Below are 57,671 nucleotides of genomic sequence, written 5' to 3'. Positions count from 1 at the left end.
TTGAGCCCTGTCTGTCATGGTATCACAGGTCGAACGATTTTCCATGCTTATTTACTCAGTTCCCGCGAAAGGAAAATTTTTTGAGAGATTTCACGTAAGGTTTTCGGAGCAATCCATCGAATTCACAAGGCGTTTAACCCGATTGTGGTCAGTCGCTTGACGCTGAGACTGAGCAATGGTAGTGTCCCTAGTAAATATGCTGCAAACCGATGGTTGAACGTACAGGATTCCAGTCATTCGCTCGGCGAGATGACTGACCAGGGCAAATTCTGAAGCCGTTAAACCCAAATCGGATCAACTGGATATCAACCGCCAGCGACTGGTCTTTCTCTGGAAAGACAATCAGCAGTCTGTAAATTCTTTGCTGACTGCCGCGAGCTCCGGAAATATGCATGAGAGAGGGTTGAAATTCAATCCCTCATCTTAACGAGAAGCATCACGCTTCTGAACAATAGATATGTACTGGTCAGCAACCGGTTTCTTTGCGTGAAGGAACCGAAAGCCTGCCCAATTAACACTAAGAGGAAATAAGTATGTCAGGTCAAAAGTATGTGTACTTCTTCGGAGATGGAAAAGCAGATGGCGATGCGACATTGCGCAACAGCCTCGGTGGTAAAGGTGCTAACCTGGCAGAAATGATTAATATCGGCCTTCCTGTCCCCGCTGGTTTCACTTTGAACACGGAAGTCTGCATTCACTACAGCAAGACCAAGGGTGAATACCCGGAAGGTGTGGAAGCACAAGTTGAAGAAGCACTGGCGAAGGTGGAAGAAGCCATGGGTGCCAAATTCGGCTGTGATACCAACCCCCTGCTGGTTTCCTGCCGCTCTGGTGCTCGCGAATCCATGCCCGGCATGATGGACACCGTCTTGAACATCGGCCTGAATGATACCACTGTTGAAGCACTCGCTAAACAGTCCGGCAATGAAGCATTCGCCTGGGACAGCTATCGTCGCTTCGTCCAGATGTACGGCGACGTGGTTCTCGGAATGAAAGGTGCCGACGAAGATCCGTTCGAACACGCATTGGAAGCCAAACGTGAGAAAGCCGGCGTCCAGTACGATTCCGAACTGAATGCAGAGCAGCTGAAAGAACTGGTTGCCGAATTCAAAGCACTGATCAAAGAAGGAACCGGTCAGGACTTCCCCACGGACCCCAAACAGCAGATCTGGGGTGCCATCGGAGCCGTATTCAGCAGCTGGGACAATGACCGGGCTGTCGTTTACCGTCGTGACTACGGCATTCCCCACAACTGGGGAACCGCGTGTAACGTCCAGGCCATGGTTTACGGAAACCTCGGCGATGACTGTGCAACAGGCGTTGGCCTGACCCGTAACTGCTCTACCGGTGAACCCGGTTTCTGCGGCGATTACCTGATCAACGCCCAAGGTGAAGACGTGGTTGCCGGTATCCGGACTCCCAAGCAGATCGAATCCACACTGAGCACTGATCTGCCCGAAGGATACAAACAGCTCGACGATATCGGACGCAAACTGGAACAGCATTACAAAGACGTGCAGGACATTGAATTCACCATTCAACGTGGAAAAGTCTGGATGCTGCAGACCCGTAATGCCAAACGAACCGGTTTTGCCGCAGTCCGTATTGCCGTCGATATGGTCAATGAAGGTCTGGTCAGCAAAGAACAGGCCATCACCAAAAAGCGTATTCCTGCAGACGACTTGAACCAGTTGCTGCAGCCGATTTTTGACCCTGCTGAAAAAGAAAAGGCAGCCAAAGCGGGCGATCTGCTTACCAAAGGCATCAATGCTGGCCCTGGTGCCGCCTGTGGTCACATCTGCTTCAGTGCAGAAGATGCCGAAGCGATCTACAACAAAGACAACTCAGCCCAGCTGGTTCTGGTGCGACGTGAGACCAGCCCGGAAGACCTGCGTGGTATGCGGGTTTCCAAAGGGATTCTGACTGCACTGGGCGGAGCCAGCTCTCACGCTGCTCTGGTCAGTCGCCAGATGGGTAAGGCCTGTATCGTCGGTGCATCCGAGTTGAAAATCGATTCTGCTGCCGGAACCATTACCAAAGGTGATAAGGTTCTCAAGAAAGGCGACTGGATCAGCATCGATGGTTTCACCGGAGAAGTTTTTGCCGGCAAAGTCGAAACCAAGCCCAGTGAAATCGTCGAAGTCCTGATTTCCAAAACGATGAAGCCGGAAGATTCCGAAACTTATCAGCGCTATGAGCAGTTGATGACCTGGGTCGATGAAATCCGCAAACTCAAAGTTCGCACCAATGCCGACCAGCCCGATCAGGCTGCCGAAGCGATCTCCTTCGGTGCCCAGGGTATCGGCCTGTGTCGTACCGAGCACATGTTCTTCCATCACCTGGCTGAAATCCGTGAAATGATTGCCGCCGGCGATGTCGAGTCACGAACCAAAGCAGTCAACAAGCTGCTGCCGTTCCAGCGAGAAGACTTTGCAGGTATCTTCCGGGCGATGAACGGACTACCTGTCACCATTCGCCTGTTAGACCCACCACTGCACGAGTTCCTTTCTGACCGTCACCTCGAAGAGAACCCCACTCTGGGAGAAGAACTGGCGAACGAACTGGGTGTCTCGGTTGAGTTCATCCGTCGTCGTGTGGAAGAACTGCATGAATTGAATCCGATGCTGGGTCATCGTGGCTGTCGTCTGGGTATTGTTTACCCGGAAATCACAGCCATGCAGGCTCGAGCCATCATGGAAGCTGCCTGTGACGTTCAGAATGAAGGCATTGAAGTCTTCCCTGAAATCATGGTTCCCCTGGCCGGCTTCAAAACTGAATTTGATGACCAGGCTGGCATCATCCGTGCAGAAGCTGAAAAAGTACTCGAAGAGAAAGGCGTCAAAGTCAATTACCTGGTTGGTACCATGGTTGAGCTTCCACGAGCTGCCATCTGTGCAGATCAGATTGCTGAAACCGCTGAGTTCTTCAGTTTCGGAACCAATGACCTGACCCAGACGACCCTGGGAATGAGCCGTGATGATTATGGTACCTTCATCGGCCACTACCGTGAAAACGACATCATCCCTTCCGACCCGTTCCAGACCATCGATCAGGATGGTGTCGGACGTCTCATGCAGACAGGTGTCGAGCGTGGTCGCGGTACTCGCCCCGAGCTCAAAATCGGTATTTGTGGTGAACATGGTGGTGACCCTGCCAGTGTGATCTTCTGCCATGAACTGGGCCTGGATTACGTCAGCTGCTCACCTTTCCGGGTGCCGATCGCCCGTCTGGCGGCAGCACAGGCTGTACTGGAAGAAAAAGCGTAAGACTATTCTCAGTCTAATTTTATCCACAGGGAGAGGTGCTCTGATGCCTCTCCCTGTGATTGACTGCTTTCTTTTTCAGTCAAATTTGACTATACTGATTGCGCAATTAATCAGGGAGTTTTCGGAATTTAACCAAAAATCCTCTTCCCCCGAAGACGATACAACGATAAGATTCTACGCTCACACCTTACGCTCAGATTGTCTACTTGCGAAACGTTCCGGATGTTAGTGATCCCTTGTTTAACAAACCTGCCGGGTCAGCCATCACAGTAGTAGAGTGATGCGATTTTGCAGGGCCTACCCCCCTGTAAAGCTTGAGTGTTTCTTCTCAAAAAGTTCCGACTAGTATTGAGCGCTTTGACGAGGACGGTATGTTGCCGTCCGAATTGTATCCATAACATGTTATCCTTAGTGAACGTGCATTAAAGCCATGAAAAATCTGGACAAGTATCGAAACATTGGAATTTCGGCTCACATCGATTCTGGTAAAACCACACTTACCGAACGAGTTCTGTACTACTCAGGACGAATTCACAAAGTTCGTGAAGTTCGAGGCGGCGATGGTGGCGCTACGATGGATAGTATGGATCTGGAACGCGAGCGAGGAATTACCATCGCGTCTGCTGCCACACAGGTGCAGTGGAAAGACACCACGATCAACATCATCGATACTCCAGGTCACGTTGACTTTACTGTCGAAGTGGAACGTAGTCTCCGTGTACTTGACGGTGCGATCCTCGTACTCTGCTCAGTCGGTGGAGTTCAGAGTCAGTCACTGACAGTCGACCGCCAGATGAAACGTTATAAGGTTCCCCGTATCGCTTTCATCAACAAGATGGACCGTACCGGAGCCGACTCTGCCAGCGTGATCAAACAGATTTCAGATAAACTGCATGTCGTGCCACTGCCGCTGCAGATTCCCATGGGCGAAGGCGCTCATTTCGAAGGTGTGGTTGACCTGGTGACCATGCAGGCCATTACCTACACCGGTGAGCAGGGCGAAACCGAAGTCTTCGGGGACATTCCTGAACAGTTCAAAGCTGCCGCAGAAGAAGCCCGCGCGAACATGCTGGAAACACTTTCCATGTTCAGCGATGACCTGATGGTTGCTTTGCTGGAAGAAGCTGACGTGCCTGTCGAAGACATCTACAAGGTCATTCGCGAAGCCACACTGTCTCACGAAATCACTCCCGTGATGATGGGAACTGCTTTCAAGAACAAAGGTGTGCAGACTCTGCTGGATGCAGTCGTTCGCTTCCTGCCCAGTCCGCTCGACCGCGAAATCACTGCGATCGACCTGGATGCACAACAGAAGGCGATCAAAGAAGGTGCCGAAGATACCAGCAGTGATTCGTTCCGTACGAAACTGTCGCACTCTTCAGACAAACCTCTGGTTGCCATGGCGTTCAAAATTGTCGATGAAACATTCGGACAATTGACCTACATGCGTATCTACCAGGGCAAGCTTGAAAAAGGTCAAAGCTATATCAATACACGAACGGGTAATTCCACGCGATTCGGCCGTCTGGTCCGTATGCACGCAGACAGTCGTGAAGATGTCGACTGTGGTGAAGCCGGTGACATCATTGCTGCCGTCGGAATGGAATGTGCCTCCGGGGATACGTTCTGTAGTGGTGACGTTAACTTTGCTCTGGAAAGTATTTTTGTACCAGAACCAGTGATTCGTCTTTCGATCGAGCCACTCGACCGGGATGGTGCAGACCGACTGGCCAAAGCCATTCAACGCTTCAACCGCGAAGACCCGACCTTCCACGTGATGACAGACGATGAAACCAATCAGACCATCATCGCTGGAATGGGTCAGTTGCATCTTGATGTTTACATTGAACGTATCAAGCGTGAATACAAAGTAGAGTGTATCATTGGTGAACCACGTGTTGCTTACCGTGAAACACCAACGATTGCCGTGGAATACAACCACAAGCACAAAAAGCAGACTGGTGGTTCCGGTCAGTACGCTCATGTGGTTGGTAAGATTGAGCCTATGGCGGTGGAAACCGACGGCGATGCTTATGAATTTGTTAACAACATCAGCCAGGGCCGTATTCCCCGTGAATACATTCCTGCTGTCGATAAAGGCTTCCAGCGTGCTCTGGTAAAAGGTCCGCTTTGCGAGTGCGAAGTGGTGGGCGTCAAAGCCACTCTGTCTGATGGTTCATACCATGATGTCGACTCATCAGAAATGGCCTTTAACGTTGCCGGTTTCAACTGTATGCGTGAAACACTGAAGAAGTCTAACATGGCTCTGCTGGAACCCATCATGAAACTGGAAGTGGAAGTCCCTGAAGAATATCAGGGTCCGGTATCCGGACATATTGCACAAAAACGTGGTGTGATCAACACTTCTGAAACACGCATGGGGACCAGTACTTTCATCGCTGAAGTACCACTGGCAAGCATGTTTGACTACGCCAATGAACTGCGTTCGATGACACAGGGTAAAGGTGGATTCAGTATGGAATTCTCCCGTTACGCTCAGGTGCCTCGAAACATTCAGGAAGAAGTCGTAGCACGTCGCCTGAAAGAAAAAGAAGAACGTATGGCAACCGCCTAGTTCTGAAGATAACGAAAAAGCCCCGTTTTACGAAACGGGGCTTTTTTTATTGTATCTCATAATTTGCAGAACAATACATCTTCAGGCGAGATCTGCCTCGGCCGTCAGAATGGGTTCCATCAACTGACGAATCTCTGCTTCCTGCTCTCCCGTCAGTGTCCGCTGCGGTGCCCGTGGCGGTCCAAAATCGGCCCCTGTAAGTGTAATCGCATATTTCAGCATGCTGATATTGAAGCTGTCCCCGGCACGCGCCCGGTAATCTTCAATGGGAAGAATCTGTTGCTGAATCCGCATGCCTTCCTCATAATTCCCCACGTGGAAAGCAGCATGCATCGCCAGGGACAGTCGCGGACAGACATTGCCTGCGCCACTCGTAAAGCCACCAGATCCGGCCAGCATATAATAAGGGGCAAAGCGTTCAGCCGACCCGCAAATCCACTCCAGCCCGTGTGAGTCTGCATTTACAGTCGTACGAAACTGATGCATCTGATTCACCGAGTACTTCACTCCCACTGAACGGGAATCAGAGGCCAGTTTCAGCAGCAGTTCATCACTGGGAATATCCGCTTTTTTATAGAACAATGTTGGACAATCAACAGCATCCATCACCGTCAGGTAATATTCTTCCGCCCCCCGGTCACTCATGTAAGGATGCGCGAACGGCATAAACATGATTCCGGTTGCGCCCGCTTTCAGACAGTCAATGGCCGTCTGACGGGCTACTTTCACCTGGTAACCAATGGGGGCAAAGATCAATGTCTCCGGTCCAGTCACTTCACGGGTCAATTTGACCAGTTGGACTATTTCCTCAGGTGACAGACTATGAAACTCACTGGTACCTGCCCCCGGTAAATAGACTCGCATTCCCGCTTCATATAATTTTCTGGTGTGCGCTGCCTGCTGATCCAGATTGATCTGATCGTGCTGATCAAATGCAGTCAGCGGGACGATATGCACGGTTTGCAGTTGTTGACGCTCAAGGGAAGGACTCATGAAACAATTCCTGTTACCTGGGAAGATCGGGGGATCAGAGACTTCATTTCTCCGGATTCATCCTGCAGAATGAAACCACGACGGGGAATTCCAACAGAATACTTAAGACTCTTTACATACTGTTGTACGCAGAAAGCGGATCACCATCAATCGAGTCGGGCCTCATGAGTCAAAATAATCATCAACTCGAGCATTGGTGCTATCTGGCATGCGTAATGGAAGCCACCGCCAGAAAACCGGGAAACGTGCATCCGGCAGCCTCTTTTCCCGATTTGAGCTATGCCGATTTTCTGAAATCAGCAGCGGTGATCGCTCCTCTACTGACTCAATCCATCGCAGTGCCTACCGGAGAGCTTGCACTGGCCTGCATCAGGGAAACACAAAAAACAGTCCCCAGTAATTCTAATCTGGGTATCGTTTTATTGCTGGCTCCCCTGACTCGTATTCCTGCTGCATTAAAAATTTCAGAAGGAATCCACCGCATTTTACACGCGCTCTCCGCCGAAGATGCCCGCGCGGTTTATGAAGCAATCCGGCTGGCTAATCCTGGAGGAATGGGAACGACAGAGTCCGCAGATATCTCGCAGGAACCGAAGGAAACATTGCGGGAAGCTATGTGCCTCGCTGCGGAACGAGACTCGATTGCCCACGAATACGCTACTGACTTTCAGATCATTCTAAATACGGGTGTCCCTGCAATTACGGAATACTGGGAAGAGTCAGACTGCTGGGAAGCCGCCATCATTCGTTTACAACTGCGACTGATGGCTGACTTTCCTGATACATTAATTGCCAGAAAGCTGGGTCGAGATCAAGCGGAAGAAGCATCGCGTCGTGCCCGGGCTGTCCTGCAGTCAGCAGTGCGAACAAACCATCTCGAGGAATTTGATTCCTGGTTGCGTGCACAGGGGAACCAGCGAAACCCCGGCACAACAGCAGATCTGATTGTGGCAACACTGTTTGTCGCAATGCGGGATGGTTTTATTCCTGCCCCTGCCCCCGGTACAATAAGAGAAAAGATTCCTCCACAATTTCATCAGTACCTGAATTTAAAGTTTCAACATGAATAAATTTGCCCGGTACCAGGTGCGAGTCACCAAAGATCATCTGGTTTTCAGTGCAGCACACTTTATCACCTTTAACGGCAACATCTGTGAGCGGCTGCACGGCCACAACTGGCGTGTCGCGGCCGAGCTGACCGGACCTCTGGATGAAAACGGCTATGTATTTGACTTCATCGCACTTCGCGATCAGTTGCAGAAAACCGTTGATGCCCTGGACCATCGGGTCCTGCTGCCGACTTTACATCCGAAGATCCATGTCAGAGAGCAGAACCAGGAAGTCGAAGCTACTTTTGAAAACCGCCGCTGGGTCTTTCCTCGTGAGGACTGCATTTTACTCCCAGTGGAAAACACCACAGCCGAATTGATTGCTCACTGGATTGGCCAGCAACTGCTGACTGTGATAGGATCCAATGCAGCAAACCAGATTGAATCGGTACAGATCGAAGTCGAAGAAAATTTTGGACAGTGGGCCATCTGTAAGCTGCCTGTCGCATAATATCCATACTCCCAGTCAACTCGCAGCCGCTTTCAAGCGTGAACGAGCCAAGGAACAAAACAATGTCAGCAAACTCAGCCTGGACCATTGATATTACCGAAGAAAACTTTGAAACCGAAGTGATTTCAAAGTCGGAACAGATCCCGATTATCATCGATTTCTGGGCACCCTGGTGTGGACCGTGTCAGCAACTGGCCCCCCTGCTGGATCAACTGGTAGAAGAATATCAGGGAAAATTCATTCTCGCTAAAATCAATATCGATGAACAGCAGAATCTGGCAGCAGCGTTTCGCGTGCAATCGATTCCCATGGTCGTCGCTTTTGCAAATGGACAACCTGTCGATCACTTCCAGGGAATTCTCCCGGAAGAATCACTGCGGGAATGGATTTCCAATCTTCTGCCTTCACAGGTAGACATGCTCCTGCAGGAAGGACAGATTCTGGAAGATTCCGACCTGGCTTCTGCAGAAATAAAATACAAAGAAGCGTTAGATCTGGAACCAGCGAATGACGTCATCAAATTACGCATGGCGGCTGTCCTGGCAAAACAGTCGCGCTTTGATGAAAGCGCGCATATCATTGAGGAGCTTGAGAAACGCGGTTTTCTGGAACCGGAAGCGGAACAGATCAAGTCACAACTTGAGTTACAAGCCGCTGCGGAAGAGGCAGGTGGCGTCGAAGCCGCTCGCGCGGCACTTGAGGCAGATCCAGAAAACGCAGATTTGAAAATCGGACTCGCAGACGCGCTGGCGATTTCCAACAAGCATGAGGAAGCTCTGGAAATCTGTCTGTCGGTAATAGAACAGGATAAAACAGGAGCCGGTGCGGAAGCCAAAGCAACGATGTTGCGGATCTTTGATATTCTGGGACCGCAATCTGCCCTGGTGAGTACCTACCGTCGTCGACTGGCCACTCTGTTGTATTAGCCTGACTCACCAGACTGATGTGAACGCGCTCGTTATTGTCCGGCTGACCTGGTACCCGCAGGTGAACCGGCAATGGGGACTCCAAACGGCAACGGTCGTCCAGCTACCTGGTATCCCAGCGAATGGGCATGTTTCTGCAGACTGCGGTACAGTTCAAAACTGTCGGGATACACCCAGAAGGTGAGTGTTGACCCGGTGCCGATATCAGTGAGCGCCTGGAAAAACTCCGAGTTGTTCTGCATCGCCTGCGCCAGATCCTCGCCGGCAATATCATCACTGCGACTGATTTCCCACTTGGAGACGCCGACACGAAATCCGCCGCTACCCCCGTTACTCAACTGATCAAGAGCAGATAAAGCCTGACGTTCAACAATGTAGTCCATCGTATAGCCGCGATAAGGCCCGACTTTCCCGTGATGTTCCCGGTACTTCGCCAGCCAGCTTCCGCGTTTCATCACCTGGTCTTTCAGTTCCAGCAGCAACTCATTGATGGGGACATAGGAAACACGATTCTCTGAAAGCAGAAAGTGCCATTCTTTGTCTGTGACAAGCTGGCTGACTGGCGTTAAACGATGCTTTAATTCCTTGATCTGTTCCTGTGGCTCAGAAACCTTACGGGCCTGCGCCACGACGCGTTCCAGTCGGTCTTTCGTCTCTCTGGTCGTATCAACCAGGCTCAACAACTGTCGATACTCCTGCTCCAGTTGATCGCTCTTTTGATTGACCTGGGCCACCATCGACAGTACTTTGCCGCTGACCTCCTGTTTCTTGACATTAATTTCAGCGGCCCCCGCCTTCCGGCTCTGCATCACCTGATCCAGTCGTGCCAGTTCCAGTTCCATTTTCTGGACTTCATCCAGAAGTTCCTGTGAGGGTTGCTGATAAATTATTTTTGGTTTCTGAGGCACGAACGGTTTTGGTTCCTGCGGTTCTAAAGCCAGTACGGGAGACTGAGGTGGTTCTGGTACAATCTTTGGCAGAAAAGCTTCCAGATCCTGATCAATAATTTCCGGTTGGGGAGGGATCGCTTCCTGATTCTCAGCCACCATCACAGGTGCCTGGCTCATCTTGATGCCCGCAATCACAATCAGAATAATGAGAATCCCGACGATATTGGCTACGATGTCAAGAAATGAATCTGACCCGAATCCTGTTTCTCCCTGTGTTGCACGGCGGCTCATGTTATTGCTCCTTCACAGTTGAGAGGGAGGAAGCCCCCGGCAGGGGATCCAATGTGAATTTCGCTTCGCTCTGAAGTCCCATTTTGTGTGCAGAAGATTTCAGCCGTTCATAGTACTGGTTGCCCCCCGGGCTGACCGTAAACTGCAGGGTGGGAACCCAGTAAAAGCCTTTGGGAGCAGGTCCCCAGGATGTGACATATTGATCCATGGCAACCATCATCGTCTGTGACAGTCTTTCTGGTGAAATGCCCTGATCTACGGCAATCACCTTCTCGTCTCCAACAATGATTCTGTCGGCACCGATTTGAACAGTGATTTCCCGCTCAAAACCGATCCCCGACCGTGATTGAGGAGGCCCCCACTGCCGATTCTGCGAATCCATGTTTGACTGTCTGGCAGATTTATGGGATCGATGCAGCGAAATCGAATTGGCGTTGCCAGCCCCCCGCGCTGATTGACCTGGTGCCTGAGGAAATTGATTCGGCGGCATTGCTTCTGCGTTTGAGGACTGCTGCTGAGAGGCGCTGGTGCCAGTCTGCGTCCCCTCTTTCAGAAACGGATTTTCTATCACCCGATTTTGAGACATTGCTGCTTGAGAATCAGTTTGTGCTTCAGATTGCCCCTGCTTTTCTTCTCCCCCGGCAGACTTTCCTGACTGCGTGCGATCCAGTTCTACCAGATGTTGCTCTGCCATTTCTTTTAACTGGTCACGACCAATCACTTTAGCCTGTTTGACCCCCGGACCAGACCCTTCACCGTCACGATAGGAACCCTTTAACTCGTCAATGTTATAAACTTCTGCTCCAGGACGAGTGCCAGGTAAATTTCCAATTCCACTTTCCTGTGCCTTTCCTCCTCCCGGTGTTGTTCCGGAATAGAGCCCCGAATGTTCTGCACCGGCATGACTGCCTCTCCCCTGCGAGACAATATGTTTCTGGTCTGCCACTTTTGATAAATGCTCGGCTCGCGCCATCTGCTGGCGGGGTGTTAATACATCGCTGAACCGGGAAGCGCCAGCACCATTTTTACCCTGTGCAAGTTGTCCCGAGCCTGCGGATCCCCCTCTGCCTCGCTCTGAACCTTCTTCCGGTTCAATGACCCGCACCATGCCTGTTCGTGCATCGAACTGCAGACGTCTCTCACTTGTCCCCTGCTGATTCTGACTTAACTGAGAAACCAGATGTTTTCGCTCACTCAATACACGATCAATGGCTTCCTGACAGATTTGCTCGGCCCGGGAATCTTTGTCGGGTAATGCGAATTCCCAGTCAGCATCAATCAGTTCGTAACCGGAATCCAGTTCCAGATTATTTAACAGTTTGCGGGCAACATAATAACCCACACTGCCACTGGGTCTGACCAGAATCAGCACGTAAGGTTCTTTCCCCGTCCCCTGATCTTTGGCTCTCCAGTACTGAAACAAAGCCTGGGTCCCTGCCAGTAACGGATTGTATCCGGGTGTGAACTCCCTCAGGTCTTCAGGAGTTAACGTGATTCCTTCGGGCAGAAATGTCAGCCCCTGATCGGTACATTCAATCAAGATGGGGCGTTTCGCAGTCCCCGTCTGACCATCATAGGGAATAATCGAATACTTGCTGCGCGCCGTTTTCTGTGACTGTTTTTTCTCTTCCAGATTCTCTAATTCCTCCTGAAGCATTTCGGCAATACGCGCTTTCTGCTTCTGCAGGGCATTCATTTTCTGATTCAGTTCTTTGTCTTTCTGATTCAGAGACAATATCTGCTGCTCACTCTGTTTCAGCTGATCTTCAGACTCGTTCAATTCATTTTTCAATTGAACCAGTTTCAGATTCTGCGCTTTCAGGTCTTCCAGCTTGCGTGATCTCTGCACTTGGAGTGCTTTTAATTTTTCTTCATGCTCCCGCGCCAGATTAATTACCTGGGGCGCAGGTTCCGGGGTAACTTCCGGTTCTTCGACCTGAACGACGATCGGGGCAGCCGGCGCTGGTTCTTCAACTTCTGCAGAGAAAATGACGGGAGGAAAATAATCGTCTTCGACGACCTCTTCCACAACGACTTTCTGCACCTGCATGATCGCCTGATGACGGATGCGACGTGTGGTGACGACCAGCAGGAAAATCAAAGCACCCATCGCACAAATGAGGACCGCTAAGAAGGGAAATAGCGATACTGAACGTGCTTCCTTACCTTGTCTGCTCATGGAAAAACCGCGAATTAACTTCGTTCATAATTGAATAGTTGAGTATCACAATCCCTGTAATGTTATCAGGCGGCGTGATTTCGATTTGAGCGGGCGGTGAGTAAGTGCACAGCCGCACTCAGGCTATGCAGGGTTTCTTCAAAGGTCTCGGTGGCTCGAATCGCATCCAGATTTTCGGCCAGCCTTTTCTGCAGACCGACCAGATGCTCTTCCTGACCAACAATTTTCAACAGATTTTCACTTTGTGAATTCAAAGCCTCGATCTGCAGAGTCGAAACCTCTGAGGTATCTTTCAGTTGCTGATTCCACTGTCTGACTTCGCCGGCAATTTCTTTTGTTGCCAGTTCTATCTGCGAAGTCTGTCGAGATTGTGCCGAAATCACATCCTGATGTACTTCACTCCAGATCTGGGCCAGATGAGTTGAGAAGGTACTGTTCGATTCTTTCTGCTTTTCCTGCCAGCGGGTTAACATCAGCTCGATCTGTTCGGTCGTTGCCTGGTAGGCAGTCAGAAACTCATTCCTCAATGATTCCAACTGAGAAGAATGACTTCCCAGAGTATTTGTCATTCCTTCCTGCAGGCTATGATCAAATTCCGACTGCTGGCGTTCCATCATTTCGGACCAGCGACCACGTAACCCTTCCAGACTTTGCTGCCAGAGTTCGGTCTGTCGTAAAATCATTTCTTCGGTACGCAGTACCAGTTCCTGCGCAGCTTCGGCTTCAGCCGATTCCAGCGGACTCAGTGAGCTTTCCGAGACACTCAGGCAGGAGGCAATATTCTCAATCCCGAACAGCTCAATCTGTTCAAGTTGTTTTTGCTCCATCCGTTCCACAATAAAGGTAGAGAACACCAGAATCAGTGATAATCCCAATGCGAGCGCAGTGGTATCAAAGGCAACCGCCAGACCACCGGTGACTTCAGAGAGAGAAGTGTCTAACTGATCGGGAGTCACATTGGCAATCGCAATCGTAATCCCGATCACAGTTCCCAGGAACCCGATAATCGGGACAGCCCAGGTAATGGTGCGAATCAGGGAATAACTGGCGTGCATCTGCTCAGAAGCGAGTTCGGCCAGATACTTGAGATGTTCATCCAGATCCTGGACTGAACGACGTCCCTTCACATAAGAAACCGTATCTTTCAGGCGTTTGCCCAGATACGTCTCACCGATCCAGCTGGCAAGTGACTCCACCTGCTCGGAAAAAATATCAATTCGATCATTGAGACTCTCAATTTCACTGATCGTTTCCCAGTCAATTTTTGTTTCCGATATCGATTTCTTCTGACTGAGCATACCGATGCCCTTCACACCGATAATTGCCATGCCGATGAAGAACAGGCCTGCCGTCGCGTACTCCAGCGGGTGACTGCAAAAATAACGATCGATCAAAGAACGATAAACCGGCAGATAGGGGATGAGGGCATAAAACCCAAACGTGGCGGCCGTTCCCCAGAAGAGAGGAGATTTCAAGATCGCTTTTGACCAGTTCAAGAAATGGTCTTCTGTTTCACTTATCGGCAGGGATTCCATGTGTTCCATCTGTCTGTCCACATCCTTATAGCCTGAATTCAGGTTTGTCGCTAAAGCTTCCCCATCTCGAAGTCTGAGCCTGGCTGGGAAACCGTTTCATTGAAGTTGCATATGTACGTATTAATTAGTCTGGCCGACTGTCAGTTTCTGACACTCCCGCTACCTGGATTTCACAGAGTCAAATCACCATAAACCCAGGCAATGTCCTGTACAAACTGATTAACAACAGCTCATCATGGCATTATTTCACGCAAGGCACGGCAAAAATGCTCACTTGAGTAATACGCATATTCGTTATAATCGTCATACTCAGACTTATGAGTTGAATAAAAGTTGGCTGCCGGAATCAGATGCGAAAAGTATTCAAAAATGGCCATGCGAACACCAATTGAAACCAGAGAATCCATGCTCGTTCAGATATGGATCCGCAATCCAATAACCCCCTTTCTTTGAACCAGTTACAAACAGTCAGGAATGCGGGGAATTGACGCTCGGACTTGAAAAAGCATAATAGATTTCGGGTTTCAGACCTTTTAGACTGTTCATGAGCGAAATAGCCTGTTTTACTGCTGTCGAGCAGAATGAATTCCCGTTTATCCCGAATTAGATCCAACTATCCACGTTTACCAATATGACAGTATCGAGTAATCAACATTCAGGCGAGACTCCAGTACCTGCCGTCGATCAACACATTATCCGGGAAATCCTGGGGTATCTGAATTTCTCAAATGGCAAACCGGACCCCAAATTCCGTTTTAACTGGAATCAGCTTTTTTCTGATCTGGATGAACGGCCTTCGGCGGAAACCCTGGAACTCCTGCTGGGTACACAGCTCAAAGCGCTGAAAGGCACCTCAGGCGCATTTCAGGAAATAACACAAGCGGAAAATGTTATTCGGCTCGCCTTGCAGGAATGTCTGCCACGCTACAGAGCACACCATCGCGATCTGCTGTTTCACATCTGTGAACGTGAATTTCTTCAACCCTATTTTCTGTCAGTGCTGTTTGAATCATTGCTGGAACAGGGAGGCCCCTGGTCTGAAACTGATCGCATTGTGACAGGTACAATCGACAGACTGAATGATTTTGTCGGTTTCCGTCCGGTCGCTGTATTGGAAAACGGTCGCCAGATGCAGGTTTACCCGCATGAAAAGTTTCGACCTCTGCCAGTCTACTTTCGTGACAGTGGTGTCGCTTGTGGCGTGTATCAGAAATTAATCGAACAGACCATCAAGACACTCCAGACCACCCCCGATGACCTGCTGCATCAGGCACACTTTCGCCTGGAACGGATGGACGAAATTGCCATCGACCTGCGGGCTCATGACCACCTGCATCCGGTTAACAAACGCACGAACTACATGTTCGGTGAATGGGATCCACACATCATCGATAACCAGGGTTATTATCGTCGCTTCGTTATCCGCCGCCTGATTCTCGACTCACTGCTGGCCTGGATTGATGAACACAAGGAAATTCCTCTGCAGGAACGACTGGAAGATGCTGCCGCTGTACTGAGCGGTACGATGCTGATGGCCTCATCGATCAGTGGCTCGGGACCGGACACACATGCCAGCGACATCAGCCTGACATCACTGCTTCCCAAAGTGGCCCGTCAGCGGGATGATTATTATAACCGCCTGTTGGCCTCGGCCAGCGGCCCCCGGGCAGAGCGACTGCGGAAAGAAGCCAAACAGTCGCAGCAGCCCTTCGGGCACATTCGTCATTATCTGAATCTGCATCTGGCACGTTATGGCGCCCAGCAGGTCCAGCATCGACAGTTGTCCCGCATTTATGCGCGGATGGGATTTTCTGTTGCCGCCCGCTGCGAAGCCGCCGTCATCCCCTGCACTTCGGTCCGGTTTGAATGCGAAATCCAATGGCGGATCACCCTGGTGCACCTGCACCTGGAACGCTACGAACTGGAACAGGCCTGGAAACTGATTCCGGAAATTGAAGATCACCTGACGAGGGGCATTGAATGTGGTGCCTTGATTGACCCCTGGAACATCCTGGGCTTCCAGGGATTATTCCCCCTGTTTATCTCACGGGAAGACAGTATTCCCGACCAGCGGAGTGAAGTCCTGCTGGACCTGATGGAAGAAATGTTTTCCGCCTATTCGGCCACCCTCAGTGAGGCGGCTGCCCAGGGCAACGATCAACTGAAACTGGAAATTTCACATCGCTTCCAGAAACTGGCGGAGACATGGGATCGCTATGCTACGACCACGGTTGAAGATCTGCCTAATGTCAATGGACAGGATTCGTTCGAGTCGGCGGCGCATGTGTCTCAAATATTAACGGAGTGGAAAAAAGGTGGTGAAGCGGTCGGCGATATTTCGTTCTGGCGCGAGCATGTTGATCGGTTCGAATCGGCAAAAGCATACGCGTTGACCGTCGACGCGCTATTGCAGAAGCAGGACCATGTCGCTGCCATCGGCCTGATCATGCAATGGTTGAGCCAGGTCGATCAGACCGGTCTCGAGTCCGGCCCCTACTCGATCCATTCTGTTCTGCTGCAATGGATGCGACAGCTGACCTCGGAGATCAAACCTGAGTCCTTCGACGCGAACAGCATTTCTATCCGCAAAATGTTCGATTACCTGGAAGTGAATGCCGCGGATTACTGGTCGGTTCCCAATTTTGCTGCGATCCTTCCAGTCCCTGAAAAAGAAATCGAAGACCCGTTCGATATCGAGTCGGCTGAACCCGACGAGGAAGACTCACTGTTTAACGCCGCCTATGAAAACGTGACGTTTCGTGACAGTGCCGATGACGGGGTGCAGGGTGAAATGATGGACTCCGGCTATTCGCCCAGCAATTCTGAAATTGAATCGATCAACCGGCAACTGGAACCGCGTCTCAAGTTTTTAAATACGCTTTCACAACTCTGGCAATTATCAGCGGCATTCTACAGTGAAGCGGAAATCAGCCAGACAGAAACGTCAGGTGATTCGAGCGAAGATGCGGAATCTGCAAGTGTATTAAATGAAGATACATTGAATTCGATTGCCGGCTGGATTCGACATACCGAGCATCTGCAACAGGAACTGGTCGTGCTCCTGAACTCGATCTGGAACTATCAGATACCCAAACCGAGTGGCGATCACGATTCGAATATTGAATATGATCTGCAAATGCAGACGAAATTTTACCTGATGCATGCCATCATTATCACAACAGTCAACTGCCGCTCCGCACGTCTGATGCTGCTTTCAACAATGCCTCCTGCCAGGGCGGAAGGCGAACTTTCTGAAAATGAAAGCCTGCTGGTTCCCATCTACCGGGGAGTACTGACACGGGATATTGAACTCGTCAGAAGAGAGTTTCCGCACTTTTTAAGCAGTATTGCAGAAACTCCTTTGCTCTACACCCCCATTGATCAGGGAGGCAAACCGAACACGGTTCTCAAAGTGCGTTCTCTGCAGATGATACTCCGTTTTCTGCTATCACAGCTTCCCAGCCTGGGTCTGCTGCGGGAAACCTGGCAGCTTTTGAAAACCGCTTATCGCATGGAGCGCAGTTCTCGCCCCGAAGGAATTGCCGTCAGTGAATTCGATCGACTGTTCCGCACCGCATTACGCAGTTCGCTGTCTGCCATCATCCGTTCCTCGCACGACTGGGAATCTGATCAACTGGATGATGAGCAGCTGATTGAGATCGCTGAGAAGCTGGTCAATAAATATCGGGAACAATGGCTCAAACACAGTCGGACCATGCGGCTTTCCAGTGCGGAAGCCTTGAATCAGGATTTTGTCTGGCAGGAAGTACGGCAGTTCATCGAGCTCTATGGAGCCGACCTGTTCCACGCACAATACCTGACTCTGGGCAACCTGCGGACGATTCTACATAACGGAATCGAACAGTACCTGAATTATCTGGCAGAGTACCAGAACCCGGCAGAGCCGATGGCGTTACTGACAGACCTGGAAGAAGGCAATATCGACATGGAGGAAGCGGTGACCAATCTGAAGGTCATCTTCGAATCTGTCATCGATAAATTTGATCGCTTTGTTGAATACAACAGTACTACGACCCAGTCTGACTATGGCGAAATGTTTTACTGCCTGCTCGACTTCCTGCGCATAGAGGCTGCCTATGAGCGTGATGACTGGAAAATGGTGCCTCTGCTGATCGCCCATAAGGTCCTGGCTCAACAGGATCGCAACGAGTCAGCGCTGATCTGGGAAGCCGTCTTCGAAGCCACATCAGAAGAGATGTCAAAGAAACATCTGAAAAAGTTGAAACAGACGGAATCGGAGTACAAGATCAACCTGCCGCTGATTTCCGACCATCTGAATGAACGGTTTGTCAAACCGCTGGCAGTCAACCGTATGCTGGCTCTGGTTCCCCGGGCCATGAATGATGCCCGTGACGGCAATGAAGAGTCCGCAGCTTTTTCGATTCTGCAGGAAGAAATCGAACGTTATCTGGCTTCAACCATTGGTTCAGGAATCGATGTTCCCGACTGGATGCGAAACATTGAAGACGAAATCGATCGACTGGACGAAAAAGTGACCAACGAACAATATGACATAGAAACTCAGATCAAACTTTCCCCGGTGCCGATGTCGCTTGATGAAATTAAAAAGCAGCTCAAAATGTGGAATCAGCCGTTAAGTCGACCAAAGAAGAAAAAGAAATAGACGGCGTCCCGTTTGACTGCAGCATCTCCAGGGGCATTTGGCCTGGTTAGCTTAATCCGAACGATGCCATGGTTAATTCTGATACTGATTGAACCTGCAGCACAAGTCAGCACTGCAGGTTCGATCTTATCCTGGTTCTTTTCCCCGCTTTACTTATTCACGGGCTTTATTGAGCAGCTCTATGATTTTCCCCTGTTCGTTCGGGGGGATCATTTCGTAATGACTCAATTCAATATCATAGGTTCCGCGACCGCCGGTTAAACTGGAAAGCGTACGGGCATAGGTCATAATTTCCGCCAGTGGAACCCGGGCCTGAATGATCTCATAGCCGCCCGTTGAAACAGCCATGCCTTCCATGCGGCCTCTGCGACTGGAAAGATCGCTGCTGATATCACCCACATTCTCTGCGGGAATCAGGATTTCAATTTTCACAATTGGTTCCATCAATACGGGACGCGACTTTGCAAACAGTTCCGCAAAACATTTACTGCCTGCAATTTTGAATGCCGTTTCGTTACTGTCCACGGGATGATCTTTACCGAAGAACACTTCACAGATCAGATTCTGCACCTGACACCCGGCGATCACACCCTGCTTCATTTTCTCCAGCACCCCTTTTTCGACTGCGGGGATAAACTGGTTCGGGATCGAACCACCCGAGATACGATCGACAAATGCGAAGTTCATTTCGGGGTCATAATGATACGATCTGAGATGATCAAAATTGGCTTTCGTGAAATACTCTTCCGGGTTCACATCCTGAGGCATTGATGAAACTTTAAGATGCACTTCGGCAAATTGTCCTGCGCCACCTGACTGTTTTTTGTGCCGGTAGCTGCCTTCCGCACTCCCCATGATCGTTTCGCGATATGGCACTCTCGGCAGATGCGTGATAACTTCCACTTTGTCTCGATGCAGCAGACGTTCCTGCACAATCTTCAGATGCAGTTCACTCATTCCCTGCATGACCATCTCGTGTGTTTCTTCATCATGGATCACGTGAAAGGTCTGGTCTTCCTCTTCAATCTTATGCAGTGCCCCTGATATTTTCTGTTGATCATTCTGGCTTTTCGGCTCGACAGCCAGCCCGACGACAGGATGGGGAAACTTGATTTCAGGCAGTGACAGACCGTCTCCGTTTGCGTCGGCAGCCAGTGTATCCCCCAGCTGTAAATCGTCTACTTTGGCGACAGCAAAAATATCACCAGCAGAGACTTCATCGACGGCTTCCTGCTTCCCACCCTGGACATCCAGTAACTGCGTGATGCGGACCGCCTTTCCAGTGCGGACATTGACAACCGACGAATCTTTATTCAGCTTCCCAGAAAAAACACGCAGATAACTCATCTTCGAGATAAAGGGGTCGATACGGGTTTTTACGACCTGGGCAACAAATGGTTGATCCGGCGAAGGATCGAGCATCACAGATTGACCGTCTTTCGTCTGTTCCATGCGTTGAATGTCCTGGGGACATAATGTGTAGTTCGACATCGCATCCATAAACTCGGCAACGCCGACACCTGTTTTAGCGCTCATGAACAACACTGGTATCAGGGTCCCTGCTGCCATCGCTTTCGGGATATTGGCGGATAATTCTGCCGGGCTGAGTTCTTCGCCTTCAAAGAATCGTTCCAGCAAGGCTTCATTCGATTCAACGATTGCTTCGATCAGCATCTGACGGGTCGCCTGGGGATCGCCAATGACATCATGCTCAGTTGCTGCTGTGTTTTTCACCAGATCAAAAACGGCTTTGAAGTCAGCTCCCAGACCCACAGGCAGGTTGATGGGGATACATTGAGAGCCAAACGTTTCACGTACTGAATTTAAGAGTGTTTCATAATCGATATTGTCTGCATCACATTTATTGAGCACAATCATCCTGGCGATCCCGGCTTCCTGTGCCATTTTGGACACGCGCAGGGCATTGATTTCTACTCCGTGTCCCGCATTTAACAGAATCAGGGCGGTCTCGACAGCACGCAGTGCGCCGGAAACCTGCCCGATGAAATCAGGATAGCCGGGGGTATCAATCAGGTTGATATGATGTCCACCATAATCAAAGTGAACCAGAGTGGAAGCGATGGAAATCCGATGGTCAATTTCTTCTTCATCCGTATCCAGCAGACTGGTACCATCATCTACAGAGCCCAGGCGGGAGGTGGCACCAGATTGAAACAGCATAAGATCGGCTACAGTTGTTTTGCCAACAGCCCCGTGGCCGACCAATGCCACATTCCTAACGTCGTCTACCTTGTATTCGTTCATCGCTTGTCCTGCCTTTTAAGAAATTGGCCAGGCGCGTTTATCCTCCGTTCCGTTAAAGGCAACACGCTGAGCCATGATATGATGCGAACGTGTGTGCCGGGAAAAAAGAACTTTTCCCGGCATATCCTTAAACCGGACTCCGGTCTGAAATCCGGATCAATTCAGCGACGGGTAGATGATGAATCTCAAGTGGTTTACTCTATTTTATCCTGTTGTTCCTCTAACAGAATCATATAGTTGAGATTTTCAAAAGGCGAAAGGATTTTCTGAAATTTGCTCTTGTATACGCGCAAACAAAGATACCTGGCTCTAAGTAAGCTGAGAACTGTATTGACAGGAATGACACAACACCGGGCGACAGCAAGATTTAAATGCCGAAAGGAAAAGAATTAAAACGGAACCGGCAACAGAAACAGATGATGTTCCATTAGAACCCGGTTTCCATGAACGCCAATAAACTGGGTAAAGAACAGAATAAAGACGTAGACTGCCAACAGCGGCAGGATGAGCGTGCGGCTCAACCAGCGCCAGCCGAACCAGGCATTTTTCGTTTTTGCAGAAGCCCGATGGTAAACCCAGCCCAGCAGAATTTTTGTCGGGTAAATCGTCGCGACAAAGATGAGCGTGATTCCCCAGATCGCATCGCGTGGCAGAGCTGCTACCTTAAACAGGTAGAGCGGAAGAGACAGGAGATACACGATAACCAGCGACAACATCCATAACAGGGGAGAACGTTTGAATTTTCGTCTGACGGTCTTTAATTCAAACATGGCACGAAAACGGTTCTCGGCAGCAAAGTGTGCCTGCAGCAAAGGCAACCACCCCAGTACAATTACCAGACTTAAGCCTCCCAGCAGAGTGACTGCGACAGCCCCCCTCTGCCCTCCCTCGGGTGAACTGGCAGCAGCAAACATGGTCGAGGGGATAATCAACCAGATGAGAGCCCCCAGAAAACCACGCAGTCCCAGCGAAAAGTTCTTCCCCAGTTTCAGCGAAGCAAAAAATCCACTGACGTGTCCAGCAGCCCGGTCCAGATAGCCTCCGGCGCGGATCTGCCGATATAGCCAGATTGCATTTTTAAGAGGACGCACGAAACACCAGAACGTCCCGCCGCGTGCTAATGCCAGACAGAGATGTACCGCAATCGCAATGGCCGCCAACCGATTGATCAAGTGCAGATTGCGATCACTGCTTCCGCCGGGATCAATCAGATGCGCATCCGCGGCAGCTCCCGCCAGTAGAAACAGGGGAATCAACCAGAGCGCCACACCAATCACAATCATCCCCAGTCGCGGGGCAATATCCAGTAAAGGAAAAGCGAGACGGATCTTACCGGTTCGCGCCACACGTCCTTCCACGTCCAGCAGATATCCCAGCGCGATAAAATTCACAATGGGGACGGCAGCGATGAGCGCCAGAAACAATACCAGGCAGGCAATACCGAAGACCATGCGAATCACCCAGAAAGCAGCTTTGAGAGGGTGACGCAACAAATGAGGAAAGGGAGAAATGTTTCCCACAACTTCATCAGGATAGAACTGTTCAATCTCGGTGGTGCTGCCTAACGTGCCGGCCGGCTCATCCGGGAAGTCAGTGATTTCACAAGCTGTACCGGGGCTCTCGACAGAGGGGTCGGTCGAATCTGTCTGCTGGATGGTATGTTCGTTCATAGCCCGCTCCCTCTGATGTTCAGGAATTCGGGGGGGCACAGAAACATTGATGACATCCCCGGAATCAGCGTGCGTTTTCAAATTAACACCTGTCAATCACTGTAGCTGTTCAATGCCAGACAGATGATTTCAGGACTGTCAGCAAATCGTCTCAAAGTCCCTGTTAAATCATGTCTGCACACCGGGACCAGCTAAGTCGTACTTATATCAGAATTTCCTGACAGAATCGAGAAGTTTCCCCTGGGGAACTTCGACCCGGTAATATTGATACTCAGAAAAAACTCGATAGTTTCAAGAATTCAATGAAACTATCGAATTCCCTCTCTGGTATGATTAACAGTCGGGAAGATTCGTTCTTCCCATACTTTTGAGGAAAACAATACGGTCATTTCGAGATAAACCCATGAAGTCCCATGCCCCTAACTGGAAAGTTGTCTGCCTGCCCCTCTGTGTTGTGGGTCTGGTTGTCACTCTGGTTACCTGGGCATCCAGCAGCCCGGTTGAAAAGACTTCCCCTCCGCCCACTTTCGTTGAGACAGACTCTCTCACTGACACCGTTCAACAGGTCGATCGGTTCTTTGAAAAGCAATGGACAGAGAAAAAGACACCTCCGGCGTCAACGGTTTCTGAACTGACACAGCTCAGAAGGCTATCCCTGGCATTGCACGGCACCGTGCCTTCTCTTGAAGAAATCCGTGAGTTCGAAAGCATGCAGGGCGCAGACCGTCTGGAACGCTGGACACAAAAGCTGCTCGCCGACCGTCGTTTTGCCGATTACTTCTCTGAACGATTCACCCGCGCGTTTGTCGGCGTTGCCCAGGGACAGTTTATTATTTTCCGCCGCGATCGGTTTAAAGCCTGGCTCAGTGAACAGATTCAGGAAAATACTCCTTACGACGAACTGGTGCGCAAACTGATCGCCGGCGAAGGACTCTGGACCGGTGACCCCCAAACGAATTTTATTACTTCTGCTGTCGCGGACGGTAATCTGGATCGAACCAAGTTGACCGGCAGCACTGTTCGAGCATTTCTGGGTCAGCGAATCGATTGTGCACAGTGTCACGATCATCCCTTTGATCACTGGAAGCAATCGGACTTCGAAGGGCTGACTGCTTTTTATGGCCAGGTTGAAGTGCAGGTGCTCGGCGTACGGTCGAACAGGAAATTAAAATATGAAGTGGAAGACCGCATGACACTGGAGCAGCGCGAAGTCGCGCCCCGCGTTCCCTTCCTGACAGAATGCCTGCCTGCAGAAGGGACATTGCGAGAACGACTGGCGGAATGGGTCACCCATCTGGACAACCGCCGCTTTGAACGGGCATCAGCAAATCGCGTCTGGGGTCTACTGTTTGGTATCCCCTATATTGATCCCGTTGATGATCTGCCGGCCCCCACAGATCTCTCCCAATCTCCACCTGGTCTGCTCGATATCCTGGGACAGGACTTCCGCGAAAACGGATATGACATCAAAAGGCTGATCCAGATCATTGTTGCATCCAGACCGTTTCATCTGTCATCTGAATCCGAATCTGAATCGGCAGACCAGATCGATACTGCCACCTATAACTGGGCATTATTTCCACTCGTTCGTTTGCGACCCGAGCAGATCATTGGCTCAATGCTCCAGGCCTCTTCACTCAAAACCATTGATCAGAACTCCAACCTGATTATGCGGGGACGACGGTTTTTCTCCGAACTCAATTTTGTCAAAGAATATGGTGACCTGGGAAGCGATGAACTCAATGATTTTCCCGGTACGATCCCGCAGGCGCTGTTGCGGATGAATGGCGAGTTCGCAAAAGATAACGGCAGTGCATCTCCACTGAACTCGGTCGGTCGCATTGCTTCACTCGACGTCCCTGCGGAAAAGCGGATTGAAACCTGCTACCTGGTTTGCCTGACCCGACTTCCCACTTCAGAGGAACGCGACTATTTTCTGAAACAGTATCAGTCTGCAACAAATCAACAGCAGCGTGTCAAAATCACCGAAGACCTCTACTGGGCTCTTTATAATTCTCCTGAATTTTCCTGGAACCATTGAACCATGTTTGATTCCCATCTCATCTCCAGCAAAATCAGCCGTCGCGACCTGTGCAAAGTCGCCGTCGGCAGCACACTCTCATTTATGCTGCCTGGATTCGATTTAAAAGCGGCAGAGAAACGGGGAAAAGAACGTCGAAAATCGATTATCATTCTCTGGATGGGAGGCGGCCCCAGTCAGTTGGAAACCTGGGATCCCCATCCGGGAACCACCATCGGCGGTCCAGGCAAAGCGATCAAAACAGTGGTTCCCGGCCTGCAGATTTCCGATATGTATCCCCTGCTGGCAGAGCAACTGGATTCAATGTCCGTGATTCGCTCCATGGTCTCTAAAGAAGGCGACCACGAACGCGGGACCAAATATCTGAAAACCGGTTATCGCCCTGAACCGACGACCGTTTATCCCGCACTGGGTGCAATCATCACACATCAGGCGCCCAATCCCCAACTGGAAATCCCACAGCATATTTCCATGGGGAATACACAGTTTCCTGCCCGGGGCGGTTACCTGGGAGGGCATCTGGATGCTTTCCGCGTTCCTGATCCGGGCAGGAACATCGGAAACATGCGGGCCAGTGTCGGTGCACCCCGCCAGGAGCGGCGCCTCGAAAACCTGAACGTCGTCACGCAGGCCTTTCGAAGAGGACGGTCCATTCAGACTCAGAAAACACTGCATCAGTCCACCATTGATCGTGCTCTGACCATGATGAGTTCGGAACAACTGAATGCTTTTGAAATTGAAAAAGAACCCGAAGCAGTTCGCAAAGCCTACGGCGATTCTCCTTTTGGTCGTGGCTGCCTGGTCGCCCGCAGACTGGTCGAACAAGGCGTACATTCTATCGAGGTGAATCTCAACGGCTGGGACAGCCATGCGAATAACTATACCGGGCACCAGACCCAGGCCGCGATTCTGGATCCGGCATTTTCCAGTTTGCTCACAGACCTGAAGTCACGGGATCTGTTGGACTCGACGATTGTACTCTGTATTGGTGAATTTGGTAGAACCCCCAAAATTAACGCACTCGATGGACGCGATCACTGGCCCACCGGTTTTTCCTGCATTGTCGGTGGAGGCGGCTTGAAAGGGAACCTGATACTGGGTGAGACGGATCCGACCGGTAAAGAAAAAAAGCCCGTCGATCCCGTCCGGATCCAGGACCTGTACTCCACCATCCTGCAGAAAATGCAAATCGACTACACCAAAGAACTCATTTCACCCATTGGACGACCGCTGGCACTCAGCGACGGAACCCCGATTTCCCGACTGATCTGAATTCGCAGCGGGACAATTTAGCGCTGCTAAGGGAAAATTGCTTGCCTGCGCACATAAAACTTTCTAATTTGATATCAGTTCGAAACTTGCCTCTGGTTTTGTTGTTTATTCATTAAAACCCTGCCTCCCTCTATCCATTGGATGCTGAATATGATCCGAATCATTCTATCCGTGATGCTCACGGCTGCCTTCCTGACTTCAGTACTTCAACAGACTCAGGCAGCGGACTGGTCTCAATTCCGTGGTCCCTCTGGAAATGGTGTTTCACAATCAACGGGACTTCCCACTGAATGGAGTTCAGAAAAGAATATTGTCTGGAAGGCCAAACTTCCCGGACATGGTTCTTCCAGTCCTGTGCTGTTCGGCAATCAGGTATTCGTTACTTCTTACACCGGTTATGGACTGACTGAAGAAGACAATGGCAACCCCTCCGATCTGCGGCTGCATGTGATCTCCGTCAATCGGGATAGTGGCGAAATCATGTGGGATGAATCAGTCTCCCCGTTGAATGAAGTTCAGAAAATCACCAAGCGGATTGTCGATCATGGTTATGCCAGCGGTACACCAGCCTGTGATGAAACGGGCGTTTATGCCTTTTTTGGAACATCGGGTGTTGTCGCCTACGACCTGAAAGGAAAACTGAAATGGCAGGCGAATGTCGGAGATGGCACAGCCGGATTCGGATCTGCTTCGTCTCCCATACTGTATAAAGACCTTGTGATTGTGAACGCCAGCATTGAAAGTTCAACCGTCTATGCGTTGAACAAAAGTAATGGTGAAGTCGCCTGGAAAGCAGAAGAGATCGTACGCGCCTGGACCACCCCTTCGATTGTGGATGTCCCGGGCGGCAAACAGGAACTGGTGGTCAATCAGAAAAACCAGATCTTTGGCTTTGATCCTGATACGGGGAAAAAACTCTGGACCTGTGAAGGGATTCAGGACTACGTTGTGCCGGTCGTGGTGCAGAATGAAGGCATCCTCTACTGCCTGGGAGGTCGCAGCAACCGCAGTATCGCCGTTCGTCCGGGGGGAAAAGGTGATGTCACGAAAACTCATAAGCTCTGGGAAGTCAACGTGGGAGCCAATGTAACTTCTCCCGTGTATTACGACGGCCATCTGTACTGGGCCAGCGATCGGGGAATTGCTTTCTGCCTGAATGCGAAAGATGGCGAAGTGGTATATAAAAACCGCCTGCCTACCGGGGCCAGACTGTACGCTTCGATCGTTCTGGCAGATGGTAAACTATACGTGACAACCCGGGACAGTGGTGTGATTGTGCTGAAAGCCGGGCCTGAATATGTCGAACTGGCTCGAAATGAGATCAAATCGGATGAGGATCTGTTCAATGCATCTCCTGCCGTCAGCGAAGGCAGCATTTATCTGCGTACCAACAGTTATCTGTATCGAATCGCAGAGAAGAAATGAGGTTCTACACAAAAGATTCTGATTAAATCACTTACAAGTTTGTCAGACTTTTGGAACAGGTCGTTGATACTGTGGTCCGCCCGCTGGAAATCCCGAATCGGGGCTTCTACAATACGAGGCATGACTGAATCAACGACTCAAAATGGCTACCTCTTCAAGACGATCGGCGTGATTGGCGTTGGTCTGCTGGGAGGTTCCATCGCCGCTGCTGCTCGACAGCGTAATCTGGCTGAAACCATCCTCGGCGCAGGCCGAAATCCCTCCCGCATGCGGGCTGCGCAGCAGTCTGGATTACTGGATCGGGGAACAACAAACATTGCAGAAACAGCAGCACAGTCAGACCTTGTGATAGTTTGCACACCTGTCAATCATATCGTCCAATTTATCCAGACCGTCGCGCAAAACTGCCGTCCGGGTACGATTATAACTGATGTCGGCAGTACGAAACAGCAGATCTGTGACCAATTGAAAGGCACACTGCCGGGAAAGGTCACTTTTGTCGCCTCTCATCCCCTGGCCGGATCAGAAAAAAGCGGTTTTGAATTCTCAGATCAGAACCTGTTTCAGGATCGCCCGTGTGTGATCACTCCCGAAGAGTCAGTGCCGACAGAGGCTGTTTCCAAAGTCAGACAATTCTGGGAAGCACTGGGTATGCATGTGCTGCAGACAACTCCAGAGAAACATGATCTGATTCTGGCGGAAACCAGCCACCTGCCCCATGTGGTCGCTTCCGCTCTGGCAGCGACTTTAGCAACAGAAAACACCAGATATACCTCAACCGGATTTCGGGACACAACACGCATTGCCGGTGGGGACCCGACTTTGTGGATTGATATTCTATTCAGCAATCGAGACGCGATTGTGAAGAGTCTTGATAAATATACTCAGTCTCTACAGCAGTTCCGGGATGCGATTCAGAACCACGATGAAAAGCGTCTCAGGCAATTGCTGGAAGAAGGTAAAAAGAAACACGACGCATTAAATTCAGCCCCGTAATCAGCTGGACAGGTCAGGTTTTCGACTGACTACCATAGTGACAATAACGAACCTTTCATTATTCCGATGGAATCAACAGTAACTGGAAAACACATGCTTTGCGAAGTCGAAATCAAACCAGCGGACAATCAGATCGACCGTGAGGGAGCCCGGATTCTGAAAGAATGCCAGGTACTCGGTGCAAATTCAATCCGGACGGTCCAGACCGCCCACTCCTTTCTGCTGGAAGGCAATCTGGATCAGACGGGCATTGACACGATCGCCCGCACCCTGCTGGCAGACCCGATTGTGGAAACATTTGAGATTCGCATCCTGTCTGGCAGCACACCAGAAACAACCGACTCCGAACCACTGTTGAATGTCATGTTCAAACCTGGCGTCACTGACAATACCGCCAACAGTGCCCGCGAGGCGATCCGTGACCTGGGTCTGGCTGTCGAGAATGTCGCCACCTGTCGTAAATACTGGGTAAACTCTGATGCATCCACTGATGAAATTGACCGCATGGCTGCAAAAGTACTTTCGAACGAAGCCATTGAATATGTCGTACGTGGTCCCCTGCAGATGGACAGTATTAAACTCGGCAGTGAATATACTTTCGAACTGGTTACTATTCCCATTCGTGAGATGAATGATAAACAGCTGGAAACACTCAGCCGGGAAGGTCAGTTGTATTTAAATCTGACCGAGATGAAAACCATCAAAGCCTACTACGTCAGCCAGAAAAAAGATCCGACCGACGTTGAACTGGAAAGTATCGCACAGACCTGGAGTGAGCATTGCTCTCACAAAACACTCGCTGGACGGATTCACTTCAAAGATGGCGAGCGCGATCTGCATTTCGAGAACATGTTGAAAGAAACCATCTTCGCCGCGACCACCGAAATCCGCAAATCGCTGGGTGATAAAGACTGGTGCGTGAGCGTATTCGCGGATAATGCCGGTGTCATCACCTTTGATGACAAACAGGACGTCTGCTTTAAAGTGGAAACACACAACCACCCTTCGGCCCTGGAACCTTATGGAGGTGCTAATACAGGTCTGGGGGGTGTCATCCGCGACCCGCTGGGGACCGGACTGGGTGGCAGACCGGTCTGCAATACCGATGTGTTCTGCTTCGCTCCCCCGGATATTCCCTACGCTGAACTTCCCGCAGGTGTCCTGCATCCTAAAGCAGTCGCGACCGGTGTGGTGTCCGGTGTACGTGACTACGGTAACCGCATGGGAATTCCCACCGTCAACGGAGCCGTCTATTTTGACGAACGGTACCTGGGTAACCCCCTGGTCTATTGCGGTAATGTGGCGATGCTACCGGTAGGGAAGTCGGAAAAGCAGCAGGCACAACCGGGACACTATATCGTCGCTGTTGGTGGTCGTACGGGCCGCGATGGTATTCACGGCGCGACCTTTTCTTCTGCAGAACTGACTTCAGAAAGTGAAATGCTTTCCGGCGGTGCGGTACAGATTGGAAATGCAATCACCGAAAAAATGATGATGGATGTCATTCTGGAAGCAAGAGACAAAGAACTGTTTTCGGCGATCACCGACTGTGGCGCCGGCGGATTCAGCAGTGCTGTCGGCGAAATGGGTGAAAAAACCGGCGCAGAAGTCTGGCTGGATCAATGTCCGCTCAAATATGCTGGCCTGTCTTATACAGAAATCTGGATCTCCGAAGCGCAGGAACGCATGGTCCTGGCTGTTCCACCAGAAAACTGGGAAGCCTTCGAAAAAATCTGTGCCGGCGAAGGAGTCGAAGCTTCTGTTATTGGAAAATTTACTGATACCAGTCACCTGGTTTTGAAATACCAGGACCAGGTGGTGGCGGATCTGGAGATGTCCTTTCTGCATGATGGACGTCCTCCTGTCGTGCGAGAAGCCGTTTACAAGATCCCGGCGTTCACTCCCCTGACCCCACCGCAACGGGACAATTACACGAAAGATCTGACATCGATTCTAAGCTCACTCAATGTGTGCAGCAAAGAATGGATCATTCGACAGTATGATCAGGAAGTGCAGGCTGGCAGTGTGGTCAAACCACTGGTCGGAGTTCAAAATGATGGTCCATCGGACGCAGCAGTGGTTCGCCCCGATCTGACCTCAACGCGCGGCCTGGTGATTTCGTGTGGCATGAATCCCCGCTATGGTGATTTAAACACACACTGGATGGCGGCTTCTGCGATTGACGAAGCGATCCGAAATTGTGTCGCCGTCGGTGCTGACCCGGCTAAAATCGCGATCCTCGATAACTTCTGCTGGGGAAATACAGATCGGCCGGAAACGCTGGGCAGTCTGGTCGCAGCTGCCCTGGCCTGTAAAGAATTCTCGATCGCGTACGGCTCTCCCTTTATCAGCGGTAAAGACAGCCTGTATAACGAATTCTCTTTTGAGAATGAACAGGGAGAAAAAGAGACCGTCGCCATTCCCGCATCGCTGTTAATCAGTGCCATCGGTCAAATTGCCGATGTCAGCCACGCCGTTACGATGGACGTGAAAGCCCCCGGGAATCGTATTTTCATGGTGGGCACAACACACGATGAACTGGGAGGCAGTCACTTTGCCCTGGTGAATGACCTGGAAGGGGGGCAGGTACCCCAGGTTGATAAGGAAGAAGCGCCGGAACTCTTCAAAGCTTTGCATCTGGCCATTCAAAAGCAATTAATCAGAAGCTGTCACGACCTGAGCGAAGGCGGTCTGGCAGTCGCAGCAGCGGAAATGGCATTTGCCGGCGGATACGGAATGAAACTGGATCCCACCAGACTTCCTGAAGCACTGGAGTTATCTACTCCCAGTTTACTGTTCTCTGAAAGCAATACGCGTTTTCTGCTGGAAGTGCCACTGGATCAAATCGATGCCTTGTATGAGTGTTTCGGCGAACTGCCGCTGGTTGAAATCGGCGAAGTGATTGGCACACGTCAGTTCACAATCAAAGGTACTAACGGAGGCATCGCGATCAGCGCCAGTCTGGATGAACTGAAAGCCGCCTGGAAAACCCCGCTCGCCTGGGATTGAAAACACAAATGCATCTCGTACAGTACTTAACTGAACGTCACGCCTGATGTTGCCTGCGCATCTGCTTTCTGACAAGTTCCTTCGGGAAGCCTATTTTAATCCTTCCCCGGACTGACCGTTCGAGTAAAATAGAGAAAGTCCCTGGTAAATCTGTTTCTCTGTTGAGTCATCAATCATTTCTCAGAGACTTGATCAGAAGTCGTGCCCCCCGTCGTTGGGGAGGCATCTGACTTAACAGGAAACGGGCAGCGGGCAACGACGTAAACCGGTTTTCAGAGTCCTTCCCGCCTTTTGACGGTTACCGCAGATTGGCAGGAAACCCCTGTAATTTCTTGATTTATGGTCGCAAAGTCCTGCCACAGGTATTACGATAGAGTTTACGGAACTTTCTGCGCCAAGCAGTGTTTACCTTTGTAGAAAGGTGTGAAAACGGATGTCGGAAGTGAAACAAGATACCTCTGACTCTTCTGAGTTTGAAATCACTCAGGAGTCAATTGATAAACTGAGCTCTGCGTACCGACAGATCCACGGGCAGATCTCAAAAGTCATCGTGGGTCAGGATGATGTGATTGAGCAGTTGCTGATTGCCTTATTCAGCCGAGGGCACTGTCTGCTGGAAGGGGTTCCCGGTCTGGCGAAAACCCTGATGATCAGTACGCTGGCCCAGACACTTTCCATGTCGTTCAGCCGCATCCAGTTCACCCCGGACCTGATGCCCGCGGATATCACCGGAACCGATGTGCTGCAGGAGAACCGGGAAACGGGAGAACGGGAGTTTCGCTTCATCCCGGGTCCTTTATTCCATAACGTGGTTCTGGCGGATGAAATCAACCGTACGCCTCCCAAAACTCAGGCCGCGCTGCTGGAAGCGATGCAGGAACACCAGGTGAGTGTCGGTCAGACCCGCCATCTGCTGAATGATCCCTTCTTTGTACTGGCGACACAAAACCCGATTGAACAGGAAGGCACGTACTCACTGCCAGAAGCACAACAGGACCGCTTCATGTTCAAGGTTTATGTCCGGTATCCTTCCTTCCAGGAAGAACGTCAGATTGCCCGGCAGACGACATCTGATTCCAAAAATACAATCGAACATGTATTGAATGCAGTCGATGTCCTGGAGATTCAGAAGATTGTCAGGCAGGTTCCGGTCTCGGATCATGTGATTGATTATGCCCTGGCTCTGGTCCGACAGACCCGCGTGAACGAACCGGGTACCCCCGAGTTTGTGAACGAATGGCTGAGCTGGGGCGCAGGACCGCGTGCCGTTCAAAACCTGTTGCTCGGCGGAAAAACACGTGCGTTGCTCAATGGTCATACTCACGTCTCGACAGAAGATATCAGTGCCCTGGCTGCACCGGTATTACGACATCGAATCGTGACCAATTTCTCTGCTGAATCGGAAGGGATTACCTCGGATCGTGTGATTGAGCGATTGATTGAAGAGACACCGTCTAAGGAAGGCGAACTGACCAGTGACCCAAGATTACAGAAAATTTTTGCTGCCTGAGGCAATCTCTCGCATTTCCCGTCTGGAAATTCGAGCACGCACGATCGTCGAGGGGTTCCTGTCGGGTTTACACCGCAGTCCCTTCTTCGGGCAATCTGTCGAATTCGCTCAACACCGGGAGTACGCCCCCGGTGATGATGTGCGAAATATCGACTGGAAGGTCTGGTCCAAAACAGATAAATACTACATCAAGCAGTATGAGGAAGACACCAACCTGCAAACCACACTGCTGGTGGATGTCAGTGAGTCCATGCAGTTCGGAACCGGTCCGTTATCTAAATATGAATACGGCTGTACGGCAGCGGCGGCCCTCGCATTTCTCCTGCTCAAACAGCAGGATGCAGTAGGGATGGTCACTTTTGACGACGGAATTCGCAACCGCGTTCCCGCGTTAAGTAAACGAAATCACCTGAATGCTCTGCTGACGGCGCTGGCCTCTGAAAAACCAGCAAAAAAAACTGACATTTATGACGTATTGAAAGAAGTGGCAGAAACGCGCTCGCAAAAAGGCACAATTATCCTCATATCCGATTTATTCGTTGACAGAGAGAGTCTGTTCAAAGGATTACGTCTACTGCAGTATCGCGGTCATGATCTGATGCTGCTGCATATCCTGGATGACCAGGAACTGGATTTTGATTATAGCGGAACAACACGATTTGAAGGCATGGAAGAAGCGGGAGAACTGGTGTGTGACCCCCGTTCTTTACGGGACGGTTATCTCAAAGCCATGCATGAATTTTTAAATGAAATCAGAAGACGTTGTGCCAAAAATAAATTTGACTACCAGACAATCCGGACCAGCGAATATCTCGATGCTGCGTTGGCCCACTACTTGAATCATCGCATCGGAATGCAGCAATCCATCCGACAATAAACGAAACCAAATCCCCCGATTCTCTCCAGCCTGTAACAGACGATTCGACTTATGGAAGCATGGTTAACTCAACATTTTGTGAATTCCGCACTGGTCTCGACCGGCGCTTTGATGATTGCTGCGCCGATCATCATTCACCTGATTAATCGCTTCCAGTATAAACGCGTGCAATTTGCTGCAATGGAATTTCTGCTGCAAAGCCAGCAGACCAACCAGCGTCGCGTGCTGATCGAACAGCTCCTGCTGCTGTTACTGCGTATCATTCTCATCATCTGCCTGCTGCTGTTAATCGGCCGTCTGATATTGGACCCCACTCAGATGTCGATGTTTCACGGTGCCAAATCACATCATGTGATTGTGCTGGACGACAGTGGCTCCATGCGGAATGCCTGGGGAGAACAGACGGGCTTTCAAGAAGGTCTGCAGGTCATTCGTAAAATTGCCTCTGAAGGTGCCAATCGTCCCAATACGGAAAAGTTCTCTTTGATCGTTCTGTCGCGCGCCGATGCACCCCTGTTTCTACAGCGTGATATTAATGAAGAGCTGATCAACGAACTGGACGCCAAACTCTCCAACCTGAACTGCTCGCACCAGAGCCTGGATTTGAACCAGGGTCTGGAAGCAGCCGTCGACCTGTTGAACGAGGATCGGGCCATCATCAAAACGCTCCACCTGATTTCTGACTTCCGTAAATCGGACTGGCAGGAAAAGAAAGGGGTCGCCTCGACGATCGAAAAATTAAGCAACAGCGATACGGCAATCAACCTCATCAAAACGGTCCCCGATTCTCAATCCAATCTGGCAATCACCGAACTCTCGGGGGCGACAGAAGTCGCTGCCGTGGATGTGCCGCTCCGACTGAGGATCAGCCTGAAGAATTTTGGAGAACAGGTCGCCGAAGACGTGCGCGTGTCTGCGTTTGTCGATCAGACGAAGCTTCCAATGAGTATCGTGTTTGATAAAATCGAAGCAGGCAGTGAGATCTCACAAGACTTCGACGTGGTTTTCAACAAACCCGGGCTGCACGAGATCAATGTCAGCCTGACAAACGACGCGCTGGATGGCGACAATGAGCGGTATATGGCTATCAATGTCAAACCCTCCAACCCGGTCCTGATTGTTGACGGCAACCCCTCCGGCAACGAGTGGATGTACATCCAGACGGCGATTGCACCCGATGCTTCGACGACCGGATTTGCTCCTTCTGTAGAGAATGTCGACTATCTGCGCAGACATCCTCTCAGCCAGTTTAAAAATATTTATCTGCTGAATGTCGCAGAACTGCCTCTGGATGCCGTCGCCGCTCTGGAGAAATTTGTCTCTGACGGAGGCGGCCTCATCTGGTTTGCAGGTCCTTCCCTCCAGCCTGCTTTTTATAATGAAAAGCTCTATAAAAATGGTAATGGTCTGTTTCCTGCTCCCCTGGAAATGTCTACGCGTGAGTTGCCTGTCCGGGAATCGAGTACCACGGTGGATCTGAATGTCAGTGACCACCCCCTCTTTTCTGTCTTTGCCGGCCAGGATAATCCGCTCATCGAAGCGGTGACGATTTCACGTTACTTCCCCATCTCTGAGCAGTGGCTGCAGACCAAGGCGGAGAAAGCATCGGGTGTGAATGTGATCGCGACGCTCCGTAATCGGGCCCCGCTGATCCTTGAACACAGGCTGGGCAAAGGTCGCATCATTACCTGTCTGACGTCGGCGGGTCCTGTCATGACGAATGAGGGAGAGCCCTGGAACACCTGGGCATTCAACCCCAGCTATATCGTGTTCCAGCTGGAACTGCAAAAATACCTGGTACAATCCCGCTCGCATGAGCAGGCAGAAATTGTAGGCGCACCGATCCCCTTTTCCCTCGATGCTTCACGGTTTTCAGATGAAATTGAAATCCAGACACCTGTGACGCAGGGAGGGCGAACCATTCGCCTCAAAGCATCTCCTGAAGAGCAATCGGATACCGCGGGCAACAGTACTCTGCAACTTGTAACTGCCTATCGGGACACAGACCAGCCTGGCGTTTATACAGTTCAGCTGAAGCAACAGGACCAGACCATTGAGCCCCGCATGTATGCCTTCAACTTCCCCGTTTCGGAAAGTAACCTGGAACTGGCTACGACCGATGAGCTCATGAATGAGCTGGGCAATTCAAAACAGATTCAGATTCAGGAACCGGGTGAATTCCAGTGGATTCAAGGCCAGGAAGCAGGTCGAGAAATCACCAATGCCATTTTACTGATCCTGTTCGTGTTATTGATTTGTGAACAACTGCTGGCCTATCGTTTAAGTTATCATCCTAAAACAGCGGGTGCCGCCGCATGAGTTATTTTGCTTCCCTTCCAGCATCACTGATTCTGGCTGCCGACGAAACGACCGCGTTTCGTTCGATCGAATACGATACGCCCTCCTCAGGCTGGGGATGGCTGCTGCTCCTGGGTGGGTTGGGACTGGTACTGCTGTTATCGTTCCGAACAGTCTGGAAAGACTCAATTCAACTCCCGCTGTTCTGGCGCTGCTGGCTGGCAGTATTGCGACTGGGCGTATTAGTCGCTTTGATTGCCATTGTTTTTAATCCGCATGAACGTACTCAGAAAATGTCGTTTCGCCCTTCCCGGGTCGCGGTACTGGTCGATACTTCGCTTTCCATGAGGCACCCGAATCAACTGGTGACGGCAAATACAAGTTCGCCTGCCAGCCGCAATGTTGCCTCCCGCATGGAAGCAGTCGAAAAACTTCTGGCAGATTCTCCCCTGATCAAGGACCTGCAGAAAAATCATCAGGTCAGTGTTTACTCCTTTGATAAAACCTTAGTCGGCCCCCTGCATGTGTTCCCGAAACAGGACTCGCCTGAGAACACTGCGAAACCGGCTTCAGAGGCAGAGACCAGCATTCCGGATCAACCTGACTGGAACACACTGCTTCAGCCCCAGGGTCTGGAGACGCGCCTGGGAGAACTGCTGGGACAGCTGATTCGTGAGATTAATGGCTCCACGCTGTCTGGAATAATCATCGCCACTGATGGGGCATCGAATGCCGGTATAGACTTACTTTCTGCCAATGAAGCGGCAAAAGAATCAAAAGTACGACTGATTCCCCTGGGGCTCGGCAGTCCGGTTCGTCCGGCGAACATCCAGATTTCCAAAATCATCGCTCCCACTGATGTACAGTTCGGGGATGGTTTTGAGATCACCGCCATCGTGCAGGCCGTCGGTATGCCTGGGAAAAATATTACCATCGAACTGCTGAGAAAAGTTCCAGGCGAAGCAAAACCAGCCATTGTTGAAACGCGAGATGTCCTGCTGCCTACCGAAGACAGCCTGCCACTCGATATCAAATTCGAACGCACCCCCGCTGAAGAAGGTGAAATCAGTTATGTGGTTCGTGCTCGGGGCAATCAACTGGCGGGCGATGCCAATGCCATGGACAATGAACTGGCACATTCCGTCAATGTATTCAGTCGCCCCACACGCGTGCTGGTCATCGCCGGTGGCCCGATGCGGGATTATCGCTTCGCCCGTACCATGCTCTACCGTCATCCATCAATCCAGTCTTCGGTCTGGCTACAGTCTGCCCCTCCCGGGGTTTCACAGGATGCAAACGAACTGTTGTATGAATTTCCTGAACGGGCAGACCTGTTTGAATACGATGTGGTCCTCGCGTTTGACGTGAACTGGGAACTGCTGTCCGCAGAACAGATGCAGAATCTGAATGAATGGGTCTCATCAGCAGGCGGCGGAATCGTGATGGTGGCCGGCGACGTTTACACGCCTAAACTGGCCCAGGAAAGTGAAAAATACCAGTCTATTCTGGATCTGTATCCCGTGTTTATCAACTCCTTCGTTCGCGACTACCTGGATGAAGAGGCGACACAGATTCGCAGGATCGAATGGACTCAGGCCGGCCTGGATGCCGGCTTCCTGATGCTGACCGACGATCCGGCAACTTCCCGGCAATTATGGGAAAACTTCCCTGGTATTTATCGGTGTTATCCCTCAAACGGTGCCAAAGCTGCTGCGACGGTTTATGCCCACTTCCCCGACCCGAAAACTCAGACGGAATTTGGATTCTCTATCTTGATGGCGTCTCAGTATTATGGCGAAGGTCGCTGTTTCTATCTGGGCAGCCCGGAAATGTGGCGGCTGCGCTCTGTGGAGGAAGATTACTACGACCGGTTCTGGACGAAGCTCATCCGGAATATTGGACAGGGCCGCACGAAACGGGGTACGAAACGGGGTACGCTCATTCTGGAACGGGATGAATATGTTCTGGGACAGACCGTCTCTGTCCGAGTCAGACTGCTCGATCCGGAATTCAAACCCCTCATCCAGGAATCCGTGCCTATGGAGGTCATTGATCCACGAGGCAGACCCCTGGTTCCCAATCTACTGCTCATGCAGGACCGGAATCGACCTGGCGAGTATGTCGCCAGTTTCCGTGCCGGCCTGCCTGGTAAATATCGATTTGAAGTCACGGTTCCTAATTCCAAAGGTCAGGTTGTTGACGGAAATCTTATGGTTCTGCTGCCGCGACTGGAAGATGAATCGTTGAGTCAGAACGTGAAAGGACTCAAGGAACTGGCCCGCGATACCGGTGGTCAATACCTCGCTCTGGAAGAAGCAGAACAGATTCCTGCCCTTCTGCCTGACCAGGGAGAAGAATTCCTGGTTGACGAGAGGCTGAAGACACTCTGGGATCAGGCCTGGGTCTTCTTCCTGCTCGCAGGTCTGCTGGCTGCGGAATGGCTGACCAGAAAATTATTTAAACTGGCCTGATTAATCGTACAATATGTCTGTTGTCCCATAATTGGACTTTGTTGAAATATCAGCGTGAATAAACGAATGAACGAACCTGCCAAATTATCGATCCCTCAGGAAATTACCGATTTACTCAATCGGCTACGGGGCAAAATACGCAGATATATTCTGCTGGAAGGTGCAGCCAAACTACTCGCCACGGCAGGACTGATATTCTGGATCAGCTTTGTGGTTGACTGGGGTTATTTCCGACTCAGCCATTTTGAGTTACCTGTCTGGTTTCGCGCCTCGTTTGTATTAATTTCATTGACAACAATCCTGATTCTGTCAGGTACGTTTATCCTGTTCCGCCTGATGACAAAAATGAGAAAGAAAGCACTGGCTCTCGTACTGGAGCGTCGCTTTCCTGAGTTGAATGACCGACTGGCAACGGCGATTGAACTGCACGAATCCAACGAACCGCAAAATGCCTTAACCCGCGCCATGCTGGAACGGACCGTCAAAGATGTCGCACGCGGCAGCAGTCAGCTTCCCCTGGAAGATGTCTTTGACAAACGTCCCTTGCGCAGGGCATTCTTCGGTGCCCTGATTCTGTCGGTTTCCATCCTGATTCTGGCTGTCGTCAATCAGCCCGCGATGGCCCGCTGGGCAAAAGGCTACCTGGAATTAAAAAATGATTACTGGAACCGCGAAACAGGACTGGTCGTCAAAGTAATCGCCCAGCCGGGAGACCGCATCCGCGAATTCCAGGACCAGACATACAAACATGGTCTGGGAAATGACCTGACACTGTTAGTGGAAACCGTCGAGGGCAAAAAGTCCCCGGAACGCGTGCAGTTAACCTATCGCATGCAGAATGGTCGAGAGGGAGGCCGAACCGTCATGTCGCGACTGGGCGAAGGTCGCTTCAAACATACGATTACGGACGTTCTGGACGGAATGCAGATCTGGGTCTCAGGCAATGACTATACCAACCCGGAACCCTATCTGATTGAAATTGTGGAAACCCCCACTTTGGATCAGATCCAACTTGAATGTCGCTATCCGGAATATACAGGTTTAAACACAGTTGATCCCGAGACCGGCATATCACAGCCTGATCTCCAGACCGTGCAGGGAACTCAGATCGCGCTGCCCGTCAACACAGACTTTCAGATGGTCTCCACAGCCAACAAGCCGATCACCCGGTTTTCCCTGGAAACAGATCAGCTGAAAATACAGCTGGAACCAGCAGCGACTGCAACTTCATCCCCAAAGTCAAATTTCCTCGCCTGGAAAAACTCTCAGGGAGAAATTGTAAAGCAGACCAGTTTCACGCCTGCTCAATTAGAACAGATGTGTGGCTCGGATCATCAGGTTTTTCGAGTTCCTTTCACCTTGGTTTCTGAGAATCAAAAGACATCATCCTCCGGGATCCCTCTCCCCATAGATCAGCCGATGCGGATCTACCTGGAAGACGAAGACGGACTGCTGGTGACCGAACCGATTCGCCTCAGCATTATGGGTATCGTTGATCAGCCGCCTAAAATTGATACTCGCCTGACAGGGATCGGCAAATCGATTACCCGCAAAGCGATGATTCCCGTCGAAGGGAAAATCACAGATGACTATGGCATCCAGTCGGCTCGATTTGATTTTCTGGTAGACGAAGATAAAAACTTCCGCCTTCGACCGTTTCGTTCCAAACCTGCGGAACGTCCCAAAGAATTTACCTTACAGCGAAATGAAAAAGAGACCTGGGAACGTTTTGATGTTCTGCCTCTGGATTTAAAAGTCGGACAGAAACTCAGCCTGACGGTGCATGCGGAAGACGCAGACAACCTGAGTGGCCCTCATCAGGTACATGGCGAAACCTACCATTTTGAAATCGTGACCGATGAGGAATTACTCTCGATCCTGTATTCAAAAGAGCTGAATTTGCGCAAGCGATTTGAACAGATTTTCAAAGAAGTCACGCAGACACGTGACGAACTGAAAGAACGCGTCGCGCAGGTTCGCGAATCTCAGGCAATCACTGAAAAACAGAAACAGGGGCAGACCGACCCTGCCTGGGAAGCAACATTACTGGAAAATCAGAGTGCCATCGCCGTTTCGGCGGATCGATCACTCTATGGAACGCGAAAAAATGCGACCGAAACAGCATCCATAGTGGAATCATTTCATGATATTCGGGAAGAGCTGGTGAACAACGGGGTCGCCACCGCGCAGATTCTGGGACGCATCGATGACAAAATTCTCAAACCCCTGACGATGATTCATGAACAGGATTTTCCAGATGTCGACCAAAGACTGGGACTGTTCCGGCTGGCAATTGAACAGAACAGCAACCCTCTGACCGAAATCCAGACCAGCATTGATCTTCTGGATTCCATGCTGGTTCGAATGCAAGGCGTTCTCAACGAAATGCAGGACTTGCTGGAGTTCCATGAAGCCATCGAAATGCTGAAAAATCTGATTGAACGAGAAAAAGAATTAACTGAAGAGACCAAAAAGTATCGCAAAAACAAGCTTCTGGACCGTCTCAAAGGATTGGGATTGGAGTAAATCAAAAAAACGCACCAATACCTGCGAAAACCGAGCCTCACGGTTTCCGCCACCCTTAACCACTGGACACAAAAACACGCTTCGATCCTCGTCCCCTACTTGATATAATACTTTGTCCGTTTAACTCTATGCGCGCCGCACAGATAGACGCCCAGGCAATGGTTGCATTCCCTTCCTCAACAGTTCTGAGAACACTATGAAAACTTTGGCAGAAGCAACATTTAAGTGGAATCGTCCAGGGACTTTCGTTCTGCTGTTCTTACTGACCGTCTGCTTGTCAGGTCAGAACGTCAGCAGAGCCCAGGAACCCGCGTCTTCAAAAAATGCCACTTCCCCCCAGACAAATAAGAGTAACCTGTCCGACAGACAGGAAGCCATCTCACAACAGTTCAAACGCTTTGAGTCAACGCTCCACGATCTCGGCGAATATATGAAAAAGACAGATCCTGCCCGGGCGGATCTGCTGTTTCGTGCCTTTGGTCAAAGCAAACAGAATCAGATGACTGTGGAAATGCAACGCGTTCTGCAGATGCTGGATAAAGGCCAGCTGGGTGATGCCGTGGAACGCCAGGAGAACCTGTTAAAAAACATGCAGAATCTTCTCGCGTTACTTCAAAGTGAAGACCGCATGAGTGAAGTCGAGAAAGAAAAGCAGCGCATTCAGGATCTGCTTAAAGATGTGAATCGCCTGATCGGCCAGGAACGGGACGTGCGTGCTGCGACGGAACGGGGGGGAAAGCCTGCCGACTTAACAGAGAAACAAAAGAAGGCAGCGGAAAACGCCCGAAAGCTGGTCGACAAAATCGAACAACAGGATACTGCAAAAAACGACTCAGAGAAGTCTGATCAGGATACCCAATCTGATATGGATCCCCAATCATCAGAGAAAAAGGAAGAGGGCCAACAGAAAGATCAGAAGTCTCAGGAAGGTAAATCCGATTCGAAGTCGGATGCCGACTCCAAAAAATCTTCAAAATCTGAGTCCCAAGGCAAACCTCCCGAAAACGGTAAATCAGATCCTGATCAGAAAGGGTCTGAAGAACAGAAGTCTGATCAACAGTCTGGGGAACAGCAGCAGTCACAACAAAAGCAGCAAGGTCAGCAGGGGAAACCACAGGAGGGAGAAAACCAGCAATCCCAGGAACAGCAGCAGCAGAAGAAGACTCCGGGCCGGGAACAGATCGAACAGGCACGCCAGGAAATGGAAAAGGCGATTGAAGAGCTGGAGAAAAAACAGAAAGATGCCGCCTCCCGTCATCAGGATGATGCGATCCGTAAATTAGCAGAAGCCAAAGAAAAACTGGAAGAGATGCTGCGTCAGCTACGCGAGGAAGAACGCGAGCTGATGCTGGCTGCCATGGAAGCCCGTTTACAGAAGATCCTGGCGCAACAGAAACGGGTGTATGCCGGCACACTTTCTATCGGCCAAGTCCCCGAAAAAGAACGCACGAGTCGTCATACGGCCCGCGCTGTTCAGCTTTCCCGTGAAGAATCCCAGATTGGTCTCGAGGTAGAAAAAGCGATCCTGCTGATCACCGATGAAGGTTCTTCGGTCGCGTTTAGCGAAGCGCTGGCTGAGGTCCGGGAAGACGTCCAGAATGTGAGTTACCGCCTGAACCGGGTGCAGGTGGATGAACTGACACAGGGCATTGAAAAAGATATTATCAGTTCCCTGGAAGAAATGATCGAAGCACTGCAAAAAGAGATGGATAAGTCAGACGAAGAGAAGAAGAAACAGCAACAGCAGCAGCAACAACAGGGTTCACCGGAAGATCAGGCTCTGATAGATATGCTGGCAGAGATCAAAATGCTGCGGTCACTGCAGTTACGCGTGAATAACCGCACTCGGAGAATCGAAAAGCTGGCATTGGAAGAGGGAGCCAACCAACCCGATATCCTGGAACAATTGCAGAAACTGGCCAATCGACAGACACGCATTCAAAACGCGACCTACATACTGGCAACCGGCAAAAACAAATAAGCGATTTCTCGGAATCGCTGGAACAAAGGTAACAGACCGCGATGAAAGTCAGTCCCAAATCAATTCGCATTACAGGATCTATTCTTCTCTGCCGGGGAGGGTTCGCTCTGCTTGCCCTGACTTGCCTGGTCCCTGTTTCCAGCTATGGGCAGACTCCCATCCCGGTGCCACTTCCCATAAAGGAGCCTGTTGAGAAACAGACCGGGAACGAAGTGACCGTACTTTACGCTGCTCCCACTTCTGCAGAATTAAAATCTCAGCTGGAAAGCTGGGTTGCCGATCAAAAGGTTAAAGATCCGTCGCAGCTGAAAGCGATTGCCAGTCAGCTGGTGAAACTGGAATCTGTTCTGTCTGCGGAAGAGAAGCTGGACATCGCCATCCGTATTTTCTCAAACATCGATGGCCAGACAGCAGACCTGGTGCGCGCGAACCAGTTTTCAGACAGTGTTCCCCAGTTTTCCAGCCCTCCACTTTTGACGGAAGGCAAAGCCGAGACGTTCTACCTTGCCAATCTGAGATACTTCATCGCCCGCAATCTGACGCAATTCAGACTGGTTGACCCGGCTCTGGAAATCTTCAATTCGATCAACCCGGAACCCCTGATTGACCCAGCCGGTTACCTGTTTTACAAAGCAGTCTGCGAGCACCGCCTGTTGCAGAAAGAAGCCTGTGAAAAGACCCTGGACCAACTCTTAAACCGTACCCAGGACGTCCCGGAACGCTTTACCCAGGTCGCAGTCCTGATGCAGGCTGATCTGGCTTCACTGAAAGAAGAAAGTCTGGATGAAATTTCCCGCAAGATGAGCGACGTAGAGCGCAGGCTGGAACTGGGAAATTCCGGGAAGAAAGTCCAGAAAGTCGAAGACGAAATCATTGCCTCGCTCGACAAACTGATCAAAAAAATGGAAGACCAGTCCAAGAACAGCCCTTCCGCCGGAGCGGGGGGAGGTAATTCAAAAACACCTGCCGCTGGTGCAGATGAAAGCCGTGTGAAAGGCGAAGTTGCACCAGGCGAAGTAGACAAGAAAAAATTATCCAATAATGGAGGTTGGGGCCAGTTGCCTCCCAAAAAACAGGCTTCTGCCAAAAACATCATTAATCGTAATTTTCCGTCACATTACCGCAAAGCGATTGAAAAGTACTTTAAGAAACTGGCTGCCGAAAAAGCCAGTTCCGGCAAATAGCGTTTTCTATCCCTTATGATATCCATATCTGAATTTAAAGAATTTCCGGAGTTGACTACATGCCTGTTCTGTTTTTTGTTTCCATGACCACTCTGCTTGCCGTCGCTCCTGATGTTGAAGTCACTTCACTCAGTGGCACGACTGCCTCGGGGAGTCTGCAGTCATTGAACAAAACAATCGCAAAAGTCAAAGCGGGACCGACAGAAAAAGATCTGCCTCTTTCCAATATATTGAATATGCGATTTCCCAGGAATCGCTCTCAACGCAGCCTCGAATTACCGCTTACCGTCAGATTGACTGATGGCTCAAAATTTCCGATACAGGCCCTGCAAAGCAATGATCGCCAGGTCAAAGTCAGTGGTAAACAGACCGGTGAGCTGATCCTGCCGACAAAAAATGTCGCCTCGATCCGGTTTGGCCCGTTGAGTTCAAACATTCGCGACTCCTGGGAAAAGCTGCTGAAAGCAGAGAATTCAAAAGATCTGCTCGTAGTTCAAAAGGAAAATGTACTCGATTATATTGATGGCGTTGTGGGTTCCATTACCGAAGACAAAATTCAGTTTTTTACCGGTGAGGACGAAGTCTCCGTCAATCGCAGTCGTGTGTTCGGGGTAATTTATTTCCGCCCCCCCACTCCGGAAGTGTCCCCCTTCTGTGCGATTCGACTGACCGACGAAGGAGTGTTGAAGGCCTCTGCCATCAATTTCACCGGATCAGAATTTACCGCGACTCTGCAGGGAGGCACCCAGGCCCGGTTTGCACCACAGTCGATTGCCAATCTGGATTTCAGTCAGGGTAAGGTGCGATACCTTTCTGACCTGGAACCAGGGAATATCGAATACACGCCTTTTTTTGATACGGTCTGGAAGTATCGAAAAGACAGACACCGCGATGGTGGCCCCCTCCGAGTGGGTGGAAAAGAATATGCACGCGGTCTCTACATTCACTCGAAAACACTGCTTCAGTATCGTATTAAAGGCGACTACCGGAATTTTCGTGCGATTATGGGGATCGATGATTCTGTCCCCGGCATTGGATTTGTCTATGTTGAAATCAAAGGTGATGGCCGCACACTTTATTCGGGAAATGTACGAAGTTCGGATGCTCCGGTGGAATTAAACCTGGATGTCCGTGGCGTACGGGATTTTGAGGTTCTGGTCGATTTTGGTGATAACCTGGAAATCTGCGATCACCTCGACCTGTGTGAAGCACGTTTTATTAAATAATCAGTAACGGTGCACACGACTGAGTCAGACTGACTGGTTTCGCAGTGAGCCGTTGAAGTTAAAAGGTAATTTGATGCAGAGATTTTTTATCTGTGTTCCATTTGTCATCTGTACTCTCCTGTCTCTACCGGTGTTTTCAGCAGAATCTTCTGTTGATCCTGCAGTGCTGGCGGCTCAGAAACAGCGTATTGATGTCATCAAAGCAGTCTCTCCCTCGGTGGTTGCCATCTTCGGTGGTGCCGGTGATGGCGGAGGCTCAGGAGTGCTGGTCACGTCTGACGGATATGCATTAACCAACTTTCATGTCGTCTCGGGAGCCGGTAACTTCATGAAGTGCGGGCTGAATGATGGCAAGCTGTATGACGCAGTCATCGTCAGTATCGACCCCACGGGTGATGTGGCTTTGATCAAACTCCTGGGCCGAACGGATTTTCCGGTTGCCCGACTGGGTGACAGCGATGCCGTGCAGGTGGGTGACTGGGCTTATGCCATGGGGAATCCGTTTCTGCTGGCGACCGATTTTCAACCGACGATCACCTACGGAATTGTCAGTGGCGTTCACCGTTATCAATATCCGGCTGGTACGTTTCTTGAATATACCGACTGTATCCAGGTGGACTCTTCGATCAATCCGGGTAACTCGGGAGGCCCCCTGTTCAATGATCGCGGCGAGTTGATCGGCATTAACGGCCGCGGGTCATTTGAAAAACGGGGCCGCGTCAATTCAGGGGCCGGTTATGCGATTTCCATTAACCAGATCAAGCACTTCTGGGATCATCTTAAGAGTGGCCGCATCGTCGACCATGCAGCACTGGGCGCAACTGTAACCACAGGCTTTGATTCAAATATCAATGTCGCTGAAATCCTGGAAGAATCAGACGCCTATCGAAAAGGTTTGAGGCTGGGTGACGAAATTGTCTCATTCGCAGGTCGCCCGATCCGCAGTGTGAACCAGTTCAAAAATATTCTTGGTATCTACCCTGCAGGCTGGACGTTGCCGCTGGTCTATCGGCGGGATGAGAAAAAGAACACAATCTATGTACGACTGCAGGCGCTGCATACTGCCCTGGAGCTACAGGAACAGGCAGGGCAGAAGCAGCTGATTCCGGAGAAAGCGCCTGAACCGGGGGATAAGAAGCCCCGACTCCCGATGCCAAACCCACATGCGAAGGCAGCACCTGAACCACCGGAAAAGTATAAGCACCTGTATGTCCCGAGAACTGGATTTGCCAATTACTATTTCAATCAGAAACAGCAGGAACGTCTGCTGCAGGCCTTAAATGCAACGAGTAATTTTTCGGATCGAACCGGAACCTGGACGCTGACCGGAAAAATGGGAAACGAAACTGATTTCACACTCACTCTGGCAGACAAAGGTGTGGGCTTTGAAGCCGGTAAGGATATCTTTCTGCAGTCACTGGAAACGGATATGTTCGTTGATGAACCACCAGGTACGGGTGGTCTGCTGGCGGCTTTACATCATTTCCGACTGCTGCTTTCCGGACAATCTGAACGATTCACAGACTTTTATTATCTCGGCAGCGAACGACTGGACGGAACGAATGAAATGGTCGATGTCCTGATCGCGACACAGACCGGTACGATCTCCCGCTGGTATTTCAACAAATCAGATCTGTCTCTGCGGGGCCTGGATTTTTATCTCACAGAAAATTCTGAAGTCTGCGCAATCCGTTTTGAACAATTCCAGACGCTCAATGGCCAGAAGTTTCCCGGTGAACTCGATGTGCGTCACGGCAGCCGACCTGTCATGAAACTGAAAATAGAACGCCTCAAGCTGGATCCGCTTGAGAACTCAAAGAAATAGCCACCGAACCGGATGAAAGTAGATCCTCAGTGATTCAAATCAAAGTCATCAAACCTGTTCTGTTCTGTCTGTGCCTGGCGGTGTTCCTGCTGCCTGTTTCGCGGACCGTCTCTGCTTCCTCGCAGTCAACAATCCAGTATAGCCTGCCTCGCCTGGTAAAAATATTTGGTGCGGGAGGCGTTAAAAACCTGTATGGTTACAGTACCGGTTTTCTCGTTTCTCCTGAAGGACATATTGCCACAATCTGGAGCCCCGTGCTCGATACCGATCGTCTGTCGGTCGTCCTGCACGATGGTCGAAAATTTGAAGCAGAAGTACTGGGAGCAGAACCGCATCTGGATTTAGCCGTTCTCAAATTAAAATCAGAACGGGAATTAGACCTGCCTTTTTTTGATTATAAAGAAAAAGTCACAGCCGGTCCGGGCACACGCATCCTGGGCTTCAGTAACATGTTTAAGGTCGCCACGGGTGACGAACCGGTATCGGTACTGCATGGCGTCATTGAGGCGCGAACCGAATTACCACGTCGCAGGGGCGCCTTTGAACTCTCGTATTCAGGTGATGTATATGTCGTCGATGCAATTACCAATAACCCGGGTGCCGCCGGCGGTGCACTGGTCACTTACGATGGAAAGCTGCTGGGGATGATCGGCAAACAGGTCAGGAATGCCAAAACGAATACCTGGGTCAACTATTCCCTGCCCATTGATGTGTTGAGCAAAAGTATCGAACAGATTATTACCGGTAAGTTCGATTCCAGTGAAGATCAGAAGAAACCTGACATGGATGCACCTCAGCGTTACCGCCCGGTCGACTTCGGGCTGGTGATGGTGCCCGATGTGCTTTATCGTACTCCCGCATATATCGACAGGGTTCTGCCTGGCTCACTGGTAGCCAAAGCGGGATTGCAGCCTGACGATCTTGTGGTATTTGTGAATGATGAACTGATCAAGTCCTGCAAAACCCTGAATTCCGAGCTGGGTCAACTTGAACCTGGCGATTTACTGCGTCTGGTCGTTCGCCGTAACAATCAGCTCATCTCGATCGAACTTCAGGTCCCCCCTGAAAAGAAATAGTAAAACAGCATCGAAATAATCATGAATCATATTTTCCGTTTACTGACACTGACACTGGCATTGTCCGGTTCCCTGGATCTGCTCCAGGCACAGGCACCAGTACCCAATCTGGAAATTCTTGAAGAACGTGCCTTCAAACAGGCTGCCGCCTTTATCAATCCCTCGATCGTCAGAATTGAAACCGTCGGAGGACAGGACCGGGTCGGCAAACTCATCACAGGGACCGGGCCGACTTCCGGAGTGATCGTCAGCCGAGATGGCCTGATCATTTCCAGTGCCTTTAATTTTATCGGCAAGCCCTCTTCGATCCTGGTGACCTTGCCCGATGGCCGACGTTTTCCGGCACAGAATGTTGCCACAGATCATCTTAAAATGCTGACGCTTCTGAAAATTGATGCGCAAAACCTGCCGGTCCCGCTTGCAATTCCGGAGAGTGAAATCCAGGTCGGCATGTGGTCGATTGCATTGGGACGTACCTTTGATCTGGACCAGCCCAGTATCTCTGTGGGGATCGTGAGTGCCCTGGAGCGGATCTGGGGAAAAGCGATTCAGACCGATGCGAAGATTTCTCCTGTTAATTATGGCGGACCGCTGGTAGACATCAATGGTCGCCTGATGGGCATTCTGGTCCCGCTCTCACCCGGTGCGTCGGCTGAGACCGCTGGCGTGGAATGGTATGATTCCGGAATCGGATTTGCGATTCCCATGTCAGATGTACTCAAAGTCATTCCCCGCCTGAATACGGGTAAAGACCTTTATCCAGGCCTGTTAGGAATCACGTTAACCGGTAACGGGGACCTGTCCACCGACATGCAGCTTGACCGTGTCCGCTACGGCAGCCCGGCTCAGGAAGCGGGCGTCAAAGCAGGAGACACAATTACTCATTTGGACGGAAACGCGGTCGCCATGCATTCCCAGGTAAAACAGGTACTGATGAATAAGTATGCGGGTGATTCTGTCAGTCTTGTGGTTACCAGGGAAGGCTCACCTGATCCTCTCTCATTTAAAGCCACGATGGTAGAAAAACTGGTTCCGTTTGAATCTGGATTCATGGGGATTCTGCCCCAGCGCGCCTCAATCGATCAGGTTGAAGCAGGCGTTGGCATCCGTTTTGTTTTTTCGAAATCAGCTGCAGCGGAAGCCGGCCTCAAACCCAGGGACCGAATCCTGGAATTCAATCAGCAGAAAGTTTCAGATGCCAGCGCGCTGGCACTACTGGTCAATCATTTACGCCCGGGAGAGACAGCAGAGATGCTGATTTCACGAGATCAGAAAGAGCAGACTGTCAAAGTCAAATTACAGTCCACTCCCCATACTGTGGAATCAGAACTGCCGACACAGGCTTTGCCGTCTCGGACTGCTGCAGAAAACCAGAAAGACAAGATCAAAACAGGACATCTCAAGGAAGAACTTCCCGGTTCTGAATCAACGTTCTGGGCTTATGTCCCAGAAAATTACAATCCGGATTATGAATACGGTTTAATGGTCTGGATTCACCCTCCGGGAAATACCATGGAATCGACGATCTTCAAAGAATGGAAGAGTATCTGTGAACAGCGCGGCATCATTATTGTGGGTCCCGCAGCGCAGGATATCATTCGCTGGAACCGGGATGAGACAGAATTCGTCAAAGAAGTGGTTGAATCGATGCAGAAGAGATACCAGATTGATAATACGCGCATCTTTCTTGCCAGCCATCGCGATGGGAGTGAATTTGCATTTGATCTGGCCTTCAAATATCGAGAGCTGTTTCGCGGGGTGGCTGTTTCCGAAGCGACGCTCAAAAATAAACCACCAGAGACAGATCCTGACTATCCGTTGAGCCTGTTTTTTGTCTTGAATGCTGCCAATCCGCTCAACCAGTTATTGCAGCCTCAGATCGAATTAATTCGAGAAATGAATTATCCCACGGTCCTCGAGTTAATCAAAAACGAGAACCCGGCGGGAGCATATCTTGAGAAATCGACACTGGAAGCCATCGGTCGCTGGGCGGACAGTCTGGACCGGATTTAATCAACTTTGATTATTACCAGGCAGTCGAGAATTCCCATACCATTTCCAGGCGTCATCCTCTGGTTGTTGCCTGGAAGTGATGAGTATTGAGCTCACTCATGACTTCCAGGACTGCTCATCACCGACTGTTGTTCAATGGTCGACATATCCTGTTTTTGCCTGACAGCGATCACAACTGAAACGGCGATGATAATCAGCCCGATTAATTCCGGAGAGAAAAAGAGCAACCAGATCAGTCCCAGAGATAACAGAGCGAACGCAGGATGTGTATTGAGCCATTCAGCAGATCGTGCTTGTATCGTTTTTCCCAGGATCGGAAGTAACACCAGAAGGCCGACTAATGCCAGAAGCAGATTCAGGTAAAGATCGGGAATAATCCAGGCTGACAGTGCCTCATCTTCGGGTTCGAAGCGCCCCTTCCCTGCGAAATAATGTACCTTCTGCTGTGCTACCGGCTTTAGTTTCTGATGAAACTGAGTGAAAAACGAGGGGGTGGGTAAAATGTCATCGTCACTTGATCTGACATATTGCTTGAATACAAAGACACGATCTTTTAATGCTGCAAAGCGGTTCAAGGTCTCACTGATCCCCTGACGATTCAGATTGGGATCAGCAACAATCATTTCCAGCCGCTTTAGTGATTTCAGTATTGCCTGCCAGACGGGTTGTGAAACATTACTCTGATCAGCCAGTTCAAGCTCCACCTCTGCGATCTTGAGTTCCGCTTCCAGTTGATCTGCAAAGTAGGTGAAAGCTGTGACCTCTTGTGAGAGGAATGTTCGATGGTGATTTGAGGTGATAATTTGAATCAGATTATGAGTCAGCGGAAAGTTCACTGGTTGTGGAACCTGTAACCAGGCCTTTTCCAGAAAATATTCGTGTTCGATCTGATAAGACTCCCAAAAGAGAGTCAGTTCGTAAAATTTAGGCCCCCCGTTCAACGGAATCGAAAGCGTTCCGTTTTTCTGCTCAATCGAGGTATCATTTTCTCCATTGATCAGTACGGCCATTAACTTAGTTTTTGCAGGCCAGGTCATTTCCAGAGAGCGACTGGTCTGATTAAACAGTTTAACCTGTGTCAGCCCATGAATGACTTCCGGATTGCTTAAGATAATTTCTGATTCCATATAAGGAATAAATTCTTCACTTGCGACATCAGCGTCGCTCAACGTTGAGATCATTTTCCAGGGCTTGTTACCGACAAGATAAACACGTTCCTGACTGAAATCAGGAGAGATGTCACAGCGTGCCTGAACCCAGTCTGGAACTTTTTCCGGCTGAATTGCCTTTCGTTTCTTTTTATCAGCCAGCTGAAAATCCAGCTGAGAGGATAACAGCAGGTAATGCTTCTGTAGTTTGGCATTTTGCAGAGTCACAGGCGCAATGACCAGTTCATGAGCCGGCTTTAACAGTATTGCTCTTACAGAAATACTTTTCTCTTTTGCCCTGGAGTCTGGTGGTTGTAAATGAACGAGCAAAGATCCATCTGGCAACTGGCCTGATATTTCGAAGGGCATACCATCAATTGAATAATTCTCAGCATACTCTTTGGGAATCACCAGGGTGATCTGCATTTCCTGATCGGGAACCGAAAAACGCAAAGTCTGTGTGACCTCAATCCTCTGATCTTCGAGCGCATCAATCATCGTCAGAGTATCCGCGGTGATCAGCATGTTATGTGGTTTGATTGATAATTCAATCAGATCGCTCTTTGAGTCGATCGCCTGAAAACGACCAACGGCTGACAAATGCTCAACGGAAACCGGTTGGGCTGCATCATCCTGAATCCGACGAAATTCCGGCGAGGTCAATTTGACTTCAATTTGAGGTTTCTGATAGAGAGTCAGTTGAGAATCTTCTATTTTCGTCTGTTCGATTTGAATACCGGGTATCTTCAGATCCCCCATGCTGCGAACCGGCAACCAGCCCTTCAGAGTCAGATCCTGCAATCCTGAAGTTTTGTTTTTCAGAAACAGTGTGATCTGATTACCGGCACGATGCCAGTGCGCCAGGCGTTCCACGTCCTCTTCTTTCACCGAGAGTGATTCGATACGGAGTGCGGCAGGTACTGTCAGAATATGTCGAAATGCAGGAGCCTGGCTGATTCGCAGTTCTGCCGAAAACGTCCAGTCAATACTCTTCTGATTGATGACCAGAGACTGGCTGATTCGGGCAGTACGATCCGGATTTTTCGGCTTTAATATCAGTGAGATCGGGGCTGGTTGATTCATCTGAAATAAGAGGGTCGCTGACTTCAAAATATTATCATCTGGCTGCCGGCCTGGCGTTTTGGCAGAGATCGAAGTCACTCCCTCCGGCAACATTCCCAACTGTTCCACTTCGAATTCCGGCCCGGTTCTCACACCAATCTGCTGTGACAGGATCTTGATTGTTGCATTCTGTGAATCAGCATTATCCGATTCGAAATAAACAGGCGGTATCGTGACTTCTTTTAAAGAATCATTCGCAGGAAATTCGAAAACGGCATTGATGATAAATTCACCTGATTTGGATTCCGATAATTCCAGAAGCAGATCCTCATATTGATGATCGGCTGAGGGATGCAATGCGGGAATAACCGAAATGCCGGGTGACTTTACACTGCGGACAATCATTCCGGCGGGCAGCTTCCAGGAAAGGTAATCCACTTTTCCATTCAGAACATTGTATTTCACCTGCACATCCAGGCGTGTCATTGAGGAAGAAACATCTGCATTAATAAAAATCGCTGCTTCCAGGTTGAGTGGACTGACGTCAGAACTTTGTCCTGTGAACCATTTTACCTTCAGCTGTGAATTTTCTTTCAGATACGTCGAAAAATGCTTCTGCCCCGACAATTGATACCGGGAGCTGCCCGTACTTTCTGAAAGTTCAACAAGCTGAACCGCATCATGAAAATCAAACGAAAAATAATTGGTTGCCAGAGGAGGAATCGAGAGTTCAAACTGACCACTGCCCGCACTGAGTTTCACTGCAGGATGCAAGACCAGTTCAATACGATGATTCCGGTAGGAATAATCGAACACAGGTTTTCGTGCCTCAACAGAATCGTTTTGACCTGGAGTCAAGGGTGAGGTTTCACTCGGTTGATTACTGACATTGACCAGAATACTCTGACCATCTGCAGCAAGTAATACCGGAACCACTTTCCCGTCAACCCGGCAGGAATCTGGTCCACTGAGGTTCCCCCCGTGGATGGGAAGCTGAATGGTCGAAGAGGTTCTGGTAACCGGAATTTTCACCTGGAAGTCAGCCTTCACAGTCAGCAACTGATTATCTCGGATTTCTCCTGCATACTCCGCCGAAGTAAGCAGGTATTCCGGCTGCTCAGGCGCCGCCACAAACTCTTCCAGTATTTGCAGTAAACCTGGTGTCAGATAAGCGAATGATTCTGAACCAGCGCGGGCACTGTCAGGTAACAGAACATATTCGGTGCGAACTGCTGTCGTTTGATTCCCGTCTGAAGGAGGATTTGTCACAGGCGAAGTTTGCGCATACCCTGTGGCTGTGATTCCCAATATACCCGCCAATAGCAACCGTGCTGTTATGGAAAGTGAAGATAAAGAATGCTGATATGCTTTGGTACTTTCATCTTCAATCTGTCGCGGGACCTCCTGCCTGAGATACCGGCGGGGAATCAACAGGATAATCAGAATTCCTGCCAGGCAGCTTCCGGAAATCTGTGCCCAGGCAAAAGGAAAGATCCAGGAAAGGATCACCGATATCAGGATTCCCATAATGCATATTTTGTCGCGTTGCTTTATATTCCCGACTCGCAGCAGCAAACCAGTGGTTACCGTTAGCAGCAGGACAATCCAGGAAAAAAGGTTTATGTTTCCCACATTCGCAATTTCCAGAACACCTGATTTTACGGGAAATAAAACAATCGCATCCCACTCGGTTCTGTTGAATTCCTGTTTGTGATTTGATTTCCCCAGGACTCCCAGAAAGCGACGTGTGAGAGATTCTTCGGGCAGGGATTGCTGCAATACCATATTGAGCGGCCCCTCCATCAGTTGAGTTCCCGCAGGCAGCACAAACTTCCAATCAGTTTCCAGAACGCGCTGGCTGATTTGAGGAAACGGGATCTGACGTGTTGTCGTCAGGAAATCAAAACTGGAGCTGGTCTGATACTGTATCGTAATCTCGTAAGCGTCCAACTGATCAAACAGTGGAATCAGATACTGTTTCTCAGCTTCAACAGGAGTAATTCGTCGTCCATTGACGGTTGTCGAAATCAGTTTCACTTCATTCGGAAAGCGAAAGAGAAATTTATCATCAAATGTTTTGGAGAGATCCAGCGAGATGGCCGCTTCATGCACATCTGGCTCACCATTGCCGTGCCCGAACCGGGAATGGATGCTGACCGTAGCGGTACCCTGGTCCAGGCTGTTTTCCGGCATTTCAGAAGAACGGGTAATCGTTAATGCCCCCAGTGGCTGTTTATATTCCCATTCATAATTGCGCTGATTTCGAGGTAAACCGGATCTGTTTTTGATATCGGGGGGGAGCAGCAACCCTTCTGTTCTCATTCTTAGATTGAGTTCATTGGAATTCAGGACTCTTACAGTTCCCTGAAAAGGCTGTGCCTGAGGCGCATAAACCAATGAAGCCCGGACTGTTTTCAGAAAAGGCCTGGTCCGTTCACCTCGTATCTCAAGCTCTTTAAAAACGGGAGCCGGGAACGAAAGTTCCCAGAGTTCTCCCAGATTAGGTAGATACCACTTTTGATGCTCGGAAACAGGTAATTTCTGAATTTTGAGTTTCGCCTGCAGGCCGCTGTCTGATGGTAGAGTCCACTCCAGTGGCTTCCCTTCTTCAGACAGATAAACCATGACACGCTGAATCCCCCTGGCCGGTGGCACGCAATTCAGGATATAATTTTCCTGTATCAAATCATCATTCAACGCCAGATATGTGCTCGCATTTACCTGAAATGACTGCTCCATGCTGGACAGTTTGGGGCTTCCCCAGTGAGCTCCGGAATAGGGAGAGAGGTGATAATACCGCGAAGTGCCCTGCGTGACTGCGGGAAACTTCCAGTTTTTAGGTAATTCAGTGGCAGACAGTTCTTCGACTTCTTTGTCAGGATCAAACTGCAGTGCTAACTGCTGAGGTGCTGACAGTTCCAGAATTCGATCAACGCTGCTACACCCCAGCGGCCTGATACCGGAAAGCTCAATCTGTCGATTGGACACCGGGACCAGTCGGCGCGCCTGAATTTCCAGTGTAAACGGGGCCTCGGGCGAAACTGATACGGGTAAGCGAATACTCAACTTCTGCTGTTTATCACTCTGTTCAACATCCCATAAAATGGCTGCGGAATGTGTCTCTGCCGGGCTGCTGACCTGAGTGATCTCCCAGCCCGAGGGAATCATCGATTCCAGTCGATACGTCGAACCGGCTGCAGACGACCAGTGAATCCGTGAAGTCAGTTTCCAGACTTTCTCTTCCACCTGAATCAGACTGTGGACCCGGGCAGATAGATTCAAGTCCGGCAATGCCAGTCGATAAACCAGCCTGGCATCTGGGGCATACTGTTTAAAGTCATAGGCTTCCCCCTGTTCATCCTGAATCAGCACGCCCGTCTGTCTCAAATCCGTGAAAGTGATCGCGTGCGTCTCCAGGGGGGAGGTAATATCGAGATGAATCGTTCCGCCGAGAAAGTGTGCCTGCTGCAGTTTGAGGCGGGGAATCACTATCGCAGAATCCAATGAAGGTGATGCCAGGGCACGAACCGATAAGGGACGCCCGATGCCGATCAGCGGATCAATCAAATCGACGGTCATCAGGGTTTTCTCTTTGGACTTCACAATTTCAAAAGGTAAAGCCAGGTCATTTCCCAGCGTCACTGAGTAGATGTCGTATTCTGCAGGAGCCGAAAAGACCAGTTTCTGGACGGGCGTGTTGAGTACCTCGATCTGAAAGTCTTCCCTCAAACGTAAACCATCTTCACGGATCCCTGCCTGGGCGAACTGATGATAGAGAATTTGAGTCGGCGTGTTTTTAAGTTTCTCTGCCTGATGGATAATCGCCTGAAACTGAGACTGTCCGCCCAGCTCGATCTGCCAGAGATCGAATTCTGTATCTTCGGTTTGAGAGGGACCAGTAACGTATCCGACCGATGTTGTTAGAAACATTCCTCGCGGCAGTTTCAGCTGTACGCGAGAGACAACTGTCTCTGGTAACTGGAATACGAATTCTGTTCTCTGTGGAAGCTGACGTCCTTTCAGACTCCATTTCCCGCTGAGTGCTTCACCAAAATGATCAACCAGCAGGAGCGATTTCTGATCTGGTGCAAGGCCCCAGACAGCCTCCTGGTCACCCCATTTCAACTCATGGACGGCCAGATTCAATTTGGAAAGATCGATAAAACCAGGCTCATTCCGGGAACAGTGCATGACATAATTCAGTTCCCCCTCAACCAGTTGATCACCTTTGAGCGTGGCAGAATATGTTGCTTCCTGGATCCAGGAGTTAGGCGGCGTGTTTTTCTTAAGCTGGGCCTTGTTTTTCAGGAGCTGATATTTTTTCAGTGGAACCGGGAACCAGTTTCCTGCAGGCCAGCTGGAAGTATCACTGCCAGAAACACTGGTTTCTTCAATTCGCAACGAGGGGGACAGCTCCCAGACCTGATTATCTGCTGCATAGCCGGTGGTTGGGTGGAACACACAGACCAGCGCCGCAATGCAGATACCGCCGATCAGAACATTCCGATAACAGTTTTTGAGTCGATTCCCATTCATCGATTCGCCCCGGCTTCCGACGAAGAGACTGGTTTTTCAACCACTTCAGAACCGGGACGGACGGCCGTGATATCTTCAGGATCAACTTCCGAAGGTCGAATCCGTTCTGAAATCGACGGAGGTGGAATGAAATCGCTGGGTGCAGCCATGGTCAACAGTTTCGATTCACGACGCTTCCTGGATGTTCCATTAATCATCGCCGCCACGACAGCCAACAGTAATCCGAACACAGCAGGCTGCAGGAGGATTTCCACGGGAGCGGTATACCAGAGTGCCACAGCAGAGACAGCGGTAATCATCAGTAACAGCACCAGCGCGCTGCGCAATACCGAGATACTCATTAAAATGAAGCCCAGCAGTAAAGCGGTCCCGGCCCCGATGAAGACAATCATGGAACGCG

At 50.3% G+C, this 57,671-nt stretch carries 30 protein-coding genes (1 of these 30 only partly in view); 22 read left to right on the top strand and 8 right to left on the bottom strand.

Translation table 11 applies throughout. The features are described 5' to 3' along the window. Window positions 1-533: 533 nt before the first annotated feature. Both ppdK and fusA read left to right on the top strand, forming a co-directional pair. Complete coding sequence (ppdK, locus tag GmarT_RS05570; protein WP_002645882.1) at window positions 534-3,266, top strand: pyruvate, phosphate dikinase; 2,733 nt, start codon at window positions 534-536, stop codon at window positions 3,264-3,266. 430 nt (window positions 3,267-3,696) lie between these two features. After that, on the top strand, window positions 3,697-5,841 hold the full coding sequence (gene fusA, locus GmarT_RS05565) for an elongation factor G (protein ID WP_002645883.1): 2,145 nt from the start codon (window positions 3,697-3,699) through the stop codon (window positions 5,839-5,841). A gap of 81 nt (window positions 5,842-5,922) precedes the next feature. On the opposite strand, the gene GmarT_RS05560 is transcribed toward fusA, so the two are convergent. Beyond that, complete coding sequence (locus GmarT_RS05560) at window positions 5,923-6,834, bottom strand: dihydrodipicolinate synthase family protein (protein WP_002645884.1); 912 nt, start codon at window positions 6,832-6,834, stop codon at window positions 5,923-5,925. A gap of 164 nt (window positions 6,835-6,998) precedes the next feature. Between GmarT_RS05560 and GmarT_RS05555 the strand changes: the two genes are divergently transcribed. The 3 genes from GmarT_RS05555 to trxA all read left to right on the top strand — a co-directional run bounded on the left by GmarT_RS05555 (window position 6,999) and on the right by trxA (window position 9,320). Next, the gene (locus GmarT_RS05555; RefSeq protein ID WP_081459451.1) at window positions 6,999-7,904 is read left to right on the top strand and encodes a triphosphoribosyl-dephospho-CoA synthase; all 906 of its coding nucleotides are present in this window, start codon (window positions 6,999-7,001) and stop codon (window positions 7,902-7,904) included. Continuing rightward, window positions 7,897-8,394: a 6-pyruvoyl trahydropterin synthase family protein gene (locus GmarT_RS05550; protein WP_002645886.1), complete on the top strand. Its 498-nt coding sequence runs from the start codon at window positions 7,897-7,899 to the stop codon at window positions 8,392-8,394. Before GmarT_RS05555 ends, GmarT_RS05550 begins: the two co-directional genes overlap by 8 nt. 62 nt (window positions 8,395-8,456) lie before the next feature. Beyond that, window positions 8,457-9,320, top strand: coding sequence for a thioredoxin (trxA, locus tag GmarT_RS05545; RefSeq protein WP_002645887.1), 864 nt, complete (start codon window positions 8,457-8,459; stop codon window positions 9,318-9,320). Window positions 9,321-9,352: 32 nt separating this feature from the next. On the opposite strand, the gene GmarT_RS05540 is transcribed toward trxA, so the two are convergent. From GmarT_RS05540 to GmarT_RS05530, 3 genes are all read right to left on the bottom strand, one after another. Next, window positions 9,353-10,501: a hypothetical protein gene (locus tag GmarT_RS05540; protein WP_002645888.1), complete on the bottom strand. Its 1,149-nt coding sequence runs from the start codon at window positions 10,499-10,501 to the stop codon at window positions 9,353-9,355. A gap of 1 nt (window position 10,502) precedes the next feature. Next, a complete protein-coding gene (locus GmarT_RS05535; RefSeq protein WP_149302471.1) occupies window positions 10,503-12,680 on the bottom strand; it encodes a hypothetical protein in 2,178 nt (725 codons plus the stop codon). Window positions 12,681-12,745: 65 nt separating this feature from the next. Further along, window positions 12,746-14,176: a MotA/TolQ/ExbB proton channel family protein gene (locus GmarT_RS05530; protein WP_157158933.1), complete on the bottom strand. Its 1,431-nt coding sequence runs from the start codon at window positions 14,174-14,176 to the stop codon at window positions 12,746-12,748. A gap of 670 nt (window positions 14,177-14,846) precedes the next feature. On the opposite strand from GmarT_RS05530, the gene GmarT_RS05525 reads away from it, so the two are divergent. Then, complete coding sequence (locus GmarT_RS05525) at window positions 14,847-18,860, top strand: hypothetical protein (RefSeq protein ID WP_002645892.1); 4,014 nt, start codon at window positions 14,847-14,849, stop codon at window positions 18,858-18,860. 153 nt (window positions 18,861-19,013) lie between these two features. Here GmarT_RS05525 and GmarT_RS05520 read toward each other — a convergent pair whose 3' ends face one another. Further along, entirely contained in the window at window positions 19,014-21,125 is a 2,112-nt protein-coding gene (locus tag GmarT_RS05520; RefSeq protein WP_044237423.1) for an elongation factor G, read from the bottom strand. A 389-nt stretch (window positions 21,126-21,514) separates the two neighbouring features. Beyond that, window positions 21,515-22,795, bottom strand: coding sequence for a DUF4013 domain-containing protein (locus GmarT_RS05515; protein ID WP_002645894.1), 1,281 nt, complete (start codon window positions 22,793-22,795; stop codon window positions 21,515-21,517). 403 nt (window positions 22,796-23,198) lie between these two features. Between GmarT_RS05515 and GmarT_RS05510 the strand changes: the two genes are divergently transcribed. From GmarT_RS05510 to GmarT_RS05435, 16 genes are all read left to right on the top strand, one after another. Beyond that, window positions 23,199-24,836: a DUF1549 domain-containing protein gene (locus GmarT_RS05510; protein ID WP_002645895.1), complete on the top strand. Its 1,638-nt coding sequence runs from the start codon at window positions 23,199-23,201 to the stop codon at window positions 24,834-24,836. 3 nt (window positions 24,837-24,839) lie between these two features. Further along, on the top strand, window positions 24,840-26,108 hold the full coding sequence (locus GmarT_RS05505; RefSeq protein ID WP_002645896.1) for a DUF1501 domain-containing protein: 1,269 nt from the start codon (window positions 24,840-24,842) through the stop codon (window positions 26,106-26,108). Between the two features lie 150 nt (window positions 26,109-26,258). Continuing rightward, complete coding sequence (locus GmarT_RS05500; RefSeq protein ID WP_187782344.1) at window positions 26,259-27,533, top strand: outer membrane protein assembly factor BamB family protein; 1,275 nt, start codon at window positions 26,259-26,261, stop codon at window positions 27,531-27,533. Between the two features lie 63 nt (window positions 27,534-27,596). Then, window positions 27,597-28,529, top strand: coding sequence for a prephenate dehydrogenase (locus GmarT_RS05495; RefSeq protein ID WP_149302470.1), 933 nt, complete (start codon window positions 27,597-27,599; stop codon window positions 28,527-28,529). A gap of 93 nt (window positions 28,530-28,622) precedes the next feature. Continuing rightward, window positions 28,623-31,538 carry a phosphoribosylformylglycinamidine synthase subunit PurL gene (gene purL, locus GmarT_RS05490; protein ID WP_002645899.1) on the top strand — a complete coding sequence of 972 codons (2,916 nt, stop codon included), beginning with the start codon at window positions 28,623-28,625 and terminating at the stop codon, window positions 31,536-31,538. A 433-nt stretch (window positions 31,539-31,971) separates the two neighbouring features. After that, window positions 31,972-33,048, top strand: coding sequence for an AAA family ATPase (locus tag GmarT_RS05485; protein ID WP_002645900.1), 1,077 nt, complete (start codon window positions 31,972-31,974; stop codon window positions 33,046-33,048). After that, complete coding sequence (locus GmarT_RS05480; protein WP_002645901.1) at window positions 33,038-33,925, top strand: DUF58 domain-containing protein; 888 nt, start codon at window positions 33,038-33,040, stop codon at window positions 33,923-33,925. The genes GmarT_RS05485 and GmarT_RS05480 overlap by 11 nt, the downstream gene beginning before the upstream one ends. A gap of 51 nt (window positions 33,926-33,976) precedes the next feature. Then, window positions 33,977-36,244 (top strand): BatA domain-containing protein, encoded by a 2,268-nt coding sequence (locus GmarT_RS05475; protein WP_002645902.1) that lies wholly within the window; start codon window positions 33,977-33,979, stop codon window positions 36,242-36,244. Then, window positions 36,241-38,694, top strand: coding sequence for a vWA domain-containing protein (locus tag GmarT_RS05470; protein WP_002645903.1), 2,454 nt, complete (start codon window positions 36,241-36,243; stop codon window positions 38,692-38,694). Before GmarT_RS05475 ends, GmarT_RS05470 begins: the two co-directional genes overlap by 4 nt. A 66-nt stretch (window positions 38,695-38,760) precedes the next feature. Continuing rightward, the gene (locus GmarT_RS05465; protein WP_002645904.1) at window positions 38,761-41,220 is read left to right on the top strand and encodes a hypothetical protein; all 2,460 of its coding nucleotides are present in this window, start codon (window positions 38,761-38,763) and stop codon (window positions 41,218-41,220) included. A gap of 196 nt (window positions 41,221-41,416) precedes the next feature. Continuing rightward, on the top strand, window positions 41,417-43,201 hold the full coding sequence (locus GmarT_RS05460; protein ID WP_002645905.1) for a hypothetical protein: 1,785 nt from the start codon (window positions 41,417-41,419) through the stop codon (window positions 43,199-43,201). 41 nt (window positions 43,202-43,242) lie between these two features. Further along, window positions 43,243-44,385, top strand: a complete 1,143-nt coding sequence (locus GmarT_RS05455; RefSeq protein ID WP_002645906.1) for a hypothetical protein — start codon at window positions 43,243-43,245, stop codon at window positions 44,383-44,385. Between the two features lie 59 nt (window positions 44,386-44,444). Further along, window positions 44,445-45,611 carry an NPCBM/NEW2 domain-containing protein gene (locus tag GmarT_RS05450; protein WP_002645907.1) on the top strand — a complete coding sequence of 389 codons (1,167 nt, stop codon included), beginning with the start codon at window positions 44,445-44,447 and terminating at the stop codon, window positions 45,609-45,611. A gap of 73 nt (window positions 45,612-45,684) precedes the next feature. Next, on the top strand, window positions 45,685-47,436 hold the full coding sequence (locus GmarT_RS05445; RefSeq protein ID WP_002645908.1) for a S1C family serine protease: 1,752 nt from the start codon (window positions 45,685-45,687) through the stop codon (window positions 47,434-47,436). A gap of 29 nt (window positions 47,437-47,465) precedes the next feature. Next, complete coding sequence (locus GmarT_RS05440; protein ID WP_002645909.1) at window positions 47,466-48,512, top strand: S1C family serine protease; 1,047 nt, start codon at window positions 47,466-47,468, stop codon at window positions 48,510-48,512. 21 nt (window positions 48,513-48,533) lie between these two features. After that, a complete protein-coding gene (locus tag GmarT_RS05435) occupies window positions 48,534-50,525 on the top strand; it encodes a PDZ domain-containing protein (RefSeq protein WP_002645910.1) in 1,992 nt (663 codons plus the stop codon). Between the two features lie 92 nt (window positions 50,526-50,617). Here GmarT_RS05435 and GmarT_RS05430 read toward each other — a convergent pair whose 3' ends face one another. Beyond that, complete coding sequence (locus tag GmarT_RS05430) at window positions 50,618-57,271, bottom strand: hypothetical protein (protein ID WP_002645911.1); 6,654 nt, start codon at window positions 57,269-57,271, stop codon at window positions 50,618-50,620. Continuing rightward, a protein-coding gene (locus GmarT_RS05425; RefSeq protein ID WP_002645912.1) for a hypothetical protein crosses the window boundary here: on the bottom strand, window positions 57,268-57,671 show its 3' portion. Its footprint extends 3,016 nt past the window's final position; only the last 404 of its 3,420 coding nucleotides appear in the window; the start codon falls outside the window, past its right edge; its stop codon occupies window positions 57,268-57,270. The genes GmarT_RS05430 and GmarT_RS05425 overlap by 4 nt, the downstream gene beginning before the upstream one ends.

The organism is Gimesia maris, assembly GCF_008298035.1.
Lineage (GTDB): Bacteria > Planctomycetota > Planctomycetia > Planctomycetales > Planctomycetaceae > Gimesia > Gimesia maris.
Note: the sequence above shows the minus strand (reverse complement) of the source record. Positions and strands in the feature narration are given on the sequence as shown.

Excerpts from the sequence above, each read along its gene's own strand:
- ppdK (WP_002645882.1), top strand. The coding sequence starts at position 534 with ATGTCAGGTCAAAAGTATGTGTACTTCTTCGGAGATGGAAAAGCAGAT.
- fusA (WP_002645883.1), top strand. The coding sequence starts at position 3,697 with ATGAAAAATCTGGACAAGTATCGAAACATTGGAATTTCGGCTCACATC.
- GmarT_RS05560 (WP_002645884.1), bottom strand. The coding sequence starts at position 6,834 with ATGAGTCCTTCCCTTGAGCGTCAACAACTGCAAACCGTGCATATCGTC.
- GmarT_RS05555 (WP_081459451.1), top strand. The coding sequence starts at position 6,999 with ATGAGTCAAAATAATCATCAACTCGAGCATTGGTGCTATCTGGCATGC.
- GmarT_RS05550 (WP_002645886.1), top strand. The coding sequence starts at position 7,897 with ATGAATAAATTTGCCCGGTACCAGGTGCGAGTCACCAAAGATCATCTG.
- trxA (WP_002645887.1), top strand. The coding sequence starts at position 8,457 with ATGTCAGCAAACTCAGCCTGGACCATTGATATTACCGAAGAAAACTTT.
- GmarT_RS05540 (WP_002645888.1), bottom strand. The coding sequence starts at position 10,501 with ATGAGCCGCCGTGCAACACAGGGAGAAACAGGATTCGGGTCAGATTCA.
- GmarT_RS05535 (WP_149302471.1), bottom strand. The coding sequence starts at position 12,680 with ATGAGCAGACAAGGTAAGGAAGCACGTTCAGTATCGCTATTTCCCTTC.
- GmarT_RS05525 (WP_002645892.1), top strand. The coding sequence starts at position 14,847 with ATGACAGTATCGAGTAATCAACATTCAGGCGAGACTCCAGTACCTGCC.
- GmarT_RS05520 (WP_044237423.1), bottom strand. The coding sequence starts at position 21,125 with ATGAACGAATACAAGGTAGACGACGTTAGGAATGTGGCATTGGTCGGC.
- GmarT_RS05515 (WP_002645894.1), bottom strand. The coding sequence starts at position 22,795 with ATGAACGAACATACCATCCAGCAGACAGATTCGACCGACCCCTCTGTC.
- GmarT_RS05510 (WP_002645895.1), top strand. The coding sequence starts at position 23,199 with ATGAAGTCCCATGCCCCTAACTGGAAAGTTGTCTGCCTGCCCCTCTGT.
- GmarT_RS05505 (WP_002645896.1), top strand. The coding sequence starts at position 24,840 with ATGTTTGATTCCCATCTCATCTCCAGCAAAATCAGCCGTCGCGACCTG.
- GmarT_RS05500 (WP_187782344.1), top strand. The coding sequence starts at position 26,259 with ATGATCCGAATCATTCTATCCGTGATGCTCACGGCTGCCTTCCTGACT.
- purL (WP_002645899.1), top strand. The coding sequence starts at position 28,623 with ATGCTTTGCGAAGTCGAAATCAAACCAGCGGACAATCAGATCGACCGT.
- GmarT_RS05485 (WP_002645900.1), top strand. The coding sequence starts at position 31,972 with ATGTCGGAAGTGAAACAAGATACCTCTGACTCTTCTGAGTTTGAAATC.
- GmarT_RS05475 (WP_002645902.1), top strand. The coding sequence starts at position 33,977 with ATGGAAGCATGGTTAACTCAACATTTTGTGAATTCCGCACTGGTCTCG.
- GmarT_RS05470 (WP_002645903.1), top strand. The coding sequence starts at position 36,241 with ATGAGTTATTTTGCTTCCCTTCCAGCATCACTGATTCTGGCTGCCGAC.
- GmarT_RS05465 (WP_002645904.1), top strand. The coding sequence starts at position 38,761 with ATGAACGAACCTGCCAAATTATCGATCCCTCAGGAAATTACCGATTTA.
- GmarT_RS05460 (WP_002645905.1), top strand. The coding sequence starts at position 41,417 with ATGAAAACTTTGGCAGAAGCAACATTTAAGTGGAATCGTCCAGGGACT.
- GmarT_RS05455 (WP_002645906.1), top strand. The coding sequence starts at position 43,243 with ATGAAAGTCAGTCCCAAATCAATTCGCATTACAGGATCTATTCTTCTC.
- GmarT_RS05450 (WP_002645907.1), top strand. The coding sequence starts at position 44,445 with ATGCCTGTTCTGTTTTTTGTTTCCATGACCACTCTGCTTGCCGTCGCT.
- GmarT_RS05445 (WP_002645908.1), top strand. The coding sequence starts at position 45,685 with ATGCAGAGATTTTTTATCTGTGTTCCATTTGTCATCTGTACTCTCCTG.
- GmarT_RS05435 (WP_002645910.1), top strand. The coding sequence starts at position 48,534 with ATGAATCATATTTTCCGTTTACTGACACTGACACTGGCATTGTCCGGT.
- GmarT_RS05430 (WP_002645911.1), bottom strand. The coding sequence starts at position 57,271 with ATGAATGGGAATCGACTCAAAAACTGTTATCGGAATGTTCTGATCGGC.